This is a genomic window from Paraburkholderia sp. BL6665CI2N2 (assembly GCF_004366535.1).
Classification (GTDB): Bacteria; Pseudomonadota; Gammaproteobacteria; order Burkholderiales; family Burkholderiaceae; genus Paraburkholderia.
Map to the genome: position 1 here is coordinate 7,696,224 of NZ_SORC01000001.1, position 57,671 is coordinate 7,753,894.

The 57,671-nt window shown below is 63.5% G+C and carries 50 protein-coding genes and 1 pseudogene (2 of these 51 cut by a window edge); 38 read left to right on the forward strand and 13 right to left on the reverse strand.

What is annotated here, in order from left to right; translation table 11 throughout:
* From B0G81_RS34520 to B0G81_RS34545, 6 genes are all read left to right on the forward strand, one after another.
* Nucleotides 1-655: the end of a PLP-dependent aminotransferase family protein gene (locus tag B0G81_RS34520; protein ID WP_134141730.1), read on the forward strand. Its footprint begins 842 nt before the window's first position; 655 of the gene's 1,497 nt are visible here — the last part of the coding sequence; the start codon falls outside the window, past its left edge; its stop codon occupies nt 653-655.
* A 248-nt stretch (nt 656-903) separates the two neighbouring features.
* Nucleotides 904-1,293 (forward strand): hypothetical protein, encoded by a 390-nt coding sequence (locus tag B0G81_RS34525; protein ID WP_116148443.1) that lies wholly within the window; start codon nt 904-906, stop codon nt 1,291-1,293.
* Nucleotides 1,294-1,687: 394 nt separating this feature from the next.
* A complete protein-coding gene (locus B0G81_RS34530) occupies nt 1,688-2,173 on the forward strand; it encodes a PaaI family thioesterase (RefSeq protein ID WP_106281118.1) in 486 nt (161 codons plus the stop codon).
* A 115-nt stretch (nt 2,174-2,288) separates the two neighbouring features.
* Nucleotides 2,289-3,287: an NADP-dependent oxidoreductase gene (locus B0G81_RS34535; protein WP_134141732.1), complete on the forward strand. Its 999-nt coding sequence runs from the start codon at nt 2,289-2,291 to the stop codon at nt 3,285-3,287.
* 67 nt (nt 3,288-3,354) lie between these two features.
* Nucleotides 3,355-4,263 (forward strand): SDR family oxidoreductase, encoded by a 909-nt coding sequence (locus B0G81_RS34540; protein WP_134141734.1) that lies wholly within the window; start codon nt 3,355-3,357, stop codon nt 4,261-4,263.
* An 81-nt stretch (nt 4,264-4,344) separates the two neighbouring features.
* A complete protein-coding gene (locus tag B0G81_RS34545) occupies nt 4,345-5,304 on the forward strand; it encodes an alpha/beta hydrolase (protein ID WP_134141736.1) in 960 nt (319 codons plus the stop codon).
* Between the two features lie 102 nt (nt 5,305-5,406).
* Here the strand turns inward: B0G81_RS34545 and B0G81_RS34550 are convergent, their stop codons facing one another.
* Complete coding sequence (locus B0G81_RS34550; RefSeq protein ID WP_134141740.1) at nt 5,407-6,252, reverse strand: NRDE family protein; 846 nt, start codon at nt 6,250-6,252, stop codon at nt 5,407-5,409.
* An 88-nt stretch (nt 6,253-6,340) separates the two neighbouring features.
* Complete coding sequence (locus B0G81_RS34555; RefSeq protein WP_134141742.1) at nt 6,341-7,414, reverse strand: folate-binding protein YgfZ; 1,074 nt, start codon at nt 7,412-7,414, stop codon at nt 6,341-6,343.
* A 78-nt stretch (nt 7,415-7,492) separates the two neighbouring features.
* On the opposite strand from B0G81_RS34555, the gene mltG reads away from it, so the two are divergent.
* The 11 genes from mltG (at nt 7,493) to B0G81_RS34610 (ending at nt 19,026) form a co-directional block, all read left to right on the forward strand.
* Nucleotides 7,493-8,503, forward strand: coding sequence for an endolytic transglycosylase MltG (gene mltG, locus B0G81_RS34560; protein ID WP_134143291.1), 1,011 nt, complete (start codon nt 7,493-7,495; stop codon nt 8,501-8,503).
* On the forward strand, nt 8,503-9,123 hold the full coding sequence (gene tmk / locus B0G81_RS34565; protein WP_134143292.1) for a dTMP kinase: 621 nt from the start codon (nt 8,503-8,505) through the stop codon (nt 9,121-9,123). Before mltG ends, tmk begins: the two co-directional genes overlap by 1 nt.
* A gap of 95 nt (nt 9,124-9,218) precedes the next feature.
* A complete protein-coding gene (locus B0G81_RS34570; protein ID WP_134141744.1) occupies nt 9,219-10,253 on the forward strand; it encodes a DNA polymerase III subunit delta' in 1,035 nt (344 codons plus the stop codon).
* Nucleotides 10,254-10,374: 121 nt separating this feature from the next.
* On the forward strand, nt 10,375-10,899 hold the full coding sequence (locus tag B0G81_RS34575) for a GNAT family N-acetyltransferase (protein WP_106281128.1): 525 nt from the start codon (nt 10,375-10,377) through the stop codon (nt 10,897-10,899).
* 34 nt (nt 10,900-10,933) lie between these two features.
* Nucleotides 10,934-11,725 carry a TatD family hydrolase gene (locus tag B0G81_RS34580; RefSeq protein ID WP_134141749.1) on the forward strand — a complete coding sequence of 264 codons (792 nt, stop codon included), beginning with the start codon at nt 10,934-10,936 and terminating at the stop codon, nt 11,723-11,725.
* 52 nt (nt 11,726-11,777) lie between these two features.
* Entirely contained in the window at nt 11,778-12,518 is a 741-nt protein-coding gene (locus B0G81_RS34585; protein ID WP_134141754.1) for an ankyrin repeat domain-containing protein, read from the forward strand.
* Nucleotides 12,519-12,836: 318 nt separating this feature from the next.
* Nucleotides 12,837-13,199 (forward strand): Rap1a/Tai family immunity protein, encoded by a 363-nt coding sequence (locus B0G81_RS34590; RefSeq protein ID WP_134141756.1) that lies wholly within the window; start codon nt 12,837-12,839, stop codon nt 13,197-13,199.
* 400 nt (nt 13,200-13,599) lie between these two features.
* The gene (locus tag B0G81_RS34595; RefSeq protein ID WP_116116929.1) at nt 13,600-14,823 is read left to right on the forward strand and encodes a mechanosensitive ion channel domain-containing protein; all 1,224 of its coding nucleotides are present in this window, start codon (nt 13,600-13,602) and stop codon (nt 14,821-14,823) included.
* A gap of 209 nt (nt 14,824-15,032) precedes the next feature.
* The gene (gene otsA / locus B0G81_RS34600) at nt 15,033-16,445 is read left to right on the forward strand and encodes an alpha,alpha-trehalose-phosphate synthase (UDP-forming) (protein WP_116141286.1); all 1,413 of its coding nucleotides are present in this window, start codon (nt 15,033-15,035) and stop codon (nt 16,443-16,445) included.
* Between the two features lie 115 nt (nt 16,446-16,560).
* Nucleotides 16,561-17,727 carry an AAA family ATPase gene (locus tag B0G81_RS34605; RefSeq protein WP_134141760.1) on the forward strand — a complete coding sequence of 389 codons (1,167 nt, stop codon included), beginning with the start codon at nt 16,561-16,563 and terminating at the stop codon, nt 17,725-17,727.
* A 231-nt stretch (nt 17,728-17,958) separates the two neighbouring features.
* Nucleotides 17,959-19,026, forward strand: coding sequence for a glycosyltransferase family 4 protein (locus tag B0G81_RS34610; RefSeq protein ID WP_116116931.1), 1,068 nt, complete (start codon nt 17,959-17,961; stop codon nt 19,024-19,026).
* Between the two features lie 297 nt (nt 19,027-19,323).
* Here the strand turns inward: B0G81_RS34610 and B0G81_RS34615 are convergent, their stop codons facing one another.
* From B0G81_RS34615 to B0G81_RS34625, 3 genes are all read right to left on the reverse strand, one after another.
* On the reverse strand, nt 19,324-19,911 hold the full coding sequence (locus B0G81_RS34615; RefSeq protein WP_106281140.1) for a YSC84-related protein: 588 nt from the start codon (nt 19,909-19,911) through the stop codon (nt 19,324-19,326).
* Between the two features lie 385 nt (nt 19,912-20,296).
* Nucleotides 20,297-20,746, reverse strand: coding sequence for a hypothetical protein (locus tag B0G81_RS34620; protein ID WP_134141764.1), 450 nt, complete (start codon nt 20,744-20,746; stop codon nt 20,297-20,299).
* Nucleotides 20,747-20,980: 234 nt separating this feature from the next.
* Complete coding sequence (locus B0G81_RS34625) at nt 20,981-21,280, reverse strand: PsiF family protein (RefSeq protein ID WP_106281143.1); 300 nt, start codon at nt 21,278-21,280, stop codon at nt 20,981-20,983.
* A gap of 445 nt (nt 21,281-21,725) precedes the next feature.
* On the opposite strand from B0G81_RS34625, the gene B0G81_RS34630 reads away from it, so the two are divergent.
* Nucleotides 21,726-22,022, forward strand: a complete 297-nt coding sequence (locus tag B0G81_RS34630) for a YciI-like protein (protein ID WP_134141769.1) — start codon at nt 21,726-21,728, stop codon at nt 22,020-22,022.
* A gap of 592 nt (nt 22,023-22,614) precedes the next feature.
* Nucleotides 22,615-23,796 carry a transposase gene (locus tag B0G81_RS34635; RefSeq protein WP_134141774.1) on the forward strand — a complete coding sequence of 394 codons (1,182 nt, stop codon included), beginning with the start codon at nt 22,615-22,617 and terminating at the stop codon, nt 23,794-23,796.
* Between the two features lie 141 nt (nt 23,797-23,937).
* Here B0G81_RS34635 and B0G81_RS34640 read toward each other — a convergent pair whose 3' ends face one another.
* The gene (locus tag B0G81_RS34640) at nt 23,938-25,491 is read right to left on the reverse strand and encodes a mannose-1-phosphate guanylyltransferase/mannose-6-phosphate isomerase (protein ID WP_134141777.1); all 1,554 of its coding nucleotides are present in this window, start codon (nt 25,489-25,491) and stop codon (nt 23,938-23,940) included.
* Between the two features lie 634 nt (nt 25,492-26,125).
* Here B0G81_RS34640 and B0G81_RS34645 point away from each other — a divergent pair.
* The 10 genes from B0G81_RS34645 to B0G81_RS34690 all read left to right on the forward strand — a co-directional run bounded on the left by B0G81_RS34645 (nt 26,126) and on the right by B0G81_RS34690 (nt 39,313).
* A complete protein-coding gene (locus B0G81_RS34645) occupies nt 26,126-27,523 on the forward strand; it encodes an undecaprenyl-phosphate glucose phosphotransferase (RefSeq protein ID WP_134141779.1) in 1,398 nt (465 codons plus the stop codon).
* Nucleotides 27,524-27,563: 40 nt separating this feature from the next.
* Complete coding sequence (locus B0G81_RS34650; protein ID WP_106281151.1) at nt 27,564-29,006, forward strand: UDP-glucose/GDP-mannose dehydrogenase family protein; 1,443 nt, start codon at nt 27,564-27,566, stop codon at nt 29,004-29,006.
* Between the two features lie 43 nt (nt 29,007-29,049).
* The gene (locus tag B0G81_RS34655; protein WP_106281153.1) at nt 29,050-29,505 is read left to right on the forward strand and encodes an exopolysaccharide biosynthesis protein; all 456 of its coding nucleotides are present in this window, start codon (nt 29,050-29,052) and stop codon (nt 29,503-29,505) included.
* Nucleotides 29,505-30,743, forward strand: coding sequence for a polysaccharide biosynthesis/export family protein (locus B0G81_RS34660; RefSeq protein ID WP_181919896.1), 1,239 nt, complete (start codon nt 29,505-29,507; stop codon nt 30,741-30,743). Before B0G81_RS34655 ends, B0G81_RS34660 begins: the two co-directional genes overlap by 1 nt.
* A 125-nt stretch (nt 30,744-30,868) precedes the next feature.
* A complete protein-coding gene (locus B0G81_RS34665; protein ID WP_134143293.1) occupies nt 30,869-33,067 on the forward strand; it encodes a polysaccharide biosynthesis tyrosine autokinase in 2,199 nt (732 codons plus the stop codon).
* Between the two features lie 61 nt (nt 33,068-33,128).
* Nucleotides 33,129-34,061, forward strand: coding sequence for a glycosyltransferase family 2 protein (locus B0G81_RS34670; protein WP_116119491.1), 933 nt, complete (start codon nt 33,129-33,131; stop codon nt 34,059-34,061).
* Between the two features lie 100 nt (nt 34,062-34,161).
* Nucleotides 34,162-35,340: a glycosyltransferase gene (locus B0G81_RS34675; RefSeq protein WP_134141782.1), complete on the forward strand. Its 1,179-nt coding sequence runs from the start codon at nt 34,162-34,164 to the stop codon at nt 35,338-35,340.
* A gap of 3 nt (nt 35,341-35,343) precedes the next feature.
* Nucleotides 35,344-36,825 carry a glucose-6-phosphate isomerase gene (locus B0G81_RS34680; protein WP_106281159.1) on the forward strand — a complete coding sequence of 494 codons (1,482 nt, stop codon included), beginning with the start codon at nt 35,344-35,346 and terminating at the stop codon, nt 36,823-36,825.
* Nucleotides 36,822-38,051 (forward strand): glycosyltransferase family 4 protein, encoded by a 1,230-nt coding sequence (locus B0G81_RS34685; protein WP_134141786.1) that lies wholly within the window; start codon nt 36,822-36,824, stop codon nt 38,049-38,051. The genes B0G81_RS34680 and B0G81_RS34685 overlap by 4 nt, the downstream gene beginning before the upstream one ends.
* Nucleotides 38,052-38,146: 95 nt before the next feature.
* Nucleotides 38,147-39,313 (forward strand): glycosyltransferase family 4 protein, encoded by a 1,167-nt coding sequence (locus B0G81_RS34690; RefSeq protein ID WP_106281163.1) that lies wholly within the window; start codon nt 38,147-38,149, stop codon nt 39,311-39,313.
* 132 nt (nt 39,314-39,445) lie between these two features.
* Here B0G81_RS34690 and gmd read toward each other — a convergent pair whose 3' ends face one another.
* The 3 genes from gmd to B0G81_RS34705 are packed head-to-tail and all read right to left on the reverse strand — an operon-like array spanning nt 39,446 to nt 42,371.
* Nucleotides 39,446-40,489 carry a GDP-mannose 4,6-dehydratase gene (gmd, locus tag B0G81_RS34695; RefSeq protein ID WP_106281165.1) on the reverse strand — a complete coding sequence of 348 codons (1,044 nt, stop codon included), beginning with the start codon at nt 40,487-40,489 and terminating at the stop codon, nt 39,446-39,448.
* Nucleotides 40,490-40,530: 41 nt separating this feature from the next.
* Nucleotides 40,531-41,259: an SGNH/GDSL hydrolase family protein gene (locus tag B0G81_RS34700; protein WP_134143294.1), complete on the reverse strand. Its 729-nt coding sequence runs from the start codon at nt 41,257-41,259 to the stop codon at nt 40,531-40,533.
* Between the two features lie 5 nt (nt 41,260-41,264).
* A complete protein-coding gene (locus B0G81_RS34705; RefSeq protein WP_116141310.1) occupies nt 41,265-42,371 on the reverse strand; it encodes an acyltransferase in 1,107 nt (368 codons plus the stop codon).
* Nucleotides 42,372-43,040: 669 nt separating this feature from the next.
* Here B0G81_RS34705 and B0G81_RS34710 point away from each other — a divergent pair.
* From B0G81_RS34710 to B0G81_RS34720, 3 genes are all read left to right on the forward strand, one after another.
* On the forward strand, nt 43,041-45,242 hold the full coding sequence (locus B0G81_RS34710) for a hypothetical protein (protein ID WP_134141790.1): 2,202 nt from the start codon (nt 43,041-43,043) through the stop codon (nt 45,240-45,242).
* 73 nt (nt 45,243-45,315) lie between these two features.
* Nucleotides 45,316-46,782: a flippase gene (locus B0G81_RS34715; protein WP_116141314.1), complete on the forward strand. Its 1,467-nt coding sequence runs from the start codon at nt 45,316-45,318 to the stop codon at nt 46,780-46,782.
* The gene (locus tag B0G81_RS34720; protein ID WP_134141793.1) at nt 46,779-49,235 is read left to right on the forward strand and encodes a glycosyltransferase family 4 protein; all 2,457 of its coding nucleotides are present in this window, start codon (nt 46,779-46,781) and stop codon (nt 49,233-49,235) included. Before B0G81_RS34715 ends, B0G81_RS34720 begins: the two co-directional genes overlap by 4 nt.
* 117 nt (nt 49,236-49,352) lie before the next feature.
* Here B0G81_RS34720 and B0G81_RS34725 read toward each other — a convergent pair whose 3' ends face one another.
* A complete protein-coding gene (locus B0G81_RS34725; RefSeq protein WP_134141795.1) occupies nt 49,353-50,564 on the reverse strand; it encodes an acyltransferase in 1,212 nt (403 codons plus the stop codon).
* 251 nt (nt 50,565-50,815) lie between these two features.
* Between B0G81_RS34725 and B0G81_RS43930 the strand changes: the two genes are divergently transcribed.
* From B0G81_RS43930 to B0G81_RS34745, 5 genes are all read left to right on the forward strand, one after another.
* On the forward strand, nt 50,816-50,959 hold the full coding sequence (locus B0G81_RS43930) for a hypothetical protein (RefSeq protein WP_166679105.1): 144 nt from the start codon (nt 50,816-50,818) through the stop codon (nt 50,957-50,959).
* A gap of 306 nt (nt 50,960-51,265) precedes the next feature.
* Nucleotides 51,266-52,183: a UTP--glucose-1-phosphate uridylyltransferase GalU gene (gene galU, locus B0G81_RS34730; protein WP_106281427.1), complete on the forward strand. Its 918-nt coding sequence runs from the start codon at nt 51,266-51,268 to the stop codon at nt 52,181-52,183.
* A gap of 359 nt (nt 52,184-52,542) precedes the next feature.
* Nucleotides 52,543-53,124: a PAAR domain-containing protein gene (locus tag B0G81_RS34735; protein WP_134141798.1), complete on the forward strand. Its 582-nt coding sequence runs from the start codon at nt 52,543-52,545 to the stop codon at nt 53,122-53,124.
* Nucleotides 53,125-53,126: 2 nt separating this feature from the next.
* Complete coding sequence (locus B0G81_RS34740; protein WP_134141803.1) at nt 53,127-53,924, forward strand: hypothetical protein; 798 nt, start codon at nt 53,127-53,129, stop codon at nt 53,922-53,924.
* A 5-nt stretch (nt 53,925-53,929) separates the two neighbouring features.
* Nucleotides 53,930-54,154: a hypothetical protein gene (locus B0G81_RS34745; protein WP_134143295.1), complete on the forward strand. Its 225-nt coding sequence runs from the start codon at nt 53,930-53,932 to the stop codon at nt 54,152-54,154.
* Nucleotides 54,155-54,308: 154 nt separating this feature from the next.
* Here the strand turns inward: B0G81_RS34745 and B0G81_RS34750 are convergent, their stop codons facing one another.
* The 3 genes and pseudogenes from B0G81_RS34750 to glcF all read right to left on the reverse strand — a co-directional run.
* On the reverse strand, nt 54,309-56,483 hold the full coding sequence (locus B0G81_RS34750; RefSeq protein WP_134141807.1) for a malate synthase G: 2,175 nt from the start codon (nt 56,481-56,483) through the stop codon (nt 54,309-54,311).
* Nucleotides 56,484-56,606: 123 nt separating this feature from the next.
* On the reverse strand, nt 56,607-57,011 hold the full coding sequence (locus B0G81_RS34755; protein ID WP_116116949.1) for a heme-binding protein: 405 nt from the start codon (nt 57,009-57,011) through the stop codon (nt 56,607-56,609).
* A 115-nt stretch (nt 57,012-57,126) separates the two neighbouring features.
* A pseudogene (gene glcF, locus B0G81_RS44895) lies at nt 57,127-57,255 on the reverse strand (glycolate oxidase subunit GlcF); the annotation flags it as partial.
* Between the two features lie 157 nt (nt 57,256-57,412).
* Between glcF and B0G81_RS34765 the strand changes: the two are divergent.
* Nucleotides 57,413-57,671, forward strand: the beginning of a protein-coding gene (locus tag B0G81_RS34765; RefSeq protein ID WP_134141813.1) for an MOSC N-terminal beta barrel domain-containing protein. The gene runs 617 nt beyond the window's last position; the window shows 259 of its 876 coding nt (coding positions 1-259); the start codon lies at nt 57,413-57,415; the stop codon falls past the right edge of the window.

The window sequence follows — 57,671 nt, forward strand, 5'->3', positions numbered from 1 at the left end:
CGTGATGCCCGACACGCACAAGGCGCGGCTCGTCGAGCTGTGCGCGCAAGCCGGCATTCCGTTGATCGAAGACGATCCGTACCGCGAACTGGCCGACGCCGCGCAGCCGCCCAGATCGCTGAAGGCGTGGGACACCGACGGCACCGTGATTCACTGCACGTCGTTCAACAAGGTGCTGGCGCCCGGCATGCGGGTCGGCTGGGTCAACGGCGGACGCTGGCATCCACGCATCGGCATGCTGAAGTTCGCGCAGTCGCGGCACAACGAACAACTGTCGCAAGTCGTCCTCGCCGAATTTCTGGAAACGAACGCCTATGAGCGGCATTTGCGGCGTTTGCGCGACCGCTTGCGGCTTCAGCGCGAACGGATGGCCGCGGCGATCGCTACCTCGTTTCCCGACGGCACGCGTTTCACGCCGCCGCGCGGCGGGATGTTTTTCTGGATCGAATTGCCGCATGCCATGTCGTCGACGGTGTTCTTCGAGGCCGCACTGAACGACGGCATTCGCGTCATGCCGGGGACCGTGTTTTCGAATGGCGGACGCTTCGATCATTTCATCCGGCTCAGTTCGCCCAGCACGGATCTCGATCTGGCCGACGAAGCCGTGCGCAGGTTAGGACGGCTGGCCGCGCGAATGGCGGCTGACCCGGATTGATGCGGTGCAGCGCCGATTACAAGTGCTTGAAGAAGCACGTTACTTTGATCATCATTGATGGATCGTCTGGCGCAGCGGCTCGCGGCAATGCGTCGCGGAAGACTGGCAAGGCACTCAGACTGGCATCTTCGTATCATTAGCAATCCGGTCATGTGCTGATTGCTGACCGGCTGCTTCTGGCAGATCGTTTCTTGAAGGCAATGCCGATCTGCCCCGCGTTACCACTCGAAGATCACCACGGAGACGATATGCCATTCATTTGTGAAAATGTCGAGTGCCGAGCTGTACTTGCCCGCAAACAGGTCAAACCGAATCGGGACCACAATTCGTTCTACTTCTATTGCCCCGACTGCAACACGCGAAACGAGCTGATCGACGTTGGCGCTGCCGGCGGTCCGCTGGAACTGATTCAACCCGTGCGGCAAGGACTCCCGCACAAGGTGGTCGCCACCGCCCGGCCTCTCGAGGACGGAAGATACGCGGCGCAGTTGAGTATTCAGAAAGCGCTTGGCATCAAGGGTCCGTTTGCCGCCGAAGAGCGCTGGGACCAGCTTGGCATTTTCCCCGATCCACAAGACGCCGTCAGCTATGCGAAGACCACCGCGGCGGATTGGCTGGGCGCTGACTTTAGCCATTAGAAAACACCAAACGGTTCAGCGTCGCGCTCGCGCGCCGATCCTGAAGGTCTGTTCGTGAACGTCTCGTAGGCTTCTTCTAATTCGCCGCCTACGCAACCTGTACCCGATCGGAGTCAGTGGCCGGCACCGATCGGGCAGCAGTCCAGCCGGTCGTTTCGACAACACGGGCGTATCTGGCGCAGAGCGCAATGCTCGCAAGTGAGCCTTCATCCGCATCGCCAAGGGCCCGTTTCTGCCCGCCCGAGCCTCCCGATAAAACTCCACCAAACGCGTAAGTTTGATAGGCTTGCTGTTTGCCTTGGCCAATGGGCGAGCTTGAACAAAACGCTGGAGATTCCCCACGCGCCCCGCGGCAATTTCACGAACGTACCGACCACTCAATCTGCAAACAGCCATGACCGATTCGCCCTCATCTAACGCGAGTGCCGCGTCCATGCCCGAGAGCCCGTTCGTCGACCGGCTCGGCGCGCAGCTTCTGTCGGCCGCGGACGGCGCCAGCGAAGTCGTGCTGCCGTTGCGGCACGATCACATGAACACGTGGGACGTCGCCCACGGCGGCGTCACGATGACGCTGGCCGACATCGCGCTTGCCATGGCCGCGCGCAGTCTGGCCGGCGACGGCGTCGGCGTCGTCACGGTCGAGATGAAGGTCAACTTCATGCAGCCGGGCCGCGGCGAATTGCGCGCGAGCGCTCGCGTGCTGCACCGTTCCACTACCATGGCCTACTGCGAAGGCGAGATCCGCGACAGCGAAGGCCACTTCGTCGCCAAGGCGCTCGGCACCTTCAAATACATGCGGCGCCTCGCCGTCGGGCGCGACATCACGCAACAACGCTTGCGCAGCGACCCGTCGGCGAAACCGGGTCCTAGCGACGGCTGAGCGCATGCTTGCGAACCGCGTGCGCATCTGAACGAGACGCGCGCGCCGTTTCTCCCTTCGCAAACTCTGTTCAAATCATTCGCCGATTCATCGGCAACCCATGGAGACGATCGTCATGCCCCAGATCAACCGTCAACTCGTGCTGGCGTCGCGCCCGCAAGGCGCTGCGACGCCCGATAATTTCCGCCTCGTCGAAACACCGCTTGCTCCGCTGGCCGACGGCGAATTGCGCGTGCGCAATCACTACCTGTCGCTCGACCCGTACATGCGCGGCCGTATGAACGACAGCAAGTCCTACGCGCCGCCGCAACCGCTGAACGAAGTGATGATCGGCGGCACGGTGGGTGAAGTGGTGGAGTCGAAGAATCCGAAGTTCGCGGTCGGCGACAAGGTCGTCGCGATGTTCGGCTGGCAGGAATACGGCACTTCGAACGGGACCGGCGTGCAGAAAGTCGACGACACGCATGTGCCCTTATCGGCCTATCTCGGTCCCGTCGGCATGCCGGGTGTCACCGCGTGGTACGGCCTGAACCGCATCATCGCGCCGAAGGCGGGCGAGACAGTAGTGGTCAGCGCGGCGAGCGGCGCGGTGGGCAGCGTGGTCGGTCAACTGGCGAAGCTGGCTGGCGCGCGCGCGGTCGGCATTGCCGGCGGCGCGGACAAATGCCGCTATGTAACGGAGACGCTCGGCTTCGACGCCTGCGTCGATTACAAGGCCGGCAATCTCTATCAGGACCTCAAGGCCGTCACGCCGAACGGCGTGGATGGCTACTTCGAGAACGTCGGCGGTGCCGTGCTCGACGCGACGCTCGCGCGCATGAAGGCGTTCGGCCGGATCGCGCTGTGCGGGTTTATCGCGGGCTACGACGGCGAACCGTTGCCGCTCAAGCATCCGTCGCTGATGCTCACGCAGCGTCTGCTCGTGCAAGGCTTCATTGTCAGCGAGCATATGGACGTGTGGCCGGAAGCGCTCAAGCAACTCGGCACGCTGGTCGCGCAAAAGAAGCTGCAGTATCGCGAAACCATCGCGCAAGGACTCGAAGCGGCGCCCGAGGCGTTTATCGGTCTGCTCAAAGGCAAGAACTTCGGCAAGCAACTCGTCAAGCTGATCTGATCGCGCAGGCGCTCACCAGCGTGAAGCGAATCACACAACACGCCGATCAAACCAGGAGAGTCAAACGATGTTCGAATTCGCAGGCAAGGTGGCGGTGATCACCGGTGCGGCGAGCGGTTTCGGCCGCGCGTTCGCGCAGAAGGGCGCGTCGCTCGGCATGAAGCTCGTGCTCGCGGACGTCAATCCGGACGCGCTGGCGCAAACCGTCGAAGCTTTGCGCGCCGACGGCGCCGAGGCGATCGGCGTGCCGACGGATGTCGCCAGCGCGGCGCAGGTCGAAGCGCTCGCGCAAGCGGCGCTCGACGCCTACGGCCGCGTGCATCTGCTGTTCAACAATGCGGGCGTGGGCTCGGGCGGCTTCCTGTGGGAAAGCTCGGCGAACGACTGGTCGTGGGTGTTCGGCGTGAACGTGATGGGCATCGCGCACGGCGTGCGGGTTTTCACGCCGATCATGCTGGCGCAGAACGAGCCGGCGCATATCGTCAACACCGCGTCCGTCGCGGGACTGCTGTCGCCGCCCGCGATGGGCATCTACAACGCGTCGAAGCACGCCGTGGTGTCGCTCACCGAAACGCTGTATCACGACCTGCGGTTGGCGCAAGCCGGCCAGGCAGAGGCAGAGGCGGAGGCGGAAGCGGGCGGCCTGGTCGGCTGTTCGCTGCTGTGTCCGGCCTTCGTGCCGACCGGCATCGCCGATGCGGAACGCGCGCGCCCCGCGGACCTGCGCAACGACAGCGGACCGACGCGCTCGCAGATCGCCGCGGGCAAGCAACTGCAGCGTGCCGTGCAATCGGGCAAGCTGAGTGCCGGCGATGTCGCCGACCTCACCTTCGAAGCGATCGCCGCGCGGCGTTTCTATATCGTCACGCATCCGGCCATCATGGCGACGGTGAAGCTGCGTCACGAGGATATCGAGCAGTTGCGCAATCCCATCGATCCCATGTCGCTCAAGCCGGAAGTGAAGAACGCGGGTTAGGCGCATCTTAATCGCATCGGCGGCGCGATATCGCGCCGGTCTCTTTCAAACGTTCGGCGCTCATGCGCCATCAGACGCACCATGCCGCTGAATCCGAAGATCGAGCAGGTGCTCGATATGATCGCGCGGGCCAAACGCCCGAAGCTTCACGAAATGACCGCGCAAGACGCGCGGGCCTCGTACGAAAAAAGCGCACCGATTCTGGAGATCGCCAGCGCGCCGATGTTCGCGCGCGAAGATCTAAGGATCCCGACACGCGACGGCGCGACGATTCGCGTGCGTCTTTATCAAGCGGTCGAGCCAAGCTGGGCCGAACCCGCGCCTGCGTTGGTGTACTACCACGGCGGCGGCTTCACGGTGGGCAGCGTCGATACGCACGACGCGCTGTGCCGGATGTTCGCGCGCGACGGTCAGTGCACGGTGTTGTCGGTGGATTACCGGCTCGCGCCGGAGCACAAGTTCCCCACGGCCGTCGACGATGCGTTCGACGCGTTGCGCTGGCTGCATGAGCATGCGGCGGAATACGGTGTGGACAGAGCCCGGCTCGCGGTGGGCGGCGATAGCGCGGGCGGCACATTGGCCACGGTTTGCGCGGTCCTCGCGCGCGACGCCGACATCGAACTCGCCCTGCAACTGCTGATCTATCCAGGCACGACCGGCTACCAGCAAACCGATTCGCACTCGCGTCTCGCCGACGGTTTTCTATTGTCGGGCGACACGATCCAATGGTTCTTCGAGCAGTACGTGCGCGATACGAGCGACCGCGACGACTGGCGTTTCGCGCCGCTCGACGGCCAGCGTGGCGCGCCCGATTTCAGCGGCGTTGCGCCGGCGTGGATCGCTACCGCCGAATACGATCCCTTGAGCGACGAAGGCGATGCCTACGCGGAGAAATTGCGTGCCGCGGGCAATGCGGCCACGCTCAAGCGCTATCCGGGGATGATCCACGAGTTCTTCAAGATGGGTGGCTACGTACCCGAGGTCGCTGAGGCGCACGCGGATGCCGCGGCGGCATTGCGCGCGGCTTTCGGGGTGGAGTGAACGCGGTTTGTCTGGCGCTTGGCGGCGCGCGGTTGGTGGTCAGCGTCAATGTCGAGCGGCGAAGGGCGGAGGGCGAACCGCCGCCATGCCGCCCAACAAGCATCACTCCATCTCGCGTTCGATATTAAAAGCGAAGCTGCGTTCGAAGTCGCCGGGCCGCACGATGCGGTGCGAACCGTTGTCGTCGCTGCGCTCGGCGACGGCCACGCTGATCACGTCGCCATGCACGGCCACGCGCAACGCCGTCGTGCCGCGCGTGCCGTACTCCGGCGTTTCGATAAACGCCGCCGACAACGCCCGCTCCCGTTCGAGCGGAATGCCGGTGGACGGCAACTCGTCGTCGCGCGCGAGGCGCGGATCGCGCATCAGATCGATCAAGCGTTCGAGCGGCGGCATCGCGTCGCGCGCGAGCAGCGTGGCCAGTTCGGCGCGCTTTTTCAGCAGCTTCGGCCACGCGGTATCGAGCACCGCGTTTGAGATGCCATGCGTGCCCGGCGCGAGCAGCGTGGGCGCGAGGCCACCCCGGTTGCAATACCAGGCGAGTTCGCGGCGCGTCCAATCGCCCACCAGCAGATTGAACCCGTTGTAGATGTCGCCGGTTTGCGCGACGTGCTGCAGGTACGCCAGCGGCGTGGCGTGCGGGTTCCCCGTCGCATCGCGCGTGGCGGCTTTCAGCCAGTCGCTGACGAGCGTGCCGCGGGTCGGCGCGTCGGCGCGCATTTCATGCGGCGCGCGGTAATTGGTCAGCGCGGCGAAGCGGCCGTCGCGCGACATGCCGAGCCACGTGCCGCCGCCCTGAAGATCGCGCCCGGCCAGCACACCCGGCGCGTCCTGCCACCAGCTGATCGGCTCGGCGGTGCGGCGAAAGAATTCGTCGCGATTCGCGGCGAGCGTGAAGAGCGGGCCGTCGACCGCGTCGGGTCGCCAGTCGAAGACGATCAGGCACATCGGGGGGCATCTCCCGGTGGGGCATTGCAGGTGAAGAGGCCAGTAAAAAGCGGCGCCTGATTGCGCCGCTGCGTACCGCGAGAGAGCTTTAAACTTCGGTCGGCAACCCGTAGGGCAGCGGCAGAAACCGCAGCCCCGGGCCGTCCGCCGCGCCCAGATGCACCGAGTCGTTTTCCAGCGCGGCGAGCTTGATCTCGACCAGCACATCGACCCCACCGTCCGGCGCCCACGCCGCGTTCACGACCATGCCGCAGGGCTGGCCCGGATCGTCCGAATGAAACAGTTCCGCGCCGGGGCGCACTGTGTCGAGTTCGCCTGGCACGTTAGCGAGGGAGGTGCGCCGCTTGATCGTGCCGCGATACTGGCTGCGCGCCACGACTTCCTGCCCGGGATAGCAGCCTTTGCGGAAATTCACCGCGCCGAGCACGTCGAAATTGACCATTTGCGGCACGAATTGCTCGGCCACCGGCTGCGTGATGCGCGGCTCGCCCGCGCGAATGTCGAGCCAGTCCCACACGGCGGGCGAGGCGCGTTTGAGTTTTTCGTCGAGCAAGGGCAGCAGCGACTCGACCTGTGCCTTCGGGCCGATCCACAGAAAACGCAGGTGATCGAGCGCATCCGGCACGCGAATCAGCGAGCCCGCCGCGCCGTCCACTTTCACATGCACGCCGTCCGGCAGCGCGTCGAACACGCCCGAGAGCGCCTTGCGCACGTCGCCGGCAAGACCGATCACGGCCAGCTCGCCGCTCGCATCCACAAGCCTGGCTTTGGCGCGCAGCACGAACATGGAGAGCCGCTTCTGCACGGCAGCCTGCACGTCTTTCGACGCCAGCAGGCGGATCGTATCGCCGCTGCGCCACGTCAGGAACGACGCGAGCAGACGCCCCTTGGCCGAGCAGTAGCCAGCCAGACGCGCGTTGGCGGCATCGAGGTGCTGGGTGTCGTTGGTCAACTGGCCATGCAGGAAGCTCGCCGCGTCGTCGCCGGTGACGTCGATCACGCCGAACTGCGTGAGCGGCATGTACGCGCCGTGGTGGATGACGGCGTCGAATTCATCGGCAGAAGGGCGCGGCAGCGTGGGCAGAACGAAGGGCGTGGCGGCAGCGGCCGTAACGGCGTTGCCGGAGGGAGTGCCTGAAGCGGTAGCGAGCGGTGTGTTCATGGATTCCGAGAACAGTCAATTCTGACTTTAGCTAAGGCAAACAAGTATTATATGCAGTCCAACCTTGCCACGTTTCGCATGTCCCTTCTGAAGAAATGTTTCGTCGCCGGCGCAATCGTCGTTGTGCTGGCCGCAGCCGCCATTGCCGGTGGGTATCATTGGGCCAACAGCCCGCTCGATCTGAACCCTGCGCAACTCGATGTCACCGTCAAGCCGCACAGCAGCTTGCGCAGCGTCACGCTGCAGCTCAATCGCGGCGGCGTGCCGGTCGAGCCCGAACTGTTCGTCATCATGACACGGCTGCTGGGGCTGCAAAGCGAGCTGAAATCGGGCAACTACGAATTCAAGACGGGCGTGACGCCGTACGAGGTGCTGCAGAAAATCGCTCGTGGCGACGTCAACGAATACGTGGCGACCATTATCGAAGGCTGGACCTTCAAGCGCATGCGCGCCGAGCTGGACGCCAATCCGGCGCTCAAGCACGACACGATCGGCATGAGCGACACGGATCTGATGAACGCGATCAACGCGCCGGAGGCGTCGATCGGCAATGGCGAAGGGCTGTTTTTCCCGGATACGTATCTGTTCGACAAGAACACCAGCGATCTCGACGTATACCGCCGCGCCTATCGCCTGATGCGTCTGCGTCTGGATGAAGCATGGACCGCGCGCGCGCCGAACCTGCCGTACAAGACACCGTACGACGCGCTGACCATGGCGTCGATCATCGAAAAGGAAACCGGCAAGAAGTCCGACCGGCCGATGGTCGCCGCGGTGTTCGCGAACCGTCTGCGGGTGGGCATGCCGCTGCAAACCGACCCGACCGTGATCTACGGCATGGGCGACAGCTACGCCGGTCATATCAGGAAAAAAGACCTGCAGACCGACACTCCCTACAATACCTACACCCGGATGGGCCTGCCGCCAACGCCCATCTCGCTGCCCGGCGTGGCGTCGCTGCAAGCGGCGTTGAATCCGGCGCAAACCACCGCGCTCTATTTCGTGTCGCGCGGCGACGGCAGCAGTATCTTTTCCGACACCCTCGGCGATCACAACAAGGCCGTGGACAAATACATTCGAGGGCAATGATGGCGCGGGGCAAATTCATTACGTTTGAGGGCATCGACGGGGCGGGCAAGACCACCCATCTCGGCTGGTTTCGGGAGCGCCTCGAACAGAAAGTCGCGAGCGCCGGACGCTCGGTCGTGATGACGCGCGAACCCGGCGGCACGCCGCTCGGCGAGCAGATTCGCGAGATCGTGCTGCATCAGAAGATGGACCTCGAAACCGAGGCGCTGCTGATGTTCGCGCTGCGCCGCCAGCATCTGGCGGAAGTGATCGAGCCCGCGCTCGCGCGCGGCGACTGGGTGCTGTCGGACCGTTTCACCGACGCGACTTTCGCCTATCAGGGCGGCGGCCGCGGTCTGCCGCGCGACAAGCTGGAAACGCTGGAGCGATGGGTGCAGGGCGGTTTTCAACCGGACCTGACGGTGCTGTTCGACCTTGCGCCTGAGGTTGCCAACGAACGGCGCAGCGCCGTGCGCGATCCGGATCGCTTCGAGAGCGAGTCGGTCGCCTTTTTCAACCGCACGCGCGCCGAGTATCTGCGCCGCGCCGAAGAAGCGCCGTATCGGTTCGTTATCATTGACTCCACGCAGAGCATTGTGCAGATTCAGAGAAAGCTTGATGAGTTGATTGCAGTGCTTTGATTTGAAAAGAATATAGCCCTGCCTTATAACACGACGCAGAGTTCGCGTTGCCCCTCAAAAAACCTCTGCAATAGTTTGATTTAAAAAGAGAAACGATGATTTATCCGTGGCAAGCCGATGACTGGAACCGCCTGCAGCAGCTGCGCGGCCACTGGCCGCACGCCCTGTTGCTGCATGGACAGGCCGGTATCGGCAAGCTGCGCTTTGCGCAGCATCTCGCGCAAGGTCTGCTGTGCGAGGCGCAACAGCCGAACGGCGAGCCGTGCGGCGCATGCGTGGCCTGCAACTGGTTCGCGCAGGGCAATCATCCGGATTACCGGATCGTCGTGCCGGAGGCGCTCGCCGCCGAAGCCGGCCTGAACAACGCCGCGGACGAAAAAGCCGACAAGGCCGACGCCGACGAAGGCAAGAAGACCCGCGCGCCCAGCAAGGAAATCAAGATCGAGCAGGTTCGCGGCCTGCTCGACTTCGTCGGCGTGGGTTCGCATCGCGGCGGCGCGCGTGTGGTCGTGCTGTATCCGGCGGAAGGGCTGAACATCGCCGCGGCCAACGCGCTCCTGAAGACGCTCGAAGAACCGCCGGCGGGCGTCGTGTTCCTGATGGTGTCGGCGCGCATAGACCGCCTGCTGCCCACTATCATCAGCCGCTGCCGCCAGTGGCCGATGACCGTGCCCGCGCCCGACGTGGCGACGAAATGGCTCGCCGCGCAGGGCGTGGCCGAAGCGCCCGCGCTGCTCGCCGAAGCCGGCGGCGCGCCGCTCACCGCACTCGCGCTCGCCAGCGACGAGAACCGCACGCTGCGCGACTGGACGCTCAAGCAACTCGCCGCCGGCCCCGATTGCGATGCCTTCGCGTGCGGCGAGGCGTTGCAGAAGCTGCCCGTGCCGCTGGTGCTAGGCTGGCTGCAACGCTGGATGTACGATCTGCTGGCGCAGCGCACGGCGGGTGCGCCACGTTATTTTCCCCAGGCGTCGGCGGCGCTGACGCGTTGCGCGTCGCAGGCCGATGCCAGCGCGTTCGCGCGCTTCATGCGCATCGTGACGCGCCAGCGCGCCGTCGAGAACCATCCGCTGAATGCGCGGCTGGTGTTCGAGGAACTGTTTATCGGTTATCGCGAGTTGTTCGCCTAAGACCTGTCCGCGAGGTACGCCGGTAGCGGCGGGCGCGCTTTGCAGCGCTTTACCGCACCAGGCCGACGACGCCGGTCCAACTTTCTTCCCGTATTGGCCTTCCCTCCAAGTTCAACGCACCATGAGCCTTTCCTACCGCGATGCCACGCTCGACGATCTGCCCGCGATCGTCGCCATCTACAACTCGACTGTGCCGTCGCGGCAGGTCACGGCGGATCTCGAACCCGTCAGCGTCGAAAGCCGGTTGGGCTGGTTTCATGCGCACGGTCCGCAAAAGCGGCCGCTGTGGGTAGTGGAAGACGCGCAACAACCGGGCCGCGTGATCGCGTGGCTGAGCTTTTCGGATTTCTACGGCCGTCCCGCTTATCAACGCACCGCCGAAGTCAGCATCTATCTCGACGAAAGCGCGCGCGGCCGCGGCCTTGGCAAGCAATTGCTCGCGGCTTCGCTGGCGGCGGCGCCGGCGCTCGGCATCGACTCCGTGCTCGGCTTTATCTTCGGCCACAATGAGGCGAGCCTGCGCCTGTTCCGCAGCTTCGGTTTCGACACGTGGGGCTCGTTGCCGCGCGTGGCCGTGCTGGACGGCGTGGAGCGCGATCTGGTGATTCTCGGCAAACGCCTGGACTCCGCCGCAGCCGCCGCCTGATTCACTTCGAGCACTTCTTAAGCAGGACATCACCATGTTTGTCGACTCGCACTGCCATATCAACTTCGAAGGACTCGCCGACCGCCTGCCGCAGGTGCTCGAAAATATGCGCAGCCATTCGGTCACGCATGCGCTGTGCGTTTCCGTCGATCTGGAAACGCTGCCGTCGGTGCTGGATATCGCCAACCGGTACGAAAACGTGTACGCGTCGGTCGGCGTGCATCCGGATCACGAGGACATGCGCGAGCCGAGCGTCGCCGAACTGGTCGAACTGGCCGCGCATCCGAAGGTGGTCGCGATCGGCGAGACGGGGCTCGACTACTACCGGCTGGAAGGCCGCTCGATCGCCGACATGGAATGGCAGCGCGAGCGCTTTCGCACGCATATCCGCGCGGCGCATGCTACGGGCAAGGCGCTGATCATCCATACGCGCTCGTCGTCGGAAGACACGCTGCGCATCATGGCCGAGGAGCGCGCGGGCGAGCCGGGCGGCGTGATGCATTGCTTTACGGAGCCGTGGGCCGTCGCCGAACAGGCGCTGGCACAGAATTTTTACATCTCGCTGTCGGGCATCGTCACGTTCAAGAGCGCGACCGACGTGCAGGACGTCGCGCGGCGCGTACCGCTCGAGCGTTTGCTGATCGAGACCGACTCGCCGTACCTCGCGCCGGTGCCGTATCGCGGCAAGCCAAATGAACCTGCGTACGTGAGTTATGTCGGACGGTTCATCGCGCAGCAACGCGAGATGCCGGAAACGGCGCTGGCCGCCGCGACCACGCAGAACTTCTTTCGCCTTTTCAAGATCCCCGCGCCGGCTGGCGCGTGAGATGTAAAGTCGATCATTATCAAAAGGATAGGGACGTTTCCTAAAGTTAAATATGAGAGAAATTTCGATGTCGATTGCAGAGAATCAGGTCCTTTCAGCGGCGCATGGCGTGCTGGCATCGGCACAGCGTGGCGCCTCGCGCGTCGCGTTCGCGGCCGCGCTGGCCTGTGCCGCGCTGACTTCGTTGGTGGTGTCGCCGGCTCAGGCTGCGCCGATCGATTCGCTGATCAAGTCGGTCAAGTTCGACGACGTCGACGGCGTCAACAAGCTGCTCGCCAAGGGCATGGACCCGAACAGCGTGGATAACCAGGGCATGCCGCTGCTGGTGCTGGCCGCGCGCGAGAAATCGGACAAGGTCGGCGCCGCGCTGGTCGCCAATCCGAAAACGAACATCGAGATTCAGGACAAGGCCGGCGAGAACGCGATGATGATGGCCGCGCTGAACGGCGACCTCGACTTCGTCAACCTGCTGATCGCAAAAGACGCCGAGGTGAACAAGAAGGGCTGGGCGCCGCTGCACTACGCGGCGGCGAACGGGCATGACGATATCGTCAAGGTGCTGCTCGACCATTCGGCCTACGTCGACGCCGGCTCGCCGAACGGCACCACGCCGCTGATGATGGCCGCGCGCGGCGGCCACGTGTCGACGGTGAAGCTGCTGCTCGACAACGGCGCGGATCTGACGGTGAAGAACCAGATCGGCCTGACGGCGCTCGATTTTGCCAAGACTTACAAGGAGCCGGACGTGGTCGAAGGGCTGACCGCGCGCCTGCAGCAGATGCAACAGAAGTGATGCGCGCGACGGTGCGAGTCGGCGGTTGACGGGCGGAGAGGGTGTGCCGGCCGCTTCAGCGTCTGGCGCGGGTCAGGCGGGTCCGCTGGCTGCTCGGGCCCCGCTTGCAAAGCACCACCCGTACAACTGCCAAAGCGCAAAAATACCGGCGGAACGGCCGCCGCCACGCATTGCAGTAAAAAGTGCCTGAAGATAGCGCGGGCGCACACGCTTGCGCTTCGCAAAACAGTGCAGAATGACGACTTTGGCGCGCCGCCTGGGCGTGCCGTTCGGACGCGGCGAAAGACCGCCTGATAAACGACCCTGGAAAGGAACACCATGCTGCGGGCTTTGATTTTCGCCAGCGCGCTCGCCGTACCGCTATCGGCAGCCGCGTTTACGGGAGGCGACCTCAACAAGCTGTGCACCAAGACGGATGTGGCATCGCGTAGCGCGTGCGCCGCTTATATCGAAGGCGCCGCTGACGGCATCTTCAATACCATCGACGCGATCGGCGGCACGACGGGTCCGCGCGTCGGCCAGTACTTCTGCTTGCCGCAGGACGCGCGCTCGGCGCAGTTGACCGATGCGGTGCGCAAGTATATTGCCGAGAATCCGAACGTCGCGGGCTACAACGCCAGCACGGCGATCTCGCTGGGACTCGGCAAAGCGTTTCCCTGCAAGAGCGGTAGTGGATTGTGAACTGAATCACGGCTGACATGCCTCGCGCGCCCCGTGGCGGGCGCGTCGGGCGTTCAGCCTGCGGGTGTGTTTCCGGTTTCAGCGGCCGGAATCCCGCTTGGGGCTTCTTCGAAGCCCGCCTGAAAACGGTCTGAACCGTGGCCGTCGGTTTGCAGAAACGGGGGGTTTCCGGCACCTTTCCGCGATCGCGCAGACGAACGACCTAAGATGTCTACAGGCAGTCCGCGACGGCGCGCCGCCGTCCGTTTCGCGCCTGCTTCAACGCCGGACGCTTCGCCGACGGCACCCTCGGCCATCTTGCGCGTCACGCAACACTGGAGACGTGTTCGAGGCTCGCGGGTCATGCGCCCGTTCCGCGCGGGTTCTGTTCCCCACCCAAGCCAGGAGGAAAATCCCCTTCATGCCAACTTTCGACGACCTCAGCCGCATGGCCGAAGCGCCGCTGCATACGTGGGTCGGCGCCTTGCTCGTCTCCGTCATCGCGATGGTGCTGGCCGTGGGCATCCATCGGATCGGCGCGCGCATCGTGACGCGGCTCGCGCGGCCTTATCCGCTGACGAGCGTCGTGCTGCGCTACATCGACAAACCTTCGCTGTTCGTGCTCGTGATCCTCGCGCTGGAGGCCGTATGGTGGGAAGCGCCTGACACGCTGACCTTCATCACGCCGCTGCGCGACGCCGTCGCGATTACGCTGATCGGCGGAATGACGTGGTTGTCCGTGCGCTCGGCGGCGGCGATCGGCGAGGCGATCATTCAGGCCCATCCGCTCGACACCGCCGATAACCTGCAGGCGCGCCGTATTCACACGCAGGCGCGCGTGCTGGCCCGTTCCGTGATGTTCGTGATCGTGATCATCGGCGTGGGCGGCGCATTGATGACGTTTCCGAGCGTCCGGCAGATTGGCGCGAGCCTGCTGGCGTCGGCGGGCGTGGCGGGCTTGGTCGCCGGTATCGCGGCGCGGCCGGTGCTCGGCAATCTGATCGCCGGCTTGCAGATCGCGCTATCGCAGCCGATCCGTCTCGACGACGTCGTAGTGATCCAGGGCGAGTGGGGGCGTATCGAGGAAATCACCGGCACGTATGTGTCGGTGCGTCTGTGGGATCAGCGGCGGCTGATCGTGCCGCTGCAATGGTTTATCGAAAACCCGTTTTCCAACTGGACCCGCAGCAGTTCGCAGATCATCGGCACGGTGTTTCTGTACGTCGATTACCGCATGCCGCTCGCGCCGTTGCGCGAGGAACTCGCGCGCATCGTCGAGGACGCGCCCGAGTGGGACCGCCGCGTGCAGGTGTTGCAGGTCACGGACGGCACCGAGCGCTCCATGCAATTGCGCGCGCTCGTCAGTTCGCTCGACTCCGGCCTGAACTGGGATTTGCGTTGCCGGGTGCGCGAAGGTCTGCTCGACTTCATTCAACAGCACTATCCACAGTACCTGCCGCGGGCGCGCGCGGAAGTGTCGGCGGAACTCGAAACCGGCAACGGCGCACCACTCGACTGGGTGCCGCGCGGCACGCAGACGCCGGCCGGCAGCACTGCCGCGCATACCGAGGCCGATCCGGTGGCAAGCCGCGCGGGACGGCCGTCGGCGGTCGGCGTGCCGGGGCCGGTGAAGGAAAAAGTTTGACGGCGGAAAGCGGCAAATCTTGAGGTCGCGGTGCCGATAGATGCAACTGATCGGGCACCAAAACAGTCGAACCGTCCACTCACTCACGAATCCGGCGCGGCGCCGCGTGCTTCATGTGTTTGGGTGCTCGACGCGCAACCGGGCGCGAGACACTTCGAGCACCTGCGAAGGCACGGAGCGCGCCGCGCGAACCAAGGAGGACATGCAATATGGGCCGACTCATCGTCGTGTCGAATCGCGTCGCAACGCCGACGGAAACCAGGGGCTCGGCCGGCGGCCTCGCCGTCGGCGTATTCGGCGCGCTGAAGGATGCCGGAGGCGTGTGGTTCGGCTGGAGCGGCGACGTGGTCAGCGAGACCGTCGCCAACGCGGGCCCGACGCTGGAGCAGGACGGCGCGGTGACCTTCGCGACCGTCGGTCTGACGCGCAAGGACTACGACCAGTACTATCGAGGCTTCTCGAACGCAACGCTGTGGCCGGTATTCCACTACCGCAACGACCTCGCGCGCTACGAGCGCGAGGAGTACGCGGGCTACCGGCGCGTCAACGCGTGGCTCGCGCACAAGCTGATCAAGCTGCTCGAACCCGACGACGTGATCTGGATTCACGACTACCATCTGATCCCGTTCGCCGAGGCGCTGCGCAACGAGGGCGTCACGAATCGCATCGGCTTCTTCCTGCACATTCCGTTTCCCGCGCCGCAGATCCTGCTCAACATTCCGCCGCATGAAGAGTTGGTGAAGTCGCTGTCGTGCTACGACCTGCTGGGTTTTCAGACCGCCACCGACGAACTCGCCTTCAAGGATTACGTCACGCGCCACGCGCGCGGCACCGTGGGCGCGGACGGCGTGGTCGAAGCATTCGGCCGCAAGCTGCGCACGGGCGTGTACCGGATCGGCGTGTTCCCCGACGAAATCGCCGAGCAGGCGAAGCGCTACGAAAGCCGTCAGCACGTGCTCGACCTGAAGCAGAGCCTGGAGGGGCGCAAGCTGATCATGAGCGTCGACCGGCTCGATTACTCGAAGGGTCTCGTCGAGCGCTTCCGCGCGTTCGAGCATCTGCTGGAGCGCTCGCCGGAATGGCGCGGCAATGTCACGCTGGTGCAGATCGCGCCGCCGACCCGCTCGGACGTCGCCACCTATCAGAAGATTCGCCAGGATCTGGAGTACGAAGCAGGGCGCATCAATGGCCGCTACTCGGGCCTCGACTACACGCCCATCCGCTATCTGAACCAGCAATACGACCGCTGGAAGCTGATGTCGCTGTTCCGCGAATCGCAGATCGGTTTCGTCACGCCGCTGCACGACGGCATGAACCTGGTCGCGAAGGAATACGTCGCCGCGCAGAATCCCGACGACCCCGGCGTGCTGGTGCTGTCGATTTTCGCGGGCGCCGCGGCGGAGCTGACCGGCGCGCTGCTGGTCAATCCGCATGATGCGATCGGCATGTGCGAAGCGCTGCAGCGCGCGTTGCAGATGCCGCTCGACGCGCGTCAGCGGCGTCACGAGATCAACATGGAGGCGCTGCGCAAGAACGATCTCGGCGTGTGGCGCGACACCTTCCTGCGCGATCTGCGCAGCGTGCCCGCGCGGAAGCCGGGCAACGGCGGCGGCCATAAGTAATGGGGCGTGTCGACCAGTGTTTGTCCGGCTTCGGGAACGGCGGCGTGAGCGCGTGTTCAGGTGCGGCAGGGTTGAGGGACACGCGCGCCTGCGCGACTGAATGTCGGGCCGGCGCATGCTGACCACTCTGGCAATTGCGGGCTATCGCTCGTTGCGCGAGTTGATCGTGCCGCTCGGCAGGCTGAACGTGATCACAGGTGCAAACGGCAGCGGAAAGTCGAGCGTGTACCGCTCGCTACGGCTGCTGTCCGAAGCGGCGCGCGGCGGGTTGATTACTTCGCTCGCGCGCGAGGGCGGCTTGCCGTCGACGCTATGGGCCGGTCCTGAGCGCTTTTCGCGGGCCGTGCTGGCGGGCGAGTTCGCGGTTGAACCGCTGCGCCGCAAGGAGCCGGTCAGCCTGCGGCTCGGGTTTTCCGGCTCTCAATTCGGCTATGCGATCGATCTCGGTCTGCCGCTTGTCAATCGCGCCACGCGCTTCCCGCTCGATCCCACCATCAAACGCGAATGCATCTGGAGCGGGCCCGTGCTGCGGCCGTCGGCCTTGCTGGTCGATCGTCACGGCCCGGCGCTGCGCACGCGCGACGAGCAGGGCGACTGGCAGACCATTCCACAACCGGTCGCCAGCTTCGACAGCATGATGACGGAGTTCTCCGACCCGCGCACCGCGCCGGAGATGATCACGGTGCGTGAACAGATCCGCTCGTGGCGCTTCTACGACCACTTCCGCACCGACGCCGATGCACCCGCGCGTCTGCCGCAGATCGGCACGCACACGCCCGTGCTCGCGAACGATGGCGCGGATCTCGCGGCCGCCTTGCAGACCATCCGCGAGATCGGCGACCCGGTCGCGCTGGACGCCGCCATCGACGACGCCTTCCCCGGTTCGCGCCTGGAGGTTGCGACCCAGGACGGCCGCTTCGAAGTGACGATGCAGCAGCACGGCCTGCTCCGGCCGCTGAAAGGCGCGGAGTTGTCGGACGGCACCTTGCGCTATCTGCTGCTGGTCGCGGCCTTGCTGACGCCGCGTCCGCCCGAACTGCTGGTGCTGAACGAACCGGAGACGAGCCTGCATCCGGACCTGCTGCCGGCGCTCGCGCGCCTGATCGCGCGAGCTGCCGCGCATTCGCAGGTGCTGGTGGTGTCGCACGCCGCGCGTTTGATCGCAGCGCTCGAACGCGAAGAGGCGAGTCAGTCGATCGTGCTGGAGAAGCAGTTCGGCGCAACTCGCATTACCGATGCAGACGATCGCGATCTGCCGGCGTGGAAATGGCCTGCGCGCTAAGCACGAGAAGCCGTGTGCGCGCCGAGCCGGATGTAAGCTGAATGTAACAGCACCGAGGAAATGCAAGACAAGGGGCTTTTTGTTGTCCCGTAGTGAATAATGCTTCGATGCCGGTGGTGCACGCGGCCGGCTCGGGCCGTTGCATTGATCGGAGGTATCGGCGCTGTCATACTCAGCGCCGCTGGCGCGCACCGCCTCGAGGCGCAAGCCGTCAGCTTACGGAGACAATATATGAAGATTGCGCAGATCGCCCCTTTGACCGAATCGGTGCCGCCGAAGCTATATGGCGGCACGGAGCGCGTCGTGTCGTACATCACCGAAGCGCTGGTCGATCTCGGACATGACGTGACGCTGTTCGCGAGCGGCGACTCCGTTACGAGTGCGAAGCTCGAAGCCGTCTGGCCGCGCGCGCTGCGTCTCGATCCCGGCATTCGCGACCGGGTAGCGCCCCACATGCTGCTGATGGAACTGGTGCGCCGCCAAGCCGAGAATTTCGACGTTCTGCATTTTCACCTCGACTACTACTCGTTCTCGGTCTTCAAGCGCCAGGACACGCCGTTTGTCACCACCATGCACGGCCGCCTCGATTTGCCTGAGCAGCAGCCGGTGTTCGACACGTTCAACACCGCGCCGGTGATCTCGATTTCGAATTCGCAGCGGCATCCGCTACCGCAGGCCAAGTGGCTGACCACCGTCTATCACGGCTTGCCTGAGCAGCTCTACACGCCGCAGCCGGTCGAGCAGAAGTACCTCGCGTTTCTCGGCCGGATCTCGCCGGAAAAACGTGTCGATACCGCGATCCGGATTGCGGGCCGCTGCGGCCTGCCGATTCGCATCGCCGCGAAAGTGGATGCCGCCGACCGCGAATACTTCGAGCGCGACATCCGGCCGTTGCTGGACTTGCCCCACGTGGAGTTTATCGGCGAGATCGCGGATCACCAGAAGGCCGAATTCCTGTCCGGCGCGCACGCGCTGCTGTTTCCGATCGACTGGCCGGAGCCGTTCGGCCTCGTGATGATCGAAGCGATGGCATGCGGCACGCCGGTGATCGCGTTCAATCGCGGCTCGGTGCCGGAAGTGTTGGAAGACGGCGTGACGGGTTATATCGTCGAAGACGAAATCGGCGCGGTGGCGGCGGTCAATCGTCTGCACAAGATGCCGCGCGCGGGCGTGCGCCAGCGCTTCGAAGAGCGCTTCACTTCGCGCCGCATGGCGCAAGAATACGTGGATGCCTATCAGATGGTGATTCGTGCGCAGAAGCGTTCACGCTTCAAGGTGATCGATACGTCCGGAACCTGAGCGGAAGCGATCCGGCTCGCTGGCAGGGCGAAAAAAGAGCGGCGATGCGTGATGCGCATCGCCGTTTTTCGTTGGCGCACGACTTAAGACGATCGGGGCGTTGCACCAGGCGCCGGGCGGTCATGATGGACGCGGCCCGCGTGCAGTCCACAAAAGCTCACCGGCGCGGCGCATGCCACGTTGCTGAGGTTGCAAAGGCAAGCTGCGCAGGATTGCGTCTGATGCGGCCACCGCTGCTCACGGAACCCGGCGGATCAGACGCACACCCCGCAGACCGGCCAATGGCTGGCGCGTCGGTTAGATCTTCAGACGCGAAACCTTGGTGCCTTGCAGCGATACATCGGCCATCAGACCGGCGTTGGTCAGCACGAACACTTCGACCGGCGCGGTGGCCGTGGTGGTGTCGATCGCGCCGTTGGCACCCATCTTGATCAGCGCGACGGACGCGTCGCCGCCCGCCGACCAGCCGTCGGCATTGCGGAATTTGTCCAGCGCATCCTGCGTCATGAACAGGAAGATGATCGCCTTCGACTGCGCGCCTGCCTGCAGGCCGAACGAACCGGAAATCGTGCTGTAGTAACCAACCGTGCCGCCGCCTACGCGCAGCGCACCTTCGCCATACTGTCCGCCGACCACGAAGCCCACCTGCAGCACCGAAGGGAACACCAGAACGCCACGCGCCTTCGAGACCAGTTCGTGCGAACCCTTCACGGTCGTGTAGAGCCGCGACATGGTGCCGTCGACGCTAGCGTCGATCGATTGTCGTTTGGCTGAGTCGGTGGCGGGGGTATCGGGGTTGCCTTTATTGGTCGTACAACCAGCGAGTGCAAGGCCTCCGAAAGCGAGCGCAGCGGTAGTCTTCAGCATGAAGTTTCGTCTTTGCATCGTTTTTCTCCGTCATGGTTCCGGGGCGCAACCTCATCTGTTTAGCCAGGTTGCTTTTGAGTTATATCACACGCAAGCCCAAAAGGCGCACTTCCTCGTCAGGCGAAAAGCCTTGTGCAGCGGGGCTTTCGGGCTAATCGTAAGACGCCATGCCGTAATTTTGACCGGCGGCGTAGAGCGCATTGAAGCTGCGTATAGCGCGCGTTGAACGGGTTCGCGTGAATCGCGCCGGGTTTCGCTAAAGCCGATAGGAGCAGAGCGGCCACCGCTTCGACCATTCGTTTTTACCGATTTTGCGCCGGGCGAACGGGCTTTGAAACGAAATTGAAAGTGTTGTCGTGACGCCGCAGATCGCCCTGCATTCGGCCTTCCGATCCCGGCGCGCTCAACCGTGGTTCGCCGGACTCTTGACCGCCGGCGGACGCCGCAGCGCGCGGCGCACCATGCCGATCAGCACGCCGAGCAGAAACAGCGCCACGGCCGGTACGATCCAGTAGCCGACGAAAGCGTGCCAGAGATAGGCCATCAGAGTAGAGCGGCGCACGCTGTATTCATTGCGGGCGTCCTGCTGACGTGGCGCGTTGGCGGCCAGCACATCGGCCGGACAGCCCGCGGCTTGCGCTTCGTCGGGCTTGCCATGACAGCGCGCGGGGGCGCCGGCGGCACGCTGCGCGGCGGTGAAATTCCAGCTGGTCAGCGCACGGTCGAGGTCGACGGCGTTGTACGCCATTTCCTCCCGGATCTCGCTCACCGCCACGATCGCCACGGGCACCGCCCAGAATATGATGACGACCAGCCACCGCCTCAACCAGCGGTTTTTATGCTTCGATACCATCCTTGCCTCCGATGGATGCTCTGCAGCACCAACGACAAGATGGCGGCCCGTCTAATGTTGTATGGGGGTGGGCCGTCTCCGCAGCCATCATAGAAGAAAAATGGCGGGTTCGGGCGGGTGGACTGCGTAGCAAGGGGCGGGACGCGGACAGCGAGCGCTGGACGACAGCATCGCTGTGTTCGAGCGGAGTACGCTCAGGCGCCGCGCTTGACGCGCGACGCCGATTCGCCATGTTTAATTAGCCGGTGCCGACGACAGGCAGGTCTTCATGAACGCCTTGCGGTCGTCGCCCTTTTTGCCGGTGGCTTGCGTGTTGCACGCCTTCATTTTGTCCTGCTGGCTCATTGGGGCAGCGGCGGCCGGTTTCGCGGACAGGCAGGTTTTCATGAACGCCTTGCGGTCGTCGCCCTTCTTGTCGCCGGCCTGCTTGTTACAGTCGGCCATTTTGGTTTGCTGGCTGTTATCTGCGAACACCGGCGAAGAAACGAGGACGGCACCCAGCACCAGCGTTGCGATAGCGGATTGGATTTTCATGTGACACTCCATCGGTGGTGAAAACGTTTTTGGTCGTTCATGCGCGCGGGCGTCAACGGTATCCAGGACCCTCGGCACGTTCATTATGGCAAATGCTGTCTGCGAGAACGGCTGGAAACGCAATCCGGTTGACAGTGCCCGACACTCGTTTTCCCTTACGTGACGGGGACTGGCGGCGGATTCGAGGATAAAACGCGAATGGCGCCACATGGAATTATGTTATGCATTCCAGATTAAATTCGTGAATTGAATTCAAGCGAATTAGCACTAAACAATTCCGTGAGATCGATGAAAAATTCGAGCATGCTTTGCACATTGCTGCACATGCAATTGAATTGTAATTCAGCAAGAAAATCCACTACCCAACATATGGGTAATATCGACCAGAAGGCATGCCGTCGATTGCGCAACTGGTTCGCTCTCACACCGGCCAAGGAGGCTCGTGATGCACTATCTGTTGATGTACGACCTGGTGTCCGACTACCTCGAACGGCGGGCAGCGTACCGCGATGCGCATCTGAAACTCGCGTGGGCGGCCGTCGAGCGCGGCGAGTTGTTGCTGGCCGGCGCGCTGGCCGAGCCCACGGATACCGCCGTCCTGCTCTTTCAAGGTGACTCTGCCACTGCCGCCGAAGCCTTTGCCAAGGCCGATCCGTACGTACTCGCCGGTCTCGTGACACGCTGGCGCGTGCGTGAATGGACGACGGTGGTGGGCGAGGGCGCGGCAAAACCCGTGCGCTGAACGCAGGCCGTCCGGTTGTAACGGCGAAGGGGCGAGCGGCGAAACACGTCGCTTGCCCGGCGCTCCTGTGTCCCTCACACCGCGCCATTTCCTTGCCGTTGATGCATTGCACATAGATTGATCAATGCTGGTCGCGGCTCATCAGTCGATCGACCAAAGCCGAGCCAAAATGCATTGAAATCTCGTCGCGGACGAACCACGGATTCATAAACGTTATTCGTCGCGATGCCTGCGGGTTGTGCGCTGCAATAGCGTCATTTTTCTACCGGAAGCGACTCGACTTTTGTGACGGCATTGCGAGGAAAGACGCAGCAAAAAGGACAAGATTGTTTCTATCCGTAACACTTGTCTCATTGATATTCACGCAAACCCTGGTGATGGTATGCTTCGTGCACAAATTCTCCCATGCACGAGTGAGACCACGTTTTGTGCTTCGCAATAGGGACAAGCCGCACTAAGTCGGGGCGGTTATGACCAGCCAACAAAACGTACAAAACATATTTGTGCAACCGAGGCCTGCACACGGGTCGTGAAAGTTGAATCCGTGGCAGTCCAAAGCCGCGGCCTGGCCAGGCTGCGTGGAGAAAATCCAATGTTTTTCGATGAGCTAAGCAATGACGAATGGGCGCTGCTGGCAGCGCTTGTTTCAGATGAGCCGGCCGTCCGTCTAAACCGACGCGGCCGGCCCCGCGCCGAACCGCGCATCGTGGCGAATGCCGTCCTGTGGATTCTGACAACCGGTGAACCCTGGTCGAAACTGCCCGGGCGCTATCCGTCGGGTCCGACTTGCCGGCGCCGTTTTGAAGAGTGGCAATTGAACGGCACGCTTCTCGAGATGGTTCGGCTGTTATCGCAAACGGGGCGCACCTTTGCGTACGTCCCCCAACCGGCGCCGCCCGTCGCGGCCAAACCTGCGGCACCGGTAGCGGAAACGCCCAGCGCGCGCGACGAGCATCTGCGTGGCGTGTCCTGGAGAAGCCCCGAGTCATGGCAGGCGCCCGGCGGCGTGTCGAGCAGCCCGGGCAACTGGCGTTCGGCCGATCCGATTGCCGACATGACGCGGCAGCTGTCCGGCGTCACGCATGTGCCGCCGGTGTCTCGTACGCCAGCCGCACCCGTCGCAGCACCCGCACGGCACCTTGTGCGGCCGGGCTTGCCGCGTCCGGACGAGGCGCGCGCGGTCGGTGCGGCCATGCATGGTTTGAATTCGGCCATCGTGTCGGCGCGCGGCACATCCGCGCCTGACGATCGGCGCAACCCGCTGTCGATGAGCCTCGCGCCACGCGGCACGGAAATCGCCGATCGGAGCGGCTACGTGATTTACATCGCGGCCGAGCCGGTGCCGAACGCCATGTATCGGGCGTGGGCGGAAATCATGAAGGACGGCAAACGCGTCGAGCGTTCCGGCCTCGTCGGCCCGCGCTTTGAGCAAAGTGAAGCGGCGGAGCAATACGCGCTCGACTGGGCACGGCAATGGATCGACCGCGAATGCCTCACGTTGGCGGCTGCGGAGCAATCCGCCGCCGAGGTTCAGGCAGCGGCTCATGTTACGGCGAACCCGGCGCCCGTCGCGGCGCGTCCGTTGCCAGCCTTGCGCCATGTGCCCGAACCGGTCGCGGCCAATCACGGCGCGCCGTTGCATGGACCGCTCAACGCGTTCCGCGGTCCGTTGCGCCGCTATCCGGGCGAACCGGCCGCTGCCACCGCAGCGACCGAGAGCAGTGCGTCCGATCGCTACCCGTCGTACACAGAACTCATCTCCCACGCGGGGTGAGCGCGGCGGCTAGCACAGCAGTTCCCCGCGGCCGGTAGGAGCAACCGCCGCAGGTTCCCGCTTCATTCGTTGTGATATTCGCTGTGATTCACTGGTGTTGTCAGAAGGACGCCGTTCGCCGACGCCCCTCATTCACGCGCGTTACTGGCGTCCGTAGGTATCGTCGAAGCGCACGATATCGTCTTCGCCGAGATACGAGCCGGACTGGACCTCGATCATTTCGAGCGGCATCTTGCCCGGGTTCTCGAGGCGGTGGGTGACACCCAGCGGAATATAGGCCGATTCGTTTTCGGAGACGATAAAGCGCTCTTCACCGCGTGTGACGAGCGCCGTACCGCGCACGACGATCCAATGTTCGGCGCGGTGATGATGCATTTGCAGCGAGAGCCGCGCACCCGGTTTCACCACGATCCGTTTGACCTGGAAGCGCTCGCCCGTGTCGACGGAATCGTAGTTGCCCCACGGGCGATGCACCTTGCGATGGTTGGCCGCTTCCAGCCCGCCGTCGTTGCGAATCCGGCCCACGATTTTCTTGACGTCCTGCACGCGCGACTTGTCGGCGACCAGAATGGCGTCGGCCGTTTCCACCACCACGAGATCCTGCGTGCCCACACAGGCAATCAGGCGTCCTTCCGAATGCGCGAAGGTCGAAGCCGCGCCTTCGAACATCACGCGTCCGCGCCCCACGTTCTGATCGGCGTCCTTGTCCGAGATATCCCAGATCGCGTCCCACGAACCCACGTCGGACCAGCCTGCCTGCAACGGCACGACCACGCCCGAGGCCGCGCCTTGATCGTTGCCGAGCTGCTCCATCACCGCGTAGTCGATCGAATTCGACGGCGATGCGCTGAACGCGTCGCGCTGCAGACGGAAGAAGTCGCCGTCCGCCTTGCCGCCCGCGAAGGCTGCACTGCAGGCTTCGTAAATGGCCGGCTGGAAATGGCGGATCGCCTTCAGCCACGTGGAGGCGCGCATGATGAAGATGCCGCTATTCCACCAGTACTCCTTCGATTCGATATAGCGCTGCGCCAGTTCCAGATGCGGCTTCTCGACAAAGCGATCGAGCTTGTGCGCGCCGACCTTGCCGGTCACTTCCGCGCCGGCCTCTTGCGTGTGATTAGTCGTGCCAAGCGCTGCGCCGATGCGGATGTAGCCATAGCCCGTTTCCGCGCGCGTCGGCACGATACCCATCGTGACGATATGACCGGCCGCCGCATGCTGCACGCCGGCGGCCACGGCCGCATGAAATCCGTCGATGTCGGTGACCGCATGATCGGCGGGCATCACGACCATGATGCCGTCTTCGTCCTGCGCGGCGACCGAGAGGGCGGCCACCGTGAGCGCCGGCGCGGTATCGCGGCCGACGGGTTCGAGAATCAGCCGGGTTGGCTTGCCGCTCGTGCGCAACTGCTCGGCGGTGGTGAAGCGCTGTTCTTCGTTGGCTACCACGACGAGTTGCTCGGTGAGCGGATAGCCTGCCTCGAGTCCTTCGAGACGGCGCGTGGTGGACTGCAGCAGCGAATCGTCGCCGAGCAGCCCGATCAACTGTTTCGGGTGCTGTTCGCGCGACATCGGCCACAACCGCGTGCCGGAGCCGCCCGCCAGAATCACGGGATGAACCTTGAGCTTGACGTTCAGGGACTTGACTTGCGTGGACCGGGTGTCGGCGGGCGTTGCCGTAACCGGAGCTGTCATGATGGACTCCTCGAGGCTGGGTGAATGCGTCAAGTTTTATCACGAACTTTGGAATCAATAAAAGCGCGTTAAATAGAAACTATATAAAACGCCTAATTCGTTTCTCCATTTCGTGAAGAAAAAATGTCCGGATAATTTTTAAAAAAGAAAAATTACCCGAAAAAAATAGCGGACCATTTTTTTACCGCGGCCCATGCGTCAGAATGATGGCGGAGGGAGATGCGCAAGCTTGGCAGGAAGGCGCGCTAAAAGTACGAGATTGGCTTAGGTAAAGGCTCGCAGGATGCCTGTGAAAGGGCGGATTCGGTAACAATTGCCGAACAAAATTCAGAAAAAATGCCGAAACATTGACCGATACAATTTGAGATATTTTGCGCTCTTGCAGTGGGAATTTTAATATCGCTTTATCTATACCTGAACAAGGGTATTCACTCATTCCGACACAGGTTTCCCATTCGGCTGCTCAGGCGGTTTTTTCGGGCGGGAAACAGAAGGGCAATTAGCACCGGTTCAAACAGTTACGCGTCGCGCATGGATTTGCATGACGCGGTTACCGGCGTTGTGCGGCCCTTTGCCGGACTGCATTTCAACCAACCAGCGGATGGCACTTGACTGACGAACTGAGGGGCAGCGCATGCTGAGCGTTCTATCGAGAATCATCGACATCGCCATGGTCGCGCTCGGCGCCGCCATCGCGGCGGCCGTGCACAGCGGGAAAGTCGTGTGGCTGGACGATATGCAAAGCGTCTCGCTCGCGTTCGACTGCCTGCTGGTGGTGGTGTTTTTCCCGGCGCTCGGGATCTATCAATCGTGGCGCGGCAAGCCGCTCTACGACCTGCTGTGCCGCGTAGCGGGTGGCTGGCTGCTGGTGGAGGTCACCGGCGTGCTGATCAGTTTCAGCCTGCACCGTTCGGACAGCCTGTCGCGACTGTGGCTCGTCTATTGGGCCATGGCCACGATCGTGCTGCTGATCGTCACCAAGGTGATCGTCTATTCGATTCTGCGCGGACTGCGCCGCGAAGGCTTCAATCAGCGCGCGGTGGCGATCGTCGGCGGCGCGCCTTACGGGCGCTTTCTGATCCAGCAGATGCGCAGCCGTCCGGACGCGGGTTTCTCGCCGGTCGTGGTGTTCGATGAGGACAGCACGATCAATCACTACGAAGACCCGGATGCGGGCGAGGCGATCGAAGGCGTGCCGGTCGAGCGCGACTATCAGCGCATGCTGCAGCTCGTGCGCCAGCGCGCGATTCGCGAACTGTGGCTGGCGCTGCCGATTTCGAAAGAGAAAGCGATCCATCGCTTCGTGATGGATCTGCGCAACGACTTCGTGAACATCCGCTTCATTCCGGACGTGCGCAGCCTGACGCTCTTCAATCAGCCGATGGTCGATCTGCTCGGCGTGCCGGCGATCAACCTGGCCGCCTCGCCGATCACCGATCTGCGCGTGCTGCCCAAGCGCGTTTTCGATCGTCTGTTCGCGCTGGCCGCGCTGACCGCGCTCGCGCCGGTGATGCTGGTGATCGCCGCCGCGGTGAAGATCAGCTCGCCGGGCCCCGTGTTCTTCCGGCAGAAGCGCAAGGGCATCGACGGCAATCAGTTCGAGATCTACAAGTTCCGCTCGATGAAGGTGCACAAGGAAGAGCACGGCAGGATCACCCAGGCCACGCGGCGCGATCCGCGCATCACGGCGGTCGGCGCGTTCCTGCGGCGTACCAGTCTCGACGAACTGCCGCAGTTCATCAATGTGCTGCGCGGCGAGATGTCGGTGGTGGGTCCGCGTCCGCATGCGCTCGAGCATGACGACATCTACAAGGATCTGGTGAAGGGCTACATGCACCGCTACCGGATCAAGCCGGGCATTACCGGATGGGCGCAGATCAACGGCTATCGCGGCGAAACCGACCGCATCGAAAAGATGATGGGCCGCGTCAAGCTCGATCTGTACTACATGCAGCACTGGACCTTCTGGCTCGACATCAAGATCGTCGTGCTGACGCTGTGGAAGGGTTTCGTGGGCAGCAACGCTTACTAGGCCCGTTCCTCAATCAACTCCATTTTGCGAGGTGTAACACATGAACCTGACGATCATCGGTAGTGGCTACGTAGGCCTCGTGACGGGCGCATGTCTGGCCGACATTGGCCACGATGTGTTCTGTCTCGACGTCGATCAGCGCAAGATCGACGTGCTCAACAACGGCGGCGTGCCGATCCATGAACCGGGTCTGCAGGAAATCATCGCGCGCAATCGCAAGGCCGGCCGCCTGAAGTTCTCGACCGACGTCGAAGCCGCCGTCGCGCATGGCGATATCCAGTTCATCGCGGTCGGCACGCCGTCCGACGAAGACGGCTCCGCCGATCTGCAATACGTGCTCGCCGCCGCGCGCAACATCGGCCGCCATATGACGGGCTTCAAGGTGATCGTCGACAAATCGACGGTGCCGGTCGGCACCGCCTCGCGCGTGCGCGAAGTGATCGCCGCCGAACTCGCGGAACGCAACGCGGCGCACATGTTCTCCGTGGTGTCGAATCCCGAGTTCCTGAAAGAAGGCGCGGCGGTGGAAGACTTCACGCGGCCCGATCGCATCGTGCTCGGTTGCGACGAAGACGTGCCCGGCGAAAAAGCGCGCGACCTGATGAAACGCCTCTACGCGCCGTTCAACCGCAATCGCGAACGCACGCTGTACATGGATGTGCGCTCGGCCGAATTCACCAAATACGCGGCCAATGCCATGCTCGCCACGCGTATCTCGTACATGAACGAGCTCGCGAATCTGGCCGACCGCGTCGGTGCGGATATCGAGGCCGTGCGCCGCGGCATCGGCTCCGATCCGCGCATCGGTTACGACTTCCTGTATGCCGGTTGTGGCTATGGCGGTTCGTGCTTCCCGAAGGATGTGCAGGCGTTGATCCGCACGGCCGCGGATTTCAAGGCGAATCTGCGCATTCTCGAAGCGGTCGAAGCCGTCAACGACACGCAGAAGAAAGTGCTCGCGCACAAGATCGTCTCGCGTCTGGGCGAAGACCTGTCGGATCGCACGTTCGGCGTGTGGGGGCTTGCATTCAAGCCGAACACCGACGACATGCGCGAAGCGCCGAGCCGTCCGCTGATCGCCGAACTGCTGCGTCGCGGGGCACGCGTCAAAGCGTACGACCCGGTCGCGGTCGACGAATCGAAGCGCGTGTTCGCGCTGGATCTGAAGGACGTGCCGCAACAGCACGCGCGCCTCGAATTCGTGAAGGAAGAGATGGACGCGGCCGCCGGCGCTGACGCGCTGGTGATCCTCACCGAGTGGAAGGTGTTCAAGAGCCCGGACTTCGATTCGCTCAAGCGCATCCTCAAGACGCCGCTGATTTTCGACGGCCGCAACCTGTATGAGCCGGAGGCGCTGCTCGAACTCGGTATCGAGTATCACGCGATCGGCCGGCAGCACGCGCTGCGCATCGCGCCGGCGAAGGTCGGCGCGAGCGGCTTGCCGCAAGCGCAAACGGCGGACACGGCCGAAGCCGGCCGCTGATCCGTCGCCCACGCACCGACAAGCGTTCATCCCGGAGCCCGCCATGTTCGCCAACGTATTGATCGTCTGCCATGCAAACGTGTGCCGTTCGCCCGCCGCCGAAATGCTGTTCAAGGCCCGGCAACGCGCGGCGCCGCGTTCGCAGGCGGCGCCGATCGCGTTTCATTCGGCGGGCTTGCGGGCGATGAACGGCCACGCCATGGACCCGGTCATGCAACGCCTGCTCGCCGAGCAGGGCGTGGCCTCCGGCATCCACTACTCGCGGCGTCTGGACCGGCAACTTGTGCGCAACGCCGATCTGGTGCTCGTCACCGAGCGCGCGCAGGTGAGCGACGTCGAAGCGCTCGATCCGGCCTCACGCGGCAAGGTCTATCCGCTCGGCAAGTGGGAAGCGGATTCCGACGTCGCCGATCCGCACGGCGGTGCGGAAACCGCTTATAGGGAGAGTCTCGTGCTCATCGAACATCTGGTCATGGGATGGCTGAAGAAAATATGCTGATGAAAAAACCCGCTGCACCCTCGTTCGCGAACGGCAAGTCCACGAAGTTCAAGTCGACGAAGTTCAAGTCGAATCTTGCCGCCACGCTTTTGCTGACGTCCTTTCTGTCAGCCTGCGCCACCGCACCTGGCAATTACCTCGATACGTCCCGTCTGAAAGACGACGGCCAGCACGACAGCCAGGCCGCCGAGACCTATCCGGTTCATGTGATCGATGCCGCCGTCGTGACCGCCCAGGCGCAAGCCGCCGCCGCGAAGACGCAGGTGCTGCCGCCCTCGAACCTGACCGACCCGTCGCAGTACGTGTACCGTCTCGCGCCGCAGGACATCCTCGGCATCACCGTGTGGGACCACCCTGAATTGACCACGCCGCAGGGCAGCACCTTGTCCGCCGGGGGCAACACCACGCAGTCGATCGGCGGCGCCTTGCAGCAGCCGTACACGGCCGCGCTGCCGGGCCAGGCCGATCCATACGGCCAGACCATCGCGGCCGACGGCACGATCTTTTTCCCGTTCGTTGGCCGTATCCGGGCCGCCGGCAAGACCGTCGGCGAGGTGCGCGACCAGTTGAGCACCGGCCTCGTGCGCTATATCCGCAATCCGCAGGTCGACGTGCGCGTGCTGTCGTATCGCGGCCAGAAAGTGCAGGTGACCGGCGAAGTGAAGACGCCGGGCCCGCTCGCGATGAGCGACGTGCCGCTCACGCTGGTCGACGCGATCACGCGCTCGGGCGGCACGAACGCGGACGCCGACATTCAGCGCGTGCGCCTCACGCGCAACAACAAGCTCTACGTACTCGACGCCGACCGCATGCTCGATCGCGGCGACACCACACAGAACGTCATGCTGCAGAACGGCGACGTGATCAACATTCCGGACCGCACCGACAGCCGCGTGTTCGTGATGGGTGAAGTGAAGACGCCGATCCAGCTGCCGATCATCAAAGGCCGCATGACGATCGCCGACGCGCTCACGCAAGGCGGCGGCATTCTCGATACCGACGCCAATCCGCGCCAGATCTTCGTGATGCGCGGCATGAAGGATCACCCGACCACGCCGGACGTGTACCGCCTCGACATGACGCAGCCGGACGCCATCATGCTGTCCTCGCAATTCCAGTTGCAGCCGCTGGATGTCGTGTACGTGGGCACCGCCGCATCGACCACCTTCAACCGCGTGTTGCAGCAGGTGTTGCCGAGCGTGCAGACGTTGTTCTACCTGAAACAGCTGACGCGATAAAAAAGTTCAAGCCGTCGTCTCAGGCCCGCGCCGCGCCGTCCGTGAAGGACGCGGCGCGGGACCGAAGCAAACGTAGCTGCAACCGATACGGGAAGCGAATTGTGAGCAACCAAATCTCTCCACACATGGCCGGTCCGATCAAGACCGAAGAAGAGGACGTCGTCCTCGGACAACTGGTGCAGGTGATCCTCGACGACATCTGGTGGCTCATCGCCATTGCGGCCGTGATCGTCGGGATTGCCGGCGCTTACTGCTTCCTCGCCAAGCCGATCTATTCCGCCGACGCACACGTGCGGGTCGAGCAATCCGACAACACGTCGCAGGCGCTCACGCAAACGCAGACCGGCGCGGCGATCACCACCGGCTCGACCTCGCTGCCGACCGACGCCGAGATCGAAATCATCAAGAGCCGCGGCGTGGTCGGTCCCGTCGTGCAACAACTGAAGCTGAACTTCAGCGTCACGCCAAAGACGTTCCCACTGCTCGGCAGCATCGCCGCGCGCATGGCCACGCCGGGTCAGCCGGCGCGTCCGTGGCTGGGGCTGTCGTCGTACGCATGGGGCGGTGAAGAGGCCGACGTCGATTCGATCGACGTGATCCCCGCGCTGGAAGGTCAGAAGCTGACCATGAAGGCGGTCGACGACCAGCACTACGAACTGTATGCGGCCAACGGCTCGCTGCTGCTGCGCGGCCAGGTCGGCCAGCAGGCGCAGGGCGGCGGCGTGACCATCATGGTCAACAAACTGGTGGCGCGCCCGGGCGAGGAATTCACGGTGATGCGCGCCAACGACCTCGACGCGATCTCCGCGTTCCAGTCGGCCATCACGGTGCAGGAGCAGGGCAAGCAGACCGGCGTGATCCAGATCTCGCTGGAAGACAAGAACCCCGAACACGCGGCACTCGTTGCCAACGCGCTGGCGGAGTCGTATGTGCGCCAGCACGTGCTGAACAAGCAGGCCGACGCCAGCAAGATGCTCGACTTCCTGAAGAGCGAAGAGCCGCGCCTGAAGGCCGATCTGGAGCGCGCCGAGGCCGCCCTGACCGCGTATCAGCGCCAGTCCGGCTCGATCAACGCGAGCGACGAAGCCAAGGTATACCTCGAAGGCAGCGTGCAGTACGAGCAGCAGATCGCCGGTTTGCGTCTGCAGATGGCGCAGCTCACCGAGCGTTACGGCGACGACCATCCGATGCTGGTGGCCGCGCGTGCGCAGATGGCCGAATTGCAGGCGCAGCGCACCAAATACGCCGACCGCTTCCGCGATCTGCCGGCCACCGAAGTGAAGGCCGTGCAGTTGCAGCGCGACGCGAAGGTGGCGGAAGACATCTACGTGCTGCTGCTCAACCGTGTGCAGGAACTGTCCGTGCAGAAGGCCGGCACCGGCGGCAACGTGCATATCGTCGACGCCGCGCTGCGCCCGGGCGTGCCGGTCAAGCCGAAGAAGGCGCTGATCCTGTCGGCGGCGGTGATTCTCGGGCTGATCGCGGGCACCGGCTTCGTGTTCCTGCGCCGAAATATGTTCAAGGGCATCGACGACCCCGATCACATCGAACGCGCATTTCATCTGCCGGTGTTCGGCCTCGTGCCGCTCTCCGCCGAACAGGGCGTGCTCGAAGCCAGCTTCCAGCGCGGCGGCGAACGTCTGCGTTCGGTGCTGGCGAATGCGCGGCCGAAGGACGTCACGGTCGAAAGCCTGCGCAGTCTGCGCACCTCCATGCAGTTCACGATGATGGACGCGAAGAACCGCATCGTCATGCTGACGGGGCCAATGGCCGGTGTCGGCAAGAGCTTCCTGACGGTCAACCTGGCGGTGCTGCTGGCGAATTCGGGCAAGCGCGTGCTGATGATCGATGGCGACATGCGCCGCGGCGTGCTCGAACGGTATCTGGGCGGTGTGCCGGATAACGGCCTGTCCGAATTGCTGAGCGGCCAGATCTCGCTGGAAGAAGCGATCCGCAGCTCGCAGGTCGACGGCCTGAGCTTCATCTCGTGCGGCCGCCGTCCGCCGAATCCGTCGGAACTGCTGATGTCGCCGCGTCTGCCGCAGTACCTCGAAGGACTCGCCAAGCGCTACGACGTGATCATGATCGACACGCCGCCGGTGCTGGCCGTGACCGATGCGTCGATCATCGGCGCGTATGCCGGCTCGACCTTCTTCGTGATGCGCTCGGGCGTGCACAGCGAAGGCGAGATCAGCGATGCGCTGAAGCGTCTGCGCGCGGCCGGCGTGCACGTGCAGGGCGGCATTTTCAACGGCATGCCGGCGCGCTCGCGCGGCGGCTACGACCGTGGCTACGCGGCGGTGCAGGAATACCTGAGCACCTGAGGCGGCGGGTTCGCGGATGCATGGCGAACCTCGCGCAACGACGACAACAAAGGACATCACGATGAAAGTGACGGTACTGGTTCCGACTTACCGCCGCCCGGCCGATCTGGCGCGCTGCCTCGCTGCGCTGCAACGGCAGTCGCGGCGGCCCGACGAAGTGGTGGTGGTGGCGCGCGCCGACGACGAAGCGACCCACGCGTGCCTGCGCGATCCGTCTGTAGCGGGCGCGTTGCCGCTTGCGCTGGCGATTGTCGAAGTGCCCGGCCAGGTGGCGGCCCTGAATCGCGGCCTCGACGCGGCCCGCGGCGACGTGATCGCGATCACCGACGACGACGCCGCGCCGCACGCCGACTGGGTCGAGCGGATCGCCGCCGCGTTCGAGGGCGACGCGCGTCTCGGCGCGCTCGGCGGACGCGACTGGGTGCATGAAAAAGGCCGCGTGCTGGACGGCGAGCGACCACTGGTCGGCAAGGTCACCGCGCACGGCAAGATCATCGGCAATCATCATCTGGGTGTGGGCGGTGCGCGCGAAGTCGATATTCTGAAGGGCGCCAACATGAGCTACCGCCGCGACGCGGTGCGCACCATCCGCTTCGACGCGCGCCTGCGCGGCGCGGGCGCGCAGGTCCACAACGACATGGCCTTCAGCCTCGCCGTGAAGAACGCCGGCTGGAAGCTGATGTACGACCCGCGCGTGGCGGTCGATCATTTCCCCGCCGAGCGTTTCGACGACGACCGGCGCGACGCGCAAACCATGGCCGCCTTGCGCAACGCCGCGTTCAATTTCCATCTGATCCTGCGCGACCAGTTGCCGCCGCTGCGCCGCGAGACCGCGTGGTGGTGGTGGACGCTGGTCGGCACGCGGGTTTATCCGGGTCTCACGCACGCGGCGCTCGCGCTGCTCTCGAAGCAGGCCGGTCTGAAGCTGACGCGCTGGCGCGCCGTGCGCAGCGGCGCCCACGAGGCGCGTCGCGCGCTCTCACGCGCCGCGTGAGCGCCCTGGCTCGCACCACGTCCCGCACGTTCGCGCATCGGCGCACGGCCCGCATGAGGGCCGCCGATGCCCCTTTCCACCGGCAGAGCGGAGTGCCTGCATGAGTACGAAAGTTCACGTTCATCTGTTTTACGGCGCCGACCCGCGCTTTTATCGACCGGGCGACAACATCGGTTGTCTGTACGGCTATCACCACGCGGAATCCGACGCGTTCAAGCTCACCTATTCGCAGGATGCCCGCGAAGGCAAGCCGGTGCGTCTGCTGCGCCGCGCGCTGAAGGCGGCGCTCGGGTTCGACTTCATCCATACGTGGCGCAACCGCGCCGAGATGCTACGCTCGGATGTGATCTGGACGCATACGGAACAGGAATGGCTATCCGCGGCCCTCATGCTGCTTCTGAGCGGCCGCAAGGCCGGCGCCGATGCCTCGCCCTTGCTGCTCGCGCAAAGCGTGTGGCTGCTCGATAAATGGCCTTCCTACGGCATTCTGCGCAGATGGCTGTATCGCAAGCTGATGGCGCGCGCCGATCAGCTGACCACGCTCGCCAGCGAAAACGCCGAGCTGTGCCAGCGCTATTTCGCTCGCGACGCCAAGCCGCTGCTTTATGGTCTGAACACGCAGGACTTCCCGGTCAGGCCGCCGGCCGAATGGACGCCGCACACGCCGATCCGCATCGCCGCGATCGGCAACGACCGCGACCGTGATTGGGAGACGCTCATCAAGGCGTTCGGCAACGACGCGCGCTACACGGTGAAGCTCGCGACACGTCGGCGGATTCCCGCATCGCTGCGCGCGCCGAATGTCGAGATCGCGCTGTTCTCAGGGATCAGGAAGCAACATGAACTGTACGACTGGGCCGATGTGATCGTGGTGCCCTTGCGGCCGAATTCGCACGCCTCGGGCATCACGGTAATGCTGGAAGCGGCGGCGGTCGGCAAGCCGATGGTGGTCACGAATGTCGGCGCCTTGCAGGATTATTTTCCGGCCGGCGAGGCGTTCTATATCCCGCCGTTCAACCCGCAGGCGTTGCGTGAAGCGGTCGATCAGCTCGCCGCCGCGCCGCTGAACGCATTGCGTCAAGCACAAGCGGCCGCGGCCGGCCTGCTGTCGCGCGATCTGACCACGCAGCACTACGCCATGCAGCACGTGCGGATCACGCAGGAGATGCTGCGCGCGCGGGCCGCGGCGCGCACGCGCACGGCGGCCGGCATGGCGACGGCGGCGGGCGTGTCCGAGTCCGAGCGGCGGCCGGCGCGCCAGTCGCGCGGAGGTCTCTGAACGATGTCGACGCTGACGCGAAGCGCCGCTAGCGCGAACGGCAATGGACGGGCATCGTCCAGCGGCCGCAAGGAATGGCTGCCGGAGGCTTTGCTGTGGTTCGTCACGACGCTGCTGATCGGCGCGCATCAGGGCACGGTGCTCACGCTCGCGTTTCCGGTGCTCGCGATCCTGACGGGCCTGTGGCTCTACTTCAAGAGTCCGGCGCGCTATATCGGCTTCATGTGGTGGCTGTGGTTCCTGAGCCCGGAAGTGCGGCGTCTGGCCGACTGGTCCAAAGGGTCGTTTACACCGACCAGCCTGATCCAGGTCGCGCCGCTTGCGGTGACGATGATCAGCGGCCTGTCGCTGCTGCGCTACTACAAGCTGCTGGGGCAGCGGCGCGGTCTGCCGGTGCTGCTGGTCCTGCTCGGCCTTATCTACGCCTTCCTGGTCGGCGTGATGTCGAGCGGGCCGCTCGCGGCCACCTACGACCTCGCGAACTGGCTGTATCCGATCCTGATCGGCTTTCACATCATGGCGCACACGCGCCAGTATCCGAAGTACCGCGACACCATCGTCAATACGTTCATCTGGGGCATGCTGGTGATGGGCGGCTACGGCCTCGTGCAGTTCTTCATCATGCCGCAGTGGGACGCGCTGTGGATGCTAGGCTCGCAGATGAACTCGCAAGGCGACCCCGTGCCGATGGGCGTGCGCGTGTTCAGTACGATGAACTCGTCGGGACCGTTCGCGTTCGCGATGATGGGCGCGATGGTGTTCGTCATGGCGGCCACGCACCGGGTGCGCTGGATTGCCGCGGCGCTCGGCTTCTTCGCGTTCGCGCTGAGCCTCGTGCGCTCGACGTGGGGCGGCTGGGTCATCGCGCTCCTGATCCAGCTCGTCAAATCGAACAACAAGGTGCGGGTGCGCATTGTCGCCAGCGCGGTGCTGTTGGCCGGGCTGTGCGTGCCGCTGCTGGCGGTCGGTCCGGTGGCCGAGCGGATGCAGGCGCGCCTCACGACCATCGTCAACCTGAACGACGACCAGAGCTACGCCGCGCGTAACGAGTTCTATGCGACCTTTGCCAAAACAGCCTTCACCGACGTCTCGGGCGAAGGCATGGGCGCCACCGGCACCTCCACCAAGCTCTCGAACGATGGCGGCCAGCTCGGCCAGTACGGCAACTTCGACAGCGGCGTGATGAACATTCCGTTCGTGCTCGGCTGGCCCGGCACGCTGCTCTACATGTCCGGAATCATCTGGCTGGTGACGCGCGCGGTGCTCGCGTCGTTCAGGATGCGCAACGACAAGTTCGTGTCCGCCTGCATGAGCCTGAGCCTCGCGACCTTCGCGATGCTGGTGTTCACCAATTCGCTGGTCGGCACGGGCGGTTTGCTGCTTTTCATGAGTGTTTTTTCGATTCTCTCCGCGGTGCATTACGAAAAGATCAACCGCGCACGTATGTCAAACCACACGCTATTTTTCCACGGAGGCACGGATTGAGAGTCGCCATTGTCACGCACGTCGTGCGCCATAACGACGGCCAGGGGCGCGTCAACCACGAGATCGCGCGCGCGGCGCTCGACGAGAACATCGGCGTCACGCTGGTCGCCTCGCACGTCGCGCCGGATCTGCTCGCGCATCCGAACGTCCGCTGGGCGCCGATCAAGATCGGCCGCTGGTGGCCGACTAATCTGCTGCGCCAGCAAGTGTTCGCGTTCAAGAGCGCAATGTGGCTGCGCGCGCATCGCCGCGAATACGACGTGCTGCACGTGAACGGTTTCATCACGTGGATGCCCGCCGATGTCAACACCTCGCACTTCGTGCATAGCGGCTGGTTCGGCAGCAAGTACTACCCGTTCGGACTCACCAAGGGCGTGTGGTCCGCCTATCAGTCGGTCTATACGCGCTGCAATGCGCTGCTCGAACGCTGGGCCTACCGCCGCTCGAAGGTGATCACGGCGGTGTCGCAAAAGGTCGCCGACGAAATCCGCGCGATCGGCCTCACGCCGGATAACCGCGTCGACGTGATCTACAACGGCGTGGATACGCAAGGCTTCGCCGCGGCCACGGGCGATCGCGAGAAATTCGGTTTACCGAAGGACGCGTTCCTGCTGCTGTTCGTCGGCGACCTGCGCACGCCGCGCAAGAACCTCGGCACCGTGCTCGCCGCGCTCAAGCATCTGCCCGAGCATGTGCAGATCGCGGTGGCGGGTTTCCTGCCGGGCAGTCCGTATCCGGAAGAAGCGAAGGCGCTCGGCATCGCGCATCGCGTGCATTTTCTCGGTCTCGTGAAAGAGATGCCGGTGCTGATGCATTCGGTCGACGCCTTCGTGTTCCCGTCGCGTTATGAAGCGATGAGCCTGTCGCTGCTCGAAGCGATGGCGGCGGGTTTGCCTGTGGTCACGGCGCGCACTGCGGGCGGCGCCGAGATCATTACGCCGGAATGCGGCATCGTGCTCGACGATCCGGACGATCCCAAGGCGCTGGCCCGCGCGATCGCACGCCTCGCCGATAACCACGTCGAGCGCCGCGCCATGGGCGTCGCCGCCAATGAACTCGCGACCGGTTTCGGCTGGGCGCGCATGGCCGCGCAATACATCGCGCTGTATCGCCAGTTGGCGGGGCAGCAGAAAAATCGCCGGCAAAGCGAGGCGGAAGCGGCCGCGGTCGCCAGCAGCGACGCGCTGACGCTGAACACGCTGGCCGGCCGCAAGAGCGCGGAATGACATAGCGCGGAATGACCTCGCGCGGTGCTTCGGAACCGCTCGATGTCTTCAACGCTTCACCATCACAACTCTCAAAACGCACAGGGGTCACAACCATGACGACGAGCTCTATCAAATCGCTGCAGATCGGGATGCACTGGTTCCCCGAGCGCGCGGGCGGCCTCGACCGCATGTACTACTCGCTAATCGGTGCGCTGCCGGGCGCGGGCGTGGCGGTGCGCGGCGTGGTGGCCGGCTCGCCGAAAGTAGCCGCCGACACCGGCGGCGCGATCAACGGCTTCGGCTCAGCCGCGCAATCGCTGCCATTGCGGCTAATGGCGGCACGCCGCGCGCTGCGCCATGAAATCAGCACGTCGCGTCCCGATGTGATTTCGTCGCACTTCGCGCTCTACACCTTTCCGGGTCTCGACGTGACGCGCGGCATTCCGCAGGTTTCGCATTTTCAGGGACCGTGGGCCGACGAAAGTCACGTGGAAGGCGCCGATTCGCTCGGCCAGCGCGCCAAGCGCTATCTGGAGCAATCGGTCTATGCGCGCTCGTCGCGGCTGATCGTGTTGTCCGAGGCGTTCGGCAAGATTCTGACGTCGCGCTATCGCATCTCGCCAGACCGCGTGCGCGTGGTACCCGGTTGCGTCGATGTCGAGCAGTTCAATCTGCCGATCTCGCCCGCCGAGGCGCGTCTGAAGCTGCAATTGCCGCAGGACCGGCCGATCGTGCTGGCGGTCCGCCGTCTGGTGCGCCGCATGGGCCTCGAAGATCTGATCGACGCGGTGAAGCTGCTCAAGCGCACGGCGCCCGATGTGTTGCTTCTGATCGCGGGCAAGGGGCGGCTCGAAGGCGAGTTGCAGGCGCGTATCACCGAGGCGGGTTTGGAGGACAACGTGAAGCTGCTGGGTTTCGTGCCCGATCAGCATCTGGCGGCGTTGTATCGCGCGGCGAATATCAGCATCGTGCCGACGGTGGCGCTGGAAGGCTTCGGTTTGATCACGGTCGAATCGCTGGCTTCGGGTACGCCGGTTCTGGTGACGCCGGTGGGCGGCTTGCCGGAAGCAGTGGCCGGTTTGTCGCCGAATCTGGTGCTGCCGGAGACGGGCGCGAAGGCCATCGCGGATGGACTTGCGGGTGCGCTCAACGGCACGCTGAAATTGCCGGATGCCGATGCATGCCGCCGTTATGCGCGTGAGAACTTCGATAATCCGGTGATCGCGAAGCGGGTGGCGTCGGTGTATGGGGAGGCGATTGCGGCGGGTGGGGTGCACTAACGCCGAGGCAGGACGCACAACAAAAACGCGGGGCCTGGTGTAAAGATCAGGCCCCGCGTTTTTTTTGCGCTGAGAATCAGGAGCGCGGTTTAACGCGCGGCCGTTTCGGTGGCCGCACGCGCTCATCGCGACTCAAAACGTCTCGTGATGCTCGTTGCGCCCCAGATCCGCATGAACCATCATGTGGCACAACTGCTCTAGCGTGGTTGCCGGCTTCCAGCCGAGTTTTTCGTGAGCCTTGTCGGCACAGCCGATCAGCAGGTCCACTTCGGCCGGGCGATAGAACTTCGGATTCACGCGCACCAGGGTCTTGCCGGTGGCGACATCGATACCTGACTCGCGCTCTTCCTTACCCGACCATTCGAGCTGATAGCCCGCTGCCGCGAACGCCATGCGCACGAAATCGCGGACCGTTTCAGTGCGGCCGGTGGCAAGCACGAAGGTGTCCGGCTCATCGGCCTGCAGCATGCGCCACATGCCTTCCACGTATTCGAGCGCGAAGCCCCAATCGCGCTTGGCGCTCAGGTTGCCGAGTTCGAGCACGTCCTGCTTGCCGAGCTTGATCTTGGCGACGGTGTCGGTGATCTTGCGGGTGACGAATTCGCGGCCACGCAGCGGCGATTCGTGATTGAACAGAATCCCGCTGCTCGCAAAGAGGCCGTACGACTCGCGATAGTTGATGGTCGACCAATGCGCGAACAGCTTGGCGACGCCATAGGGGCTGCGCGGATAGAAGGGCGTGTCCTCGCGTTGCGGAACCGCTTGCACGAGGCCGAACATTTCCGACGTCGACGCCTGGTAGAAACGGGTCTTCGGATTCAGGATGCGGATGCCTTCGAGCAGATTCAGCGCGCCGATGCCGGTCACTTCGGCGGTCGTCACCGGCTGATCGAACGAAACGCCTACGAAGCTTTGCGCGGCGAGGTTGTACAGCTCGTCGGCCTGCGCGCCTTCGAGCAGGCGCAGCGTCGAGCCGAGGTCGGTCAGATCGTGTTCGACCAGACGCAGATTCGGATGATCGAGCACGCCGAGCTCACGCATGCGCCAGAAATTCACGGAGCTCGTGCGCCGGTAAGTGCCGGTCACGATATAGCCCTTGTCGAGCAGCAGTTTGGTCAGATAGGCGCCGTCCTGTCCGGATACGCCGGTGATGATCGCTTTGCGTGGTTGGCTCATAGCTTGCCTTCGTGATTGTTAAAAGAAAAAGAAAAAGCGCTTCAGGGCGTACCTTCCAACAGCCGCCGCACCAACGGTTCGACGACCTGAAAATCCTGTTCGGCCTTTAGCCGATACAAATCCGGCTTGGGATGCGCACCGTCGGACATCAGTGCCTTCCAGTCCGGCAGATTGCTGATGTACGCGAACTGGTCGACGAGCGGCACCTGCTGTTCGGCGGCCACGCGGCGCGTCATCGCGACCATCGTCGCGAGCCGCGCGTTGAGGCGGTTGTCGGGCATCGGGTTGGCGGTCTGCAGAACCGGCTGTTTGCCCAGCGCGCGAGCGGTTTTCACGAGCGTCGTTTCGGCCGTGTAGAACTGCTCGGGCGTCTGGTTCTGCATCACTTCGTTGATGCCGTAGTTGATCAGCACGATCTGCGCGGACGAAGCGGCGAGCCGTTCCTGCCACGGCAGACCCGCCGTCGGTCCGGCGCGGCGGTTGCCGGTGCCGTCGCGCAGTTGCGTCGCCATCGTGTTGCCCACGCCGTAGTTCGTCACGCGCACCCGTTCGCCGTGGCGCGCCTGTAATTCGTTCTGCAGATACGCCACCGCGTTTTGCGCTTGCGGGCCGCAATGGCCTTCGCTGCAGGTAATGCCGAGCGTCGTCGAATCGCCGTAGGCCTCGATCAACACTTGCGATCGTGGGCCCGGCGCCGCGCCGAACGAGGCGCAGGCGAAGAGCGATGCAGCGGCGCATACGCTTGCAGCGAGCCATGCCCGGCGCTTCATGCGCTTCATGCGCGGCTTTGCGGTGCTTGCGGCGCCGTGCTGACACCACCGCCGTTGGCGGCCTGGGCCGGCGCATGCGCTGCCGCCTTGCCCGCTGAGCCAAAAATCAGGCGCTTCTCGAACGCGAACCACGTGACGCTGGCATAGACGAGCGTGATCGCGAGCGCGAGCGCGGCGGTCACGAAGCGGTTCAGATGCAGCGGCCACAGCGCATACAGCACGCTCAGGTGAATCAGATAAATCGTGTAGCTGATGGTGCCGATGTAGACCAGCACGGGATTGCACAACAGCCGTTTGACGATGCCCTTGCTCTGCAGGGCGATGACCACGACTGAAGTGCAAAGCACCAACGAAACGCTGTAGAGCCCGGCGTTCGAAAGCGGTGTATTGGCCGCGCGAAAGCGCGGAAAGTGCAGATGCAGCCACGCGAGTATCGCCAGCGCCGCGAACAGGCCCAGCACCGCAACGCCTTTGTAAGGCTCGAGCGCATTGCGGTCACGCCGCACGGCGACAGCCAGCAGCGCACCGGCTGCAAGCAGGTCCATGCGGAACGGCGTCAAGTAATAGATCGGCCAGAACGAATCGAACCAGGGCGTGGCCACCGCGCGCAGCACCGGTACCAGCAGGATCAACGCGGCCGCGACGTAGCCGAGCACGCGCTCGGGCACCAGCAGGATCACGAACGGCCAGACAATGTAGAACTGCTCTTCGACGGCGAGCGACCACAGCACGTTCAGGCTGTCGTGACCGCTCTGATTGAGCGCGTCGCCGATATTGGTCGCGAAGAACGCGTACCACTGCCAGTGTTCCGCCCAGCCGAGGCCGAACAGAATCGACGACACCACCATCAGCAGCACATAGGGCGGCAGGATGCGGCGCGCGCGGCGTGCGTAGAAATAGCCGAAATACGACTGCTGGCGCGCTTTGCGTTCGAGCAGGATGCCGGTAATCAGAAAACCGCTCAAAACAAAAAACAGATCGACACCCATCCACAGCGGCGCTTTCAACGCGTGCTGCGCGAACACCGCGAGCACGGCGATGGCGCGCAAGCCGTCAAGCTGCACGATGCGGCGGGAGTGGGAAGGCGCTAAGGGCAGTGCGCTGGCAGTCATGAACCGTCCATGGTGTGAAGCAGATGGGCCGGGCGAAGGATCGCGCGAGGGTTTCGTGGAGCAGGCGCGCTCGCTTCGCATCGCAACGGAAGTGCAATCGATTCTAGGGAAAATAAAATCGTCAAAAAACGGGAATGAATTGGATAAATGAATCAGATTGCAACAGGGTGTTTCGTTAGCCATTCGCAATGAATTTTTATGCTTGTGTCGAATGCATGACGCTATATGTAATAAGTGCGGATTGCTTTGCCGCGCATCGGTAAGGATGGATGCCGGCGGGCGCGCGGGGTGCCCAGCCATAGCGGATTTTGTTTTAATCAATTTTTAATTGGTTTCTTTCGCAACGCTTAAAGCATCGAATATTTTTGAATTATTTTCGATTTTCGTTGCGGCGTTTTTTCCGCGTAATGTGAGCTGTGCGGATTGGGTGGCCAGGGACGGCGCGTGGGCACACGCTCTGATTGCTGTCGAGGCGCCCGGACTTGCGGCGTTCGTCCCGTCGATGCTGTGCCCATGTCCTGTTCCCGCGCGAATCTGTCATACGTCCTTGCATGGCTTCTAGCGGTCCGCGTCACGATGATCGACCGCGCTTCGTAGCGTCATTCACTGAGTTGTGTTTCCGCGCGAGCCTTATTTGCCCGCGCGCGGCGCCGATTGGAGGAAATACCTTTGCCCCGTTTCACGTTCAAAAGCCGGCTCGCTGTTTTTGCATGCACCGCCGGACTGGCTGCGGGAGCGGCCAGTTTCACGGCGCATGCGGAAACCGCGTTGAACGCGAAGACGTCGTGGATCGGCAATACCTTCGGTTTCGGCGACGGCACCTGGGCGCAGATCAACATCACCGCGATCGCGGTGGCGCCCGACGGCAAGGTCTATACGAACGCGCCATGGGACGAAAGCGGCGCTGAAGCGAGCGTCTATCAGAACGGCAAGATGCTCGGCTTCGCGGGCGGCACGCATGGCTGGGGCAACGGCGGCGGCAACGCGGTCGCGGTGAATCGCAAGTATGCGTTCGTCGCGATCGCGGTCGGCAACGAGAAAGGACGGCTGGTCGAGCAGGGCGTGTGGCCGGAGAAGGGCAAGCAGTGGTACGGCATTTCGCGCCGGCAGATCGCCGATCCGAAGCGGGCCGCACCGTTCCAGCCCGCCGCGAAAAGTGCCGACCCGCATGCGCAACTGGCGGCCGGCTTCCTGATGATGAACGAAGTGCCGACCGGCACGAGCGCCGAGATCGGCGGCCTCGCGGCGAACGACATCACGCTGTATGCGGCCAACACGGCGCGCGATCGCATCGAGGTGTACGACGCCGAATCGATGCAGCAGAAAAGCACCTGGAGCGTGCATGAGCCGGGCCGGATCGCACTCGCGCCCGACGGTACGCTGTGGGTGTTGAGCGGCACGCGCAACGATCGTGAACCGCATGTCGAGCATTACACGGCGGCGGGCAAACGCATCGACGAAAACTTTACGCTGCCTGGCGGGACGATCGCGGTGGATATCGCGGTCGATGCGCAAGGCCGCGTCCTGATCGCGGATAACGGTCCGCGTCAGCAGGTGCTGTATTTCAGCAGGAACAACGGTCGTTATAGCGAGTCCGGTTCACTCGGCGAGCGCGGCGGCATTTTCAGCGGTGTCGCGGGCAAGCCGGGCCCGCAGCGTTTCAACGGCCTCACCGGCGTGGGCGTGGATGCGCGCGGCAACGTGTACGTGTCGACCAACGGCATCGGTCCGCGTTACGAGCCGATCGGCGCAGGCCTCGGCGCGACGCTCGAAAGCTACGCGCCGGATGGCAAGCAGAACTGGCAGGTGCAGGGGCTCTTGTTCGTCGACGGCGCGTGGATTGATCCGTCGCGCCCGGACAGCGTCTATACCGGCAATAAGCGCTTCGAACTCGATCTATCGAAGCCTGCCGGACAGGACTGGAAATACGCAGGTTTCCTGTCGAACCGTTTCAAGTACCCGGACGATCCGGTGTTTCACACCGACCAGTATCCGGGCCTGCCGATCGCCCGCAAACTGAAGGGCCACACGTTCCTGTATCTCACGGACATGTACGCGGACCATCTGAAGATCTATCGCTTCGACCCGCAACACGATGGCGAAACGGCGATTCCTTCCGGCTTCATCGCGGGACGTGAGCGTGCGGTGGCCAAGGTGCCGAATGCGCCGCCGGGCGGCGACTGGATCTGGCGCGATGCGAACGGCGACGGCAAGTTCAACACCGACGAATTCACGCTCAACACCAGCGGCACGAAGCTCGCGGGCGGTTGGGGCTGGTGGGTCGACACCGCCGGCGACATCTGGCGCACACGTGACACCAAAGGCATCTATCGCTTCCGTTTCGGCGGGCTGGATGCGAAGGGTAATCCGGTCTACGCATATTCGAACATGACGCAGTACCCGGTGCCGCAACCGTTCACGGAACTGCATCGCGCGATCTACGAGCCGGACAGCGACACGATGTACGTGACCGGCTATACACCCGACACGCCGGTCGATCGCGGCTTCTGGAAAGAAGTGGGCCGCGTGCTGGTGCGCTACGACAAATGGTCGAGCGGCAATCCCGTGCAGCGCTATGCGATCACGCTGCCGTGGCAGACGCAGAGCAAACCCATCGCCACCATCATCGGCCTGACGGTCGAAGGGCAATACATTTTCGGCGTCGAGCCGGTCGGCGCGGTCCACGTGTGGGACAAGGACAGCGGCAAGGAGATCGGCGTGATCCGGCCGGGCCCGGAGGTGGGCCGCGCGTCGGGCTGGGTCGATGTGCCGAACGGTATCAGCGCCGCCAAACGCGCGAACGGCGAGTACCTCGTGTTCGTCGAGGAAGACGCGCGCGGCAAAGTGATGATGTACCGCTGGAAGCCTTGATGAACGAGGCATGAGCGCTTCAGTGCATGACAAGGCAACCCGCAGGCAAACGTAGTCAAACCCAAGGCATCCGATGGACAAAGGCATTCTCAAGAACGTAGCGATCAATTTCTTCGGGCTGGTGCTGCCCACTTTCGTCTCGCTCGTGACCGTGCCGTCGTATATCAAGCTGCTCGGCGTCGAGCGCTACGGCGTGATCAGCCTCGTGTGGACGCTGATCGGCTACTTCGGCATTCTCGATCTCGGCATGAGCATGGCCGCGCAGAATCATATCTCGAAGGCGCGCGCGTCCGGCGACAAGGAGGAGAGCGCGCGCGTGTTCTGGAGCGCGACGTGGCTCAATCTCGCGACCGGCGTGATCGGCGGATTGATCATTTATTTCGGGGCGTTTCTCTACACCGCGTACTTCACCAAGGTGTCGCCCGAGCTGCAGCACGAGGTGTACATGGCGCTGCCGTGGCTCGCGGTGGCGATCCCGATTGCCAACGTGTCGTGGGTGTTCGCGGGCGCGATCAATGGCGCGGAACGCTTTGGCGTCTACAACACCAATCAGACCATCGGCACGTTTCTGTTCCAGTTGCTGCCGCTCGGCGCCGCGCTGTGGATGGGCGCGACCTTGCAGAACGTGCTGGCCGCCGCGGTGTTCGCGCGGATCGTCGCCGCGCTTCTGCTCGGCCGCTCGGCGCTGAAAGTGCTGGAAATCCGCCGCGTTCTGCCGCCGCAATTCGGCGTGGCAAAGGGGCTGTTCAATTTCGGCGGCTGGATGCTGATCGCTAGCGTCACCACCATGATCGCCGACTCGCTCGACCGCGTGATGCTCGGCACGAGTCTCGGCGCGCGTTTCGTCACGTATTACACGGTGCCGCAGAACCTCGTGACGCGCCTGAACATTGTGCCGACGGCGCTGGTGCGCACGTTGTTTCCGCGGCTCTCCGCAGTGGGACGCGCCGACGCCGACACCATCACCCAGCAGTCGCTCGAATTTCTCAACGGCGTGTTCACGCCGGTCGCGCTGGTCGCGATGCTGGTGCTCGAACCGTTCCTGCATCTGTGGGTGGGCAATGAGATCGCCACCGTGGCAGCACCCGTGGGCCGCATCATGATCGTCGCCGTGTGGCTCGTCGGCCAGGCGAACGTCACGCGGATTCTGATCCAGTCACAGGTCAATCCGGCCACGGCCGCGCGCGTCGGTTTGTTCGAATTGCCCCTGTTTGCAGGGGCATTGTGGTTCGGCATCACGCATTTCGGCCTGACCGGCGCGGCGGTGGCCGTGGCCGGCCGCGCGCTGTTCGACTACGCGGTGCTGCTGCGGCTGTCCGCGATCCGCGCGAAGCAGATCGCGCTCGACATGCTCGCTCACCTTGCTTTCCTGCTGGCCAGCCTGTGGCTCGCCAGCATCCTGCCGGGTCTCGCCATGGCGATTGTCGCCGGGGTATTGATGGTAGGCGCGAATGTCGCCTGGTCGATCACGATGACACCTGCCTTGCGCGATCTTGCGCGTTCACTGCTGTTGCGACTGAATCCGAGGAAAAGCGCATGAACCACGAAGTCCTTGAAGAAGCCGTGCTGCAACCCGCGACGCGCAGCGCACTGGCCGAACTCACCACCGTTCCGGGCGTTCAGACGCCGCCGCGCCGCGCCGCGATGCGCGCCGATAAAACGGTGCGCGTTGCGATCGTGCACGACTGGCTCGTCACCTATGCGGGGGCGGAGAAGGTGCTCGAACAGATCGTCGCGTGCTTTCCGGACGCAGACCTGTTCAGCCTCGTCGATTTTCTCGACGACCGCAGCTTCCTGCGCGGCAAGTCCGTCACGACCTCGTTCATCCAGAAGCTGCCGCTCGCGCGCACCAAGTACCGGTCGTATCTGCCGCTCATGCCGCTCGCGATCGAGCAGCTCGACGTGTCCGCGTACGACGTGGTGATTTCAAGTAGCCACGCGGTCGCCAAGGGCATTCTGACCGGCCCCGACCAGGTGCATATCAGCTACGTGCATTCGCCGATCCGCTATGCGTGGGATTTGCAGCATCAGTATCTCAAGCAGTCGAAGCTGACCAACGGCCCGAAGTCGGCCATGGCGCGGCTGATTCTGCATTACATGCGCAACTGGGATATCCGCACTTCGAATGCGGTGGATGGCTTCGTCGCCAATTCCGAGTTCATCGCGCGGCGCATCAAGAAGGTCTACCAACGCGACGCGCAGGTGATCTTCCCGCCGGTCGATGTCGAAGCTTTCGCACTGTGCACCGACAAGGACGATTTTTATCTGACCGCCTCGCGCATGGTGCCGTACAAGAAGATCGATCTGATTGTCGAGGCATTCGCGCGCATGCCGGAGCGCAAGCTCGTCGTGATCGGCGACGGTCCCGACATGCAGAAGATCCGTGCGAAGGCGGGGCCGAACGTCGAGATCATGGGCTATCAGCCGTTCAAGGTGCTCAAGGAAAAGATGAGCCGGGCCAAGGCCTTCGTGTTCGCCGCGGAAGAGGACTTCGGTATTTCGGTGGTGGAAGCGCAGGCCTGCGGCACGCCGGTGATCGCCTACGGCAAGGGCGGCGCGCTCGAAACCGTGCGGGATCTGTCCGAGCCGCGGCCCACCGGCATGTTCTTCGACGAACAGAACGTCGAGTCGATCATCGCCGCGGTCGAGCGTTTCGACGGCCACGTGAAGCGTTTCTCGCCGCTGGACTGTCGCGCGAACGCCGAGCAGTTCTCCGCCGCGCATTTCCGCGAGCGCTTCTTCGCGCATGTGCGGACGGCGGTGCCGGCGCTGCGCACGGCGACGCTGCCGCCGTACGCGCCGTATAAGGCGCCAACCGTCGCTGGCGGTCCGCGCATTCTGGCCGTCGATCAAAGCGGTGTGCTCGGCGGCGCCGAACTGTCGCTGCTGGAAATCGTCAAGGCGTTGCGCTCGCGCATCGAAGTCGTGCTGTTCGACGATGGTCCGTTCCGCACCGCGCTCGCCGAAGCCGGCGTGGCCGTCGACGTGCTGGATGCAGGCGCGCTGCGCCATGTTCGTAAGCAGGGCGGCTCGATGCCGAAGGGCCAGGCGCTCAAGGGTCTGGTATCGCTCGTGCGCGCCACGGCCAAACGCGCGCGCAACGCGGACGTGATCTATGCGAACACCCAGCGCGCCATGGTGATCGGCGCGCTCGCCGGCAAGCTGGCGCGGCGTCCCGTGGTCTGGCATCTGCGCGATATCGTGAGCCCCGAGCATTTCGGCGGCAAGCAACTGGCCATCATCAAATGGTGCGCGCGTCTTGGCCTCACGCATGTGATCGCCAATTCGGCCGCGTCGGCGCGTGCTTTCGCCGAGCTCACGCAGTTCGACGAGAAGCGCATCGACGTGGTGTTCAACGGCATTTCCGCCGCGCCGTTCGACGCCTTGCGCACGGTGCCGCAAGCAGCGCTGCGCAAACGCCTCGGCTTGCCGGAAGACGCGTTTCTGGTCGGCTCGTTCAGCCGCCTCGCGCGCTGGAAAGGGCAGCATGTGCTGCTCGAAGCGATGGTGCTCAATCCGCAGATGCATGCGGTGCTGGTGGGCGCGCCGCTTTTCGGCGAGGACCAGTACGAGATCGAACTGCACGCGTTCGTCGCCGCGCACAACCTCGGTGGCCGGGTGCATTTTCTCGGCTTTCAGCACGATATCGCGGCCTGCATGTGCGCGGTCGATGCGGTCGTCCATACGTCGATCACGCCGGAGCCGTTCGGCCGCGTGATCGTCGAAGGCATGCTGGCGCAGCGGCCGGTGGTGGCGGCGCGCGCGGGCGGCGTGCTGGAGATCATCGACGACTACGAGAACGGCGTGCTGTGCACGCCGGCAGACGCGCACGGCCTCGCCGACGCGCTCGCCGAATTGCGCTCGAACGACCAATTGCGCAACCGGCTGGTCAGAAACGGGTATCAGACGGCGCTGAGCCGGTTCGGCACCGCCGGCTATGTCGAGGGTGTCGAGCGGATTCTGAAGCGCGTGACGGGGCCGGAAAGGGCTTAGAAAGGTTTCTACGCGGGGGTAGGCAGGGACTCGGCCGGTTCCTGCCGTTGGCGCAGCGGAGCGAAAGTCTCGCGACATTCGCTCCGTTTTTTTATCGCGCGGTTTTTGCTGCGTGGTTCAGGCCTTTTTCAATGCCGCCTTCGGCTTGAAGCTGGCCGACCACTTCATCGCCGGCAACTCGACCAGCCGGTAGAACACATAAGCCACCGGCACGGCCGCCAGCATGTAGCCGAACGACGGCCAGATCGACATTTGCAGCGACGAGCGGAACAGCAGCGACGACAGCAGCACGAAGATCGGCAGATGGATCAGATAGAGCGAGAAGCTGAAATCGCCGAAGCGCGACAGCAGACGCGTGCCGAAGGCGGGGCCGCGCTCCGGGTTGCCGCGCTCCAGCGCCTTGTACAGGTAGAACGCGAAGGCGACCGCCCAGAGCTGGAACGCGCCGTACTGGCCGAAATGAAACGCGGCGCAGCCGAGCGCGACGAAGCCCGCGGCGAGCGCGTAGTGCCACACCGACGAGCGGGCCTGCGGCGCGCGATGCGCACGGGCGTCGGCGATCCACGCGCCGAGCGTCCACGAAAACCAGTACGACGTGAAGAACTGGATGTCGTGGCGTTCGAGCACATAGGCGGACACCACGTTGACGAGCGCGACGATCGCCAGCACGGAGGTCATGCCGATACGCCGGCGCAGCGCGAACAGCAGCGGATAGATCGCGTAGAACTGCACTTCGAGCGAGAGCGTCCAGAGCGCGCCGTTCGATCCGAACGTCTTGCCGGCCACGCCTTGCAGCGAAAACAGATTGACAAGGAAGGCCTGCAGGCCGATCTCTCGGATCTTGTGGCTGACGGGCGGCAGTTGCAGGCTGAACCAGTCGAGCGCGAAGGTCAGCACCAGCGCCGCGAGCAGCACGGGATAAATGCGCGCAAAGCGGCGCACCCAGAAATTGCCCGTATCGAGCCGGTATTCCGGATTGCCGGCCAACCGCAGCGCGCCGCCCCGGTGAATGCAATAACCGCTGATCACGAAGAAAATCGGCACGCCGGCGGAGCCCCATGCAATCGGGAACGTCAGATACGCGGCAATCGCATTCAGGCTGAATGCATGGCCCACGCTCTGATGAAACGCCTGCATGCCGACCCATTCCACCTGGCGGCAATGAAAATACGCCACCAGCAGCGCGGCGAAGCCCCGCATGGCGTCGATGACATGCTCCTTGCCGGCGCTGTCGGCGCGCGCCTCGCTCTGGGCGCGGGGCGCGGCAGTCTTGCGAGGCGGTGAGAGGGGCAGGGATGAGCCGGCGGCATCCAGTGCTGAGTCGCTCATACGCGGTCCTTATTCTGACGGAGGGGGAATGCTGATTCGCAGATTCGCGCGGGCGCCGTACGCGCCCGCGGTGCATGACATGCTAGTGCACGAGGCAGGTAAAAAATCGATAAAAAATTGCGTATTGAATTGAATTAAACGGCGATTGTGTGACTAATTGTAATTGAGCATAAGCAGATGCAGCCGCGAATTATTTGCCGCTTTTGTTGTGCTAATTTAAGCCACGGATTCTCTTGACCCGAGGTGAAGTCATGAACCTGCATTTACTCGCCGGCATTGCCGTGCTGCTGATCCTTGTCGCCGCCTCCGCCTATCGGGAGGCGCTGCGCAATGAGCCCATTCGCCGTTTTCGCATGACCCCCGGCAAGCTGCCGCAGCTGGACGAGAACGAATAACGCGGGCTGGAAGAGACGCGAGGCGCGCCCGCGGTCGAATCTGCGGGCACGCCTCGCGCAGCTGAAGGCCAGTTGTCAGGATATGTAAAATTTTCGGAATTAGCGGAAAATAAATCGATTTCGTCGCGTAATTGTTGCCCGCTGTTTGTCACGATGCGGCATATCGAAAAAGAATGAATTTATTTATTCCGATTGCGGAAATTTCACATACGTACTGGCGTAATTTTTTGCTGGTCTTTCCGGCGACATCGATTGGCCGCCAGGCCCGCGACACACTAATTTCTAACCGATGTGGGAATGCCTACCATGCTGAAAGTCACCAAAGCCGTGTTTCCCGTAGCGGGCCTCGGGACACGATTCCTGCCGGCTACCAAAGCAAGTCCTAAGGAAATGCTGCCGATCGTGGACAAACCGCTGATTCAATACGCGGTGGAAGAAGCGATTGCCGCCGGCATCACCGAGATGATCTTCGTGACGGGGCGCAGCAAGCGCGCCATTGAAGATCACTTCGACAAGTCCTACGAGATCGAAGCCGAACTCGAGGCGCGTAACAAACAGAAGCTGCTCGATCTGGTGCGCAGCATCAAGCCGGCCAACGTCGACTGTTTCTATGTGCGTCAGGCCGAAGCGCTCGGTCTCGGCCACGCGGTGCTGTGCGCCGAGAAGCTGGTGGGCGACAGCCCGTTCGCCGTGATTCTGGCCGACGACCTGCTGCACAGCTCGAAGCCGGTCATGAGCCAGCTCGTGGATACGTTCAACCACTATCACAGCTCGGTGATCGGCGTCGAAACCATCGCGCGCGAAGACAGCCGGTCGTATGGCGTGGTGGACGGCCGCGAGTGGGAAGACAACGTGATCAAGCTGTCGGGCATCGTCGAGAAGCCGGCGCCGGACAAGGCGCCGTCGAATCTCGGCGTGGTGGGCCGCTATGTGCTGATGCCCACCATCTTCAAGCATATCCGCGCGTTGAAGCCGGGCGCGGGCGGCGAGCTGCAATTGACCGACGCGGTGCAGTCGCTGCTGACCGAAGAGCAGGTGCTCGCATATCGCTATTTCGGCACGCGTTTCGATTGCGGCAGCAAGCTCGGCTATCTGAAGGCAACGGTGGAATTCGCGCTGCGCCATCCGGAAGTGAAGGCGGAATTCGAGGCTTATTTGCAGGCGTATATGCAGGGCAATATGCAGGAAGGCGTGCCGGCGCAGTTTGCGGCAGAGGCGGCTTGATTTGCATTGAAAGCCGCTGCGGTTAGCGTTGTCGGGTTGATGCGGGCCGCGCTCGCTTCAAGGCCGCGCACGCCGCGAACTTACCACGCAGAAGCAACGCGCGGTTGTATCGCGCACATTGAACGGGCGTCGCGTATCACGCGGCGCCCGTCTTTTTTAGCCGGCCACGTTTTGCGCGTAGTCTGGCGACTGCGTCCGCAAGCCTCCTTCTTCGCTAAGTCGAAAGCGAGGCAATAGTCGTTCTGGGTTGCCGTTCTGCTGCTGTCGGCGGACCTTGACGAATCTTGACACGGTTTTCCTTGTTGAGTTCTTGATGCTCGTGCTACCAATGCGTCTGTTGAGTACAGGACATCACAGACATGAGACGTCTCTATCTAAAAGTGGGTGACAAATCGTCGGCGGGCGGAACGGTAATCGAAGGCGTTCCGTCCGCGACTCACCACGGCACGGCGTTGACCTTTGTGGGTGCCCAGGTTATCTGCCCAGCGTGCCGGATTACTGGCCATATAAGTCAGAAAGGCCCACGGTGGCCTGGACGCATAATGGGTAAAGATCCGGCCTTGGAAGGCGACATCTGCATGTGCAGATGCGATCCACACCCTGTGATGATCGCTTCTCAGGACACAATGTCACAGAGCTTTGACAGTCACGCGCTGGCGAGCATGGGTTATGGACTGGGGAACGATGCTCTAGCCGAAGTAGCGCCGGGCGCCCATTGGATTCGGTTTGCCGTCAAGGATGCCGGCAGTTGCGAGGGCTTGCGCTGCCGTGCCTACTTTGCCGACGGTTCAATTGCAGACGGCGTCTTCGATTCAGGTAACACTGCGCATTTCGACCGCCCTAACGCCTCGCCATGCCATAGGGTTGAAGTCGTGCCGGGCAATGCACAGGAAAGCGCTCGTTCAGTCATGGGCGACCTTCTGATGGCGATGGTGGGATAAGCATGTCCGATACTACCGCAACCCGGAACACCATTGCCAGCGGGTCTTTCAACACCCGGAAAACTCATGAGGTTCAAACGGCAATCCTCGAAGCAGCCATCGCGGACTACGAGGCCATCGGCACCACTTTCGCCGCCAACGCCATTACCGATGACATGGTGCGCAAGCAATATGTGAAGCACATCAAGGAAATTTCGGACGATGTCAGGCAGGAAGTTGCCTACGGCAACATGACGGTCAAGGACGGGGCTGAGTACTGCAGCCGGTTGCGCGACAGGCTCTTCGTTGAATACCGGAAATATACATCGGCTGTTGGCGTTGCCCGTGCGGAAAAACTCAAGCTCGAGGCTCGCGGTTTCGACTACTACCTTAACAGGTACGCGCAAGTTCAGTTCAGCAAGAACTTTGATACCTTGACTTTCGAAGAGCGCCACGCTGTCTACTATACGGTGCTCAAAAAGGCGGGCGGCGCCAACGCCGATGTCACCACCAAGGTGCGTCGGTTGCAGGTCAGCGCCAGGGTTGCCATCATCTTTACTGCTGTTATTGCCACGGGTGAAGTGGTTGCAGCGACGGATAGAGTCAAAGAGGTCGCCAGGCAGGGAAGTATCATCGCGGGCGGTATGATTGGAGGCGGTCTGGCAGGGTTTGCGGTTTCTTTCGTGTGCGGACCGGCTGAACCTGCATGCGCCGTCGCACTCGTATGCATTGGCAGCAATCTGGGCGGCCTGGCCGGCCAGGCGACCAACGACATGTATCAGGAAGAACTGCCTGCCTTCATGCATTGGATGAACGATTGACCGACATGCCAACGCCGCTATTCGTGATTCTGCTCGTGCTCTTCGTCGGCTCGGCGGGGCTTATCGTTATCAATCTCACCGGGGACCCCGGCGTCGACTATTGGGACCTGGATGGGGAGAAAAAATCCTCTCCGTCCAAACTAGATGTCCTGCGAAATCGCATCGTGTTCTACAGCTCAGGTGCCGTGCTCGTTGGCACATTCGTCGTTTATCTGATGCTGCGCCACTAAGCCGCAAACAATGACCGTCGGAACCCGATCGTAGCCCCGGTATTGCACCGGGGCAGTTACCGCGAACGACAACAAAAAACGGGCGTCGTAAACCACGGCGCCCGTCTTTCTTTCAGCCGGCCCACGCATCACACGCAGCCCAGCCAACCCGCTGTCAAACTTCCTTCTTCACTTCCAGCCGGAACTTGTGCAGCAACGGTTCCGTGTAGCCGCTCGGTTGCTGGCGTCCTTCGAACACCAGCGCCTGCGCGGCCTTGAAAGCGATGGTATCGAAGCCCGGCGCCATCGGCTTGTAGAGCGGGTCGCCCGCGTTCTGCTCATCCACTACCTTCGCCATGCGCTTGAACGTCTCCTCGACAAGCTCGCGCTTCACCACGCCGTGATACAGCCAGTTGGCAATGTGCTGGCTGGAAATACGCAGCGTGGCACGATCTTCCATCAGGCCGACGTCATGAATGTCCGGCACCTTCGAGCAACCCACGCCCTGATCGATCCAGCGCACCACGTAGCCGAGAATGCCTTGGGCGTTGTTGTCGATCTCGCTACGGATCTCGTCGTCGCTCCACTTCGCTTCGGCGACGACCGGAATCGTCAGAAGGCCGTCGAGCAGTTCGTCGCGCACCTGCGCGTAATCCGTGCGCTCCAGTTCCCGCTGAACCGCTTGCACGTCGATCTGGTGGTAATGCAACGCATGCAGCGTGGCGGCGGTCGGCGAGGGCACCCATGCGGTGTTCGCCCCGGCCTTCGGATGCGCGACCTTCTGTTCGAGCATGGCGTGCATCAGATCGGGCATCGCCCACATGCCCTTGCCGATCTGCGAGCGGCCACGCAGGCCCGCGCTCAAACCGGCCAGCACGTTGCTGCGTTCATAAGCGGCAATCCAGGCGCTCGACTTCATGTCGCCCTTGCGCATCATCGGACCGGCTTCCATGGCCGAGTGCATTTCGTCGCCCGTGCGGTCGAGGAAACCCGTGTTGATGAACGCGACCCGCTCAGACGCTTCGGCGATACAGGCGAGCAGATTCACGCTGGTGCGGCGCTCCTCGTCCATGATGCCCATCTTGATCGTGTTGCGCGGCAGCTTCAGCAGGTCTTCCACGCGCGCGAACAGCTCGCTCGCGAAGGCGACTTCGGCCGGGCCGTGCATCTTCGGTTTGACGATGTAGATCGAGCCGGTGCGCGAATTCAACTGGTGCTTGCGGTCGTGCAACGCGCACAGCGTGGTGATGACGGCGTCGAGAATGCCTTCCGGAATCTCGTGGCCGTCTTTGGTCAGCACCGCAGGATTAGTCATCAAGTGACCGACGTTGCGGATGAACAGCAGCGAGCGGCCATGCAGCACCACCGGCGCCGTGCCGTTCGCGGCGGTGTACACGCGGTCGGCGTTCAGCCGGCGCGTGAAGGTCTTGCCGTTCTTCGTGACCTCTTCGGTCAGGTCGCCGGTCATCAGGCCGAGCCAGTTGCGGTAAAGCAGGACCTTGTCTTCTGCATCCACGGCAGCGACCGAGTCTTCACAGTCGATGATCGTGCTCACCGCCGCTTCGACCACCACGTCCTTCACGTGCGCGGAATCGGTCCTGCCGATCGAATCGCTCGCGTCGATCTGGATTTCGAAGTGCAGGCCGTTGTGCTTGAGCAGCACGGCGGACGGCGCGCTTGGCTCGCCCTGATAGCCGATGAATTGCGCCGGCGTCTTCAGTTCGCTCGTGCCGTTCTTCAGCGTGACGACCAGCTTGCCGGCTTCGACGCTATAGCGCGTGGCGTCCGCGTGCGAACCGTTCGCGAGCGGCGCGGCCTGGTCGAGGAACTTGCGGGCATAGGCGATCACTGCGGCGCCGCGCACCGGATTGAAGGCTTTCTGCTTTTCGGCGCCGCCGGTCTCGGGAATCGCGTCGGTGCCGTACAGGGCGTCGTACAGGCTGCCCCAGCGCGCGTTCGCCGCGTTCAGCGCATAGCGCTGATTCGACAGCGGCACCACGAGTTGCGGGCCGGCCTGTTCGGCAATTTCGGTGTCGACGTTGTCGGTCGTGGCCTTGACGCTAGCAGGCACCGGCACGATATAGCCGATGCCTTCGAGAAACGCACGGTACGCCCGCAGGTCGCGCACCGGACCCGGATTGGCGCGATGCCAGTTGTCCAGCTCGGTTTGCAGGCGGTCGCGCTCGGCGAGCAACGCGCGGTTTTTGGGCGCCAGCTCGTGCACGAGGGCGTCGAAACCTGACCAGAATGTGGCGCTGTCGATTCCGGTGCCGGGCAGGGCTTCGGTTTCGACGAACTGGTCGAGGTTGGCGGCGACTTGCAGTCCGCCGCGCGTGTTCATCTGAGTCATCGACTGCTCCATCTATCTGAATGGGGCCGATGAGGGGGCATCGGCCCGCGTTGTGCAACGGTTAGTTTCTTCGATTCATGGCGGCCGTTCTGGTCTGCTTGCGAACGGAACCGCTCTGAAAACTCAGGCCGCGATAGCCGCAATACCCGCCTTGGCGATCTGCGCGTCCTGATCCGACTTGACGCCCGACACGCCGACCGCGCCGACCACGTGGCCGTCGACGATCACCGGCACACCGCCTTCCAGCGTGCCTTGCAACGGCGCGCTGAGGAACGCGGTGCGGCCGTTGTTGATCATGTCTTCGTATACCTTGGTTTCGCGGCGGCCGATCGCCGAAGTGCGGGCCTTTTCGGTCGCGATGTACGAACTGGCCGGCGCGCTGCCGTCCAGACGCAGCATGCCGAGTTGATGGCCGCCATCGTCGACCACCACGATGGCGACGGCCCACTGGTGTTTCTCGGCTTCGGCGCGGGCGGCTTCGAGAATGCGGGTCGTTTCGGCGACGGTCAACATGGGTTTGCTCAGCATAGTGAATTTCCTGGTTCGTGTAGGGTAAGGATCGGCTCGGCCACGCCGCCACTCGCGCTTTGCACGATGGCTTCGGCCTCGATGGCTGGCCGCCGCGCGCGGGAATTGCACCGTGCACGCGCGCGGCGGCCGCGTTGATATTCGGTGACGGCGCGGGTTGCACGCAGCCTTCCAGTATCCGCATTGTGCGCGAATGCCGCAGCGCCGGCCTGGTCCTTGCCCAAGCGCTTTGCTTGGGGATTTTACGTCCAAGCGCCGCCGGAAGAAACGGCGGCATCGTGCGCTTCGGTATTCGGCGGTTCGTTTGGCCGCTATTCCGGCTGGAACGAAGCGAACGGCGGGCTTTACAATCAGGCATCGAACACAAGAATTCGCACGCTCCCCACGTGCGCCCCCACGCCATGCCGACCATCAGCGAACTATTCGTCTATCCGATCAAATCCTGCGCGGGCATTGCCCTCAATGAGGCGCGGCTGCTCGCCACCGGCCTCGAATACGACCGCTGCTGGATGGTCACCGACCCGGCCGGCGCCATGCTCACGCAGCGCGCGTACCCGCGCATGGCGCTGATCCAGGTCGAACCCGGCGCCGAGGATCTCGTGATCCACGCGCCCGGCATGAGCGAGTTACGCACGCCGCTGGAAAGCGCGCGGCTCGAGG

Coding starts and splice junctions, on each gene's coding strand:
- B0G81_RS34525 (WP_116148443.1), top strand. CDS start 904: ATGCCATTCATTTGTGAAAATGTCGAGTGCCGAGCTGTACTTGCCCGC.
- B0G81_RS34530 (WP_106281118.1), top strand. CDS start 1,688: ATGACCGATTCGCCCTCATCTAACGCGAGTGCCGCGTCCATGCCCGAG.
- B0G81_RS34535 (WP_134141732.1), top strand. CDS start 2,289: ATGCCCCAGATCAACCGTCAACTCGTGCTGGCGTCGCGCCCGCAAGGC.
- B0G81_RS34540 (WP_134141734.1), top strand. CDS start 3,355: ATGTTCGAATTCGCAGGCAAGGTGGCGGTGATCACCGGTGCGGCGAGC.
- B0G81_RS34545 (WP_134141736.1), top strand. CDS start 4,345: ATGCCGCTGAATCCGAAGATCGAGCAGGTGCTCGATATGATCGCGCGG.
- B0G81_RS34550 (WP_134141740.1), bottom strand. CDS start 6,252: ATGTGCCTGATCGTCTTCGACTGGCGACCCGACGCGGTCGACGGCCCG.
- B0G81_RS34555 (WP_134141742.1), bottom strand. CDS start 7,414: ATGAACACACCGCTCGCTACCGCTTCAGGCACTCCCTCCGGCAACGCC.
- mltG (WP_134143291.1), top strand. CDS start 7,493: ATGTCCCTTCTGAAGAAATGTTTCGTCGCCGGCGCAATCGTCGTTGTG.
- tmk (WP_134143292.1), top strand. CDS start 8,503: ATGGCGCGGGGCAAATTCATTACGTTTGAGGGCATCGACGGGGCGGGC.
- B0G81_RS34570 (WP_134141744.1), top strand. CDS start 9,219: ATGATTTATCCGTGGCAAGCCGATGACTGGAACCGCCTGCAGCAGCTG.
- B0G81_RS34575 (WP_106281128.1), top strand. CDS start 10,375: ATGAGCCTTTCCTACCGCGATGCCACGCTCGACGATCTGCCCGCGATC.
- B0G81_RS34580 (WP_134141749.1), top strand. CDS start 10,934: ATGTTTGTCGACTCGCACTGCCATATCAACTTCGAAGGACTCGCCGAC.
- B0G81_RS34585 (WP_134141754.1), top strand. CDS start 11,778: ATGAGAGAAATTTCGATGTCGATTGCAGAGAATCAGGTCCTTTCAGCG.
- B0G81_RS34590 (WP_134141756.1), top strand. CDS start 12,837: ATGCTGCGGGCTTTGATTTTCGCCAGCGCGCTCGCCGTACCGCTATCG.
- B0G81_RS34595 (WP_116116929.1), top strand. CDS start 13,600: ATGCCAACTTTCGACGACCTCAGCCGCATGGCCGAAGCGCCGCTGCAT.
- otsA (WP_116141286.1), top strand. CDS start 15,033: ATGGGCCGACTCATCGTCGTGTCGAATCGCGTCGCAACGCCGACGGAA.
- B0G81_RS34605 (WP_134141760.1), top strand. CDS start 16,561: ATGCTGACCACTCTGGCAATTGCGGGCTATCGCTCGTTGCGCGAGTTG.
- B0G81_RS34610 (WP_116116931.1), top strand. CDS start 17,959: ATGAAGATTGCGCAGATCGCCCCTTTGACCGAATCGGTGCCGCCGAAG.
- B0G81_RS34615 (WP_106281140.1), bottom strand. CDS start 19,911: ATGCAAAGACGAAACTTCATGCTGAAGACTACCGCTGCGCTCGCTTTC.
- B0G81_RS34620 (WP_134141764.1), bottom strand. CDS start 20,746: ATGGTATCGAAGCATAAAAACCGCTGGTTGAGGCGGTGGCTGGTCGTC.
- B0G81_RS34625 (WP_106281143.1), bottom strand. CDS start 21,280: ATGAAAATCCAATCCGCTATCGCAACGCTGGTGCTGGGTGCCGTCCTC.
- B0G81_RS34630 (WP_134141769.1), top strand. CDS start 21,726: ATGCACTATCTGTTGATGTACGACCTGGTGTCCGACTACCTCGAACGG.
- B0G81_RS34635 (WP_134141774.1), top strand. CDS start 22,615: ATGTTTTTCGATGAGCTAAGCAATGACGAATGGGCGCTGCTGGCAGCG.
- B0G81_RS34640 (WP_134141777.1), bottom strand. CDS start 25,491: ATGACAGCTCCGGTTACGGCAACGCCCGCCGACACCCGGTCCACGCAA.
- B0G81_RS34645 (WP_134141779.1), top strand. CDS start 26,126: ATGCTGAGCGTTCTATCGAGAATCATCGACATCGCCATGGTCGCGCTC.
- B0G81_RS34650 (WP_106281151.1), top strand. CDS start 27,564: ATGAACCTGACGATCATCGGTAGTGGCTACGTAGGCCTCGTGACGGGC.
- B0G81_RS34655 (WP_106281153.1), top strand. CDS start 29,050: ATGTTCGCCAACGTATTGATCGTCTGCCATGCAAACGTGTGCCGTTCG.
- B0G81_RS34660 (WP_181919896.1), top strand. CDS start 29,505: ATGAAAAAACCCGCTGCACCCTCGTTCGCGAACGGCAAGTCCACGAAG.
- B0G81_RS34665 (WP_134143293.1), top strand. CDS start 30,869: ATGGCCGGTCCGATCAAGACCGAAGAAGAGGACGTCGTCCTCGGACAA.
- B0G81_RS34670 (WP_116119491.1), top strand. CDS start 33,129: ATGAAAGTGACGGTACTGGTTCCGACTTACCGCCGCCCGGCCGATCTG.
- B0G81_RS34675 (WP_134141782.1), top strand. CDS start 34,162: ATGAGTACGAAAGTTCACGTTCATCTGTTTTACGGCGCCGACCCGCGC.
- B0G81_RS34680 (WP_106281159.1), top strand. CDS start 35,344: ATGTCGACGCTGACGCGAAGCGCCGCTAGCGCGAACGGCAATGGACGG.
- B0G81_RS34690 (WP_106281163.1), top strand. CDS start 38,147: ATGACGACGAGCTCTATCAAATCGCTGCAGATCGGGATGCACTGGTTC.
- gmd (WP_106281165.1), bottom strand. CDS start 40,489: ATGAGCCAACCACGCAAAGCGATCATCACCGGCGTATCCGGACAGGAC.
- B0G81_RS34700 (WP_134143294.1), bottom strand. CDS start 41,259: ATGAAGCGCCGGGCATGGCTCGCTGCAAGCGTATGCGCCGCTGCATCG.
- B0G81_RS34705 (WP_116141310.1), bottom strand. CDS start 42,371: ATGACTGCCAGCGCACTGCCCTTAGCGCCTTCCCACTCCCGCCGCATC.
- B0G81_RS34715 (WP_116141314.1), top strand. CDS start 45,316: ATGGACAAAGGCATTCTCAAGAACGTAGCGATCAATTTCTTCGGGCTG.
- B0G81_RS34720 (WP_134141793.1), top strand. CDS start 46,779: ATGAACCACGAAGTCCTTGAAGAAGCCGTGCTGCAACCCGCGACGCGC.
- B0G81_RS34725 (WP_134141795.1), bottom strand. CDS start 50,564: ATGAGCGACTCAGCACTGGATGCCGCCGGCTCATCCCTGCCCCTCTCA.
- B0G81_RS43930 (WP_166679105.1), top strand. CDS start 50,816: ATGAACCTGCATTTACTCGCCGGCATTGCCGTGCTGCTGATCCTTGTC.
- galU (WP_106281427.1), top strand. CDS start 51,266: ATGCTGAAAGTCACCAAAGCCGTGTTTCCCGTAGCGGGCCTCGGGACA.
- B0G81_RS34735 (WP_134141798.1), top strand. CDS start 52,543: ATGAGACGTCTCTATCTAAAAGTGGGTGACAAATCGTCGGCGGGCGGA.
- B0G81_RS34740 (WP_134141803.1), top strand. CDS start 53,127: ATGTCCGATACTACCGCAACCCGGAACACCATTGCCAGCGGGTCTTTC.
- B0G81_RS34745 (WP_134143295.1), top strand. CDS start 53,930: ATGCCAACGCCGCTATTCGTGATTCTGCTCGTGCTCTTCGTCGGCTCG.
- B0G81_RS34750 (WP_134141807.1), bottom strand. CDS start 56,483: ATGACTCAGATGAACACGCGCGGCGGACTGCAAGTCGCCGCCAACCTC.
- B0G81_RS34755 (WP_116116949.1), bottom strand. CDS start 57,011: ATGCTGAGCAAACCCATGTTGACCGTCGCCGAAACGACCCGCATTCTC.